General features: G+C 73.6%; 43 protein-coding genes and 2 pseudogenes. 22 read left to right on the top strand and 23 right to left on the bottom strand.

What is annotated here, in order from left to right; genetic code table 11:
* The first annotated feature begins 269 nt into the window (after positions 1–269).
* Positions 270–1,307, top strand: coding sequence for an LLM class flavin-dependent oxidoreductase (locus ACFWPI_RS25945; RefSeq protein WP_380376004.1), 1,038 nt, complete (start codon positions 270–272; stop codon positions 1,305–1,307).
* A 34-nt stretch (positions 1,308–1,341) separates the two neighbouring features.
* Here the strand turns inward: ACFWPI_RS25945 and ACFWPI_RS25940 are convergent, their stop codons facing one another.
* Entirely contained in the window at positions 1,342–1,788 is a 447-nt protein-coding gene (locus ACFWPI_RS25940; RefSeq protein ID WP_380376006.1) for an Lrp/AsnC family transcriptional regulator, read from the bottom strand.
* Positions 1,789–1,881: 93 nt separating this feature from the next.
* On the opposite strand from ACFWPI_RS25940, the gene ACFWPI_RS25935 reads away from it, so the two are divergent.
* The 3 genes from ACFWPI_RS25935 to ACFWPI_RS25925 all read left to right on the top strand — a co-directional run bounded on the left by ACFWPI_RS25935 (position 1,882) and on the right by ACFWPI_RS25925 (position 4,272).
* Positions 1,882–2,733 carry a TIGR03619 family F420-dependent LLM class oxidoreductase gene (locus tag ACFWPI_RS25935; protein ID WP_380376008.1) on the top strand — a complete coding sequence of 284 codons (852 nt, stop codon included), beginning with the start codon at positions 1,882–1,884 and terminating at the stop codon, positions 2,731–2,733.
* Positions 2,730–3,170: a nucleoside deaminase gene (locus ACFWPI_RS25930; protein ID WP_063345918.1), complete on the top strand. Its 441-nt coding sequence runs from the start codon at positions 2,730–2,732 to the stop codon at positions 3,168–3,170. Before ACFWPI_RS25935 ends, ACFWPI_RS25930 begins: the two co-directional genes overlap by 4 nt.
* Before the next feature lie 94 nt (positions 3,171–3,264).
* A complete protein-coding gene (locus ACFWPI_RS25925; RefSeq protein WP_380376010.1) occupies positions 3,265–4,272 on the top strand; it encodes an NADP-dependent oxidoreductase in 1,008 nt (335 codons plus the stop codon).
* A gap of 87 nt (positions 4,273–4,359) precedes the next feature.
* Here ACFWPI_RS25925 and ACFWPI_RS25920 read toward each other — a convergent pair whose 3' ends face one another.
* Positions 4,360–5,811, bottom strand: coding sequence for a WGR domain-containing protein (locus ACFWPI_RS25920; RefSeq protein WP_380376012.1), 1,452 nt, complete (start codon positions 5,809–5,811; stop codon positions 4,360–4,362).
* A gap of 304 nt (positions 5,812–6,115) precedes the next feature.
* Here ACFWPI_RS25920 and ACFWPI_RS25915 point away from each other — a divergent pair, with 304 nt between their 5' ends.
* Positions 6,116–8,485: a lamin tail domain-containing protein gene (locus ACFWPI_RS25915; protein WP_380376014.1), complete on the top strand. Its 2,370-nt coding sequence runs from the start codon at positions 6,116–6,118 to the stop codon at positions 8,483–8,485.
* Positions 8,486–8,548: 63 nt separating this feature from the next.
* Here the strand turns inward: ACFWPI_RS25915 and ACFWPI_RS25910 are convergent, their stop codons facing one another.
* The 3 genes from ACFWPI_RS25910 to ACFWPI_RS25900 all read right to left on the bottom strand — a co-directional run bounded on the left by ACFWPI_RS25910 (position 8,549) and on the right by ACFWPI_RS25900 (position 12,493).
* Complete coding sequence (locus ACFWPI_RS25910; protein WP_380376016.1) at positions 8,549–10,675, bottom strand: HEAT repeat domain-containing protein; 2,127 nt, start codon at positions 10,673–10,675, stop codon at positions 8,549–8,551.
* Positions 10,676–10,743: 68 nt separating this feature from the next.
* Positions 10,744–11,526 (bottom strand): ABC transporter permease, encoded by a 783-nt coding sequence (locus ACFWPI_RS25905; RefSeq protein ID WP_380376017.1) that lies wholly within the window; start codon positions 11,524–11,526, stop codon positions 10,744–10,746.
* A gap of 34 nt (positions 11,527–11,560) precedes the next feature.
* Positions 11,561–12,493, bottom strand: coding sequence for an ABC transporter ATP-binding protein (locus ACFWPI_RS25900; RefSeq protein WP_380376019.1), 933 nt, complete (start codon positions 12,491–12,493; stop codon positions 11,561–11,563).
* Between the two features lie 211 nt (positions 12,494–12,704).
* Here ACFWPI_RS25900 and ACFWPI_RS25895 point away from each other — a divergent pair, with 211 nt between their 5' ends.
* A complete protein-coding gene (locus ACFWPI_RS25895; protein ID WP_380425058.1) occupies positions 12,705–13,889 on the top strand; it encodes a sensor histidine kinase in 1,185 nt (394 codons plus the stop codon).
* A complete protein-coding gene (locus ACFWPI_RS25890; protein ID WP_079135315.1) occupies positions 13,886–14,596 on the top strand; it encodes a response regulator transcription factor in 711 nt (236 codons plus the stop codon). The genes ACFWPI_RS25895 and ACFWPI_RS25890 overlap by 4 nt, the downstream gene beginning before the upstream one ends.
* Positions 14,597–14,657: 61 nt before the next feature.
* Here ACFWPI_RS25890 and ACFWPI_RS25885 read toward each other — a convergent pair whose 3' ends face one another.
* The 5 genes from ACFWPI_RS25885 to ACFWPI_RS25865 form a co-directional block, all read right to left on the bottom strand.
* The gene (locus ACFWPI_RS25885; RefSeq protein ID WP_380376023.1) at positions 14,658–15,248 is read right to left on the bottom strand and encodes a Pycsar system effector family protein; all 591 of its coding nucleotides are present in this window, start codon (positions 15,246–15,248) and stop codon (positions 14,658–14,660) included.
* Positions 15,245–16,204: a hypothetical protein gene (locus ACFWPI_RS25880; RefSeq protein ID WP_380376025.1), complete on the bottom strand. Its 960-nt coding sequence runs from the start codon at positions 16,202–16,204 to the stop codon at positions 15,245–15,247. Before ACFWPI_RS25880 ends, ACFWPI_RS25885 begins: the two co-directional genes overlap by 4 nt.
* Entirely contained in the window at positions 16,201–18,432 is a 2,232-nt protein-coding gene (locus tag ACFWPI_RS25875; protein ID WP_380376027.1) for a hypothetical protein, read from the bottom strand. Before ACFWPI_RS25875 ends, ACFWPI_RS25880 begins: the two co-directional genes overlap by 4 nt.
* The gene (locus ACFWPI_RS25870) at positions 18,429–19,442 is read right to left on the bottom strand and encodes a hypothetical protein (protein ID WP_380376029.1); all 1,014 of its coding nucleotides are present in this window, start codon (positions 19,440–19,442) and stop codon (positions 18,429–18,431) included. Before ACFWPI_RS25870 ends, ACFWPI_RS25875 begins: the two co-directional genes overlap by 4 nt.
* A 158-nt stretch (positions 19,443–19,600) precedes the next feature.
* On the bottom strand, positions 19,601–20,290 hold the full coding sequence (locus ACFWPI_RS25865) for a Crp/Fnr family transcriptional regulator (RefSeq protein ID WP_380376031.1): 690 nt from the start codon (positions 20,288–20,290) through the stop codon (positions 19,601–19,603).
* A gap of 401 nt (positions 20,291–20,691) precedes the next feature.
* Here ACFWPI_RS25865 and ACFWPI_RS25860 point away from each other — a divergent pair, with 401 nt between their 5' ends.
* The 5 genes from ACFWPI_RS25860 to ACFWPI_RS25840 all read left to right on the top strand — a co-directional run bounded on the left by ACFWPI_RS25860 (position 20,692) and on the right by ACFWPI_RS25840 (position 25,405).
* On the top strand, positions 20,692–22,323 hold the full coding sequence (locus ACFWPI_RS25860; protein WP_380376032.1) for an ATP-binding protein: 1,632 nt from the start codon (positions 20,692–20,694) through the stop codon (positions 22,321–22,323).
* 17 nt (positions 22,324–22,340) lie between these two features.
* Complete coding sequence (locus ACFWPI_RS25855) at positions 22,341–22,727, top strand: roadblock/LC7 domain-containing protein (RefSeq protein ID WP_208869028.1); 387 nt, start codon at positions 22,341–22,343, stop codon at positions 22,725–22,727.
* A 150-nt stretch (positions 22,728–22,877) separates the two neighbouring features.
* Positions 22,878–23,240 carry a DUF742 domain-containing protein gene (locus tag ACFWPI_RS25850; protein WP_063345928.1) on the top strand — a complete coding sequence of 121 codons (363 nt, stop codon included), beginning with the start codon at positions 22,878–22,880 and terminating at the stop codon, positions 23,238–23,240.
* Positions 23,221–23,838: an ATP/GTP-binding protein gene (locus ACFWPI_RS25845; RefSeq protein ID WP_063345929.1), complete on the top strand. Its 618-nt coding sequence runs from the start codon at positions 23,221–23,223 to the stop codon at positions 23,836–23,838. Before ACFWPI_RS25850 ends, ACFWPI_RS25845 begins: the two co-directional genes overlap by 20 nt.
* Positions 23,839–23,935: 97 nt before the next feature.
* Complete coding sequence (locus tag ACFWPI_RS25840; RefSeq protein WP_380376035.1) at positions 23,936–25,405, top strand: cytochrome P450; 1,470 nt, start codon at positions 23,936–23,938, stop codon at positions 25,403–25,405.
* A 10-nt stretch (positions 25,406–25,415) separates the two neighbouring features.
* On the opposite strand, the gene ACFWPI_RS25835 is transcribed toward ACFWPI_RS25840, so the two are convergent.
* Both ACFWPI_RS25835 and ACFWPI_RS25830 read right to left on the bottom strand, forming a co-directional pair.
* On the bottom strand, positions 25,416–27,068 hold the full coding sequence (locus tag ACFWPI_RS25835; RefSeq protein ID WP_380376037.1) for a purple acid phosphatase family protein: 1,653 nt from the start codon (positions 27,066–27,068) through the stop codon (positions 25,416–25,418).
* Between the two features lie 221 nt (positions 27,069–27,289).
* A complete protein-coding gene (locus ACFWPI_RS25830; RefSeq protein WP_063345932.1) occupies positions 27,290–27,928 on the bottom strand; it encodes a DUF4360 domain-containing protein in 639 nt (212 codons plus the stop codon).
* Positions 27,929–28,199: 271 nt separating this feature from the next.
* Between ACFWPI_RS25830 and ACFWPI_RS25825 the strand changes: the two are divergent.
* Positions 28,200–29,368, top strand: a pseudogene (locus tag ACFWPI_RS25825) (CapA family protein).
* Positions 29,369–29,437: 69 nt separating this feature from the next.
* On the opposite strand, the gene ACFWPI_RS25820 reads toward ACFWPI_RS25825, so the two are convergent.
* From ACFWPI_RS25820 to ACFWPI_RS25800, 5 genes are all read right to left on the bottom strand, one after another.
* Entirely contained in the window at positions 29,438–30,286 is an 849-nt protein-coding gene (locus tag ACFWPI_RS25820) for an SAM-dependent methyltransferase (RefSeq protein WP_063345934.1), read from the bottom strand.
* A gap of 58 nt (positions 30,287–30,344) precedes the next feature.
* Entirely contained in the window at positions 30,345–31,703 is a 1,359-nt protein-coding gene (locus ACFWPI_RS25815; protein ID WP_079135317.1) for an MFS transporter, read from the bottom strand.
* A 92-nt stretch (positions 31,704–31,795) separates the two neighbouring features.
* On the bottom strand, positions 31,796–32,146 hold the full coding sequence (locus ACFWPI_RS25810) for a 5-carboxymethyl-2-hydroxymuconate Delta-isomerase (RefSeq protein WP_380376040.1): 351 nt from the start codon (positions 32,144–32,146) through the stop codon (positions 31,796–31,798).
* A gap of 181 nt (positions 32,147–32,327) precedes the next feature.
* On the bottom strand, positions 32,328–32,660 hold the full coding sequence (locus tag ACFWPI_RS25805) for a ribonuclease domain-containing protein (RefSeq protein ID WP_244293569.1): 333 nt from the start codon (positions 32,658–32,660) through the stop codon (positions 32,328–32,330).
* A 273-nt stretch (positions 32,661–32,933) separates the two neighbouring features.
* On the bottom strand, positions 32,934–34,013 hold the full coding sequence (locus tag ACFWPI_RS25800) for a phosphatidylinositol-specific phospholipase C domain-containing protein (RefSeq protein ID WP_380376042.1): 1,080 nt from the start codon (positions 34,011–34,013) through the stop codon (positions 32,934–32,936).
* Positions 34,014–34,216: 203 nt separating this feature from the next.
* Here ACFWPI_RS25800 and ACFWPI_RS25795 point away from each other — a divergent pair, with 203 nt between their 5' ends.
* Complete coding sequence (locus ACFWPI_RS25795) at positions 34,217–34,870, top strand: dihydrofolate reductase family protein (RefSeq protein ID WP_380376044.1); 654 nt, start codon at positions 34,217–34,219, stop codon at positions 34,868–34,870.
* A 115-nt stretch (positions 34,871–34,985) separates the two neighbouring features.
* Here the strand turns inward: ACFWPI_RS25795 and ACFWPI_RS25790 are convergent, their stop codons facing one another.
* The gene (locus ACFWPI_RS25790) at positions 34,986–35,870 is read right to left on the bottom strand and encodes a geranyl diphosphate 2-C-methyltransferase (protein ID WP_363375739.1); all 885 of its coding nucleotides are present in this window, start codon (positions 35,868–35,870) and stop codon (positions 34,986–34,988) included.
* A 55-nt stretch (positions 35,871–35,925) separates the two neighbouring features.
* A pseudogene (locus tag ACFWPI_RS25785) lies at positions 35,926–37,095 on the bottom strand (family 2 encapsulin nanocompartment cargo protein terpene cyclase); the annotation flags it as partial.
* A 366-nt stretch (positions 37,096–37,461) separates the two neighbouring features.
* On the opposite strand from ACFWPI_RS25785, the gene ACFWPI_RS25780 reads away from it, so the two are divergent.
* From ACFWPI_RS25780 to ACFWPI_RS25750, 7 genes are all read left to right on the top strand, one after another.
* Positions 37,462–38,787: a radical SAM protein gene (locus ACFWPI_RS25780; protein ID WP_380376046.1), complete on the top strand. Its 1,326-nt coding sequence runs from the start codon at positions 37,462–37,464 to the stop codon at positions 38,785–38,787.
* Positions 38,788–38,927: 140 nt separating this feature from the next.
* Complete coding sequence (locus ACFWPI_RS25775) at positions 38,928–40,007, top strand: helix-turn-helix transcriptional regulator (protein WP_380376048.1); 1,080 nt, start codon at positions 38,928–38,930, stop codon at positions 40,005–40,007.
* Between the two features lie 158 nt (positions 40,008–40,165).
* Complete coding sequence (locus tag ACFWPI_RS25770) at positions 40,166–40,798, top strand: hypothetical protein (RefSeq protein WP_063345941.1); 633 nt, start codon at positions 40,166–40,168, stop codon at positions 40,796–40,798.
* A 53-nt stretch (positions 40,799–40,851) separates the two neighbouring features.
* Positions 40,852–41,448 (top strand): RICIN domain-containing protein, encoded by a 597-nt coding sequence (locus ACFWPI_RS25765; RefSeq protein WP_063345942.1) that lies wholly within the window; start codon positions 40,852–40,854, stop codon positions 41,446–41,448.
* Positions 41,449–41,938: 490 nt separating this feature from the next.
* Positions 41,939–43,486 carry a Na+/H+ antiporter gene (locus ACFWPI_RS25760; protein WP_380376049.1) on the top strand — a complete coding sequence of 516 codons (1,548 nt, stop codon included), beginning with the start codon at positions 41,939–41,941 and terminating at the stop codon, positions 43,484–43,486.
* A gap of 110 nt (positions 43,487–43,596) precedes the next feature.
* The gene (locus ACFWPI_RS25755; RefSeq protein ID WP_380376051.1) at positions 43,597–44,301 is read left to right on the top strand and encodes a hypothetical protein; all 705 of its coding nucleotides are present in this window, start codon (positions 43,597–43,599) and stop codon (positions 44,299–44,301) included.
* A 141-nt stretch (positions 44,302–44,442) separates the two neighbouring features.
* Positions 44,443–45,687 carry a cytochrome P450 gene (locus ACFWPI_RS25750; RefSeq protein ID WP_380376053.1) on the top strand — a complete coding sequence of 415 codons (1,245 nt, stop codon included), beginning with the start codon at positions 44,443–44,445 and terminating at the stop codon, positions 45,685–45,687.
* A 72-nt stretch (positions 45,688–45,759) separates the two neighbouring features.
* Here ACFWPI_RS25750 and ACFWPI_RS25745 read toward each other — a convergent pair whose 3' ends face one another.
* The 4 genes from ACFWPI_RS25745 to ACFWPI_RS25730 all read right to left on the bottom strand — a co-directional run bounded on the left by ACFWPI_RS25745 (position 45,760) and on the right by ACFWPI_RS25730 (position 51,768).
* Positions 45,760–46,131, bottom strand: coding sequence for a nuclear transport factor 2 family protein (locus ACFWPI_RS25745; RefSeq protein WP_380376054.1), 372 nt, complete (start codon positions 46,129–46,131; stop codon positions 45,760–45,762).
* 63 nt (positions 46,132–46,194) lie between these two features.
* Entirely contained in the window at positions 46,195–49,635 is a 3,441-nt protein-coding gene (gene car / locus ACFWPI_RS25740; RefSeq protein ID WP_380376056.1) for a carboxylic acid reductase, read from the bottom strand.
* A gap of 129 nt (positions 49,636–49,764) precedes the next feature.
* Positions 49,765–50,961 (bottom strand): cytochrome P450, encoded by a 1,197-nt coding sequence (locus tag ACFWPI_RS25735; RefSeq protein WP_380376058.1) that lies wholly within the window; start codon positions 50,959–50,961, stop codon positions 49,765–49,767.
* Positions 50,962–50,991: 30 nt separating this feature from the next.
* Positions 50,992–51,768, bottom strand: coding sequence for an SDR family oxidoreductase (locus ACFWPI_RS25730; RefSeq protein WP_380376060.1), 777 nt, complete (start codon positions 51,766–51,768; stop codon positions 50,992–50,994).
* A gap of 355 nt (positions 51,769–52,123) precedes the next feature.
* On the opposite strand from ACFWPI_RS25730, the gene ACFWPI_RS25725 reads away from it, so the two are divergent.
* On the top strand, positions 52,124–53,212 hold the full coding sequence (locus tag ACFWPI_RS25725; protein ID WP_380376062.1) for an NADH:flavin oxidoreductase: 1,089 nt from the start codon (positions 52,124–52,126) through the stop codon (positions 53,210–53,212).
* The last annotated feature ends 44 nt before the right edge of the window (positions 53,213–53,256 follow it).

Genomic DNA, 53,256 nt, shown 5'->3' with positions numbered 1-53,256 from the left:
ACCACCCCCCCCCCCACCCCACCCCCACCCCCCCCCCGGCCGGGGCCCCGGCCCACCCCCCCCCGCCCCGGGGCGGCCCCCCCCCGGGGGGGGGGGGGCCCCCCCGCGCCCCGTACCGGGTCGGTATTGAGGGGGGATTGCGCCGTGTTGCGCGCCGATGTCCGATCCCGCGCCGATCTTGTGGGGACGCGAGCCGCCTGCGTACGTTCGACGGGCACCACCCGCCCGGCCCTCCCGGGGCCGCCTCACACCACCCGGAGCCACCCACCATGCCGCCGACCCCACGACCGCTGCGGAAACTCGGCTTCCTGACCATCGGGCTGTTCGACGAGGCCGACCCGCGCCGGGGCCACGAGTCCACCCTCGACCTCATCACCCTCGGCGAGCAGCTCGGCTTCGACAGCGCCTGGCTGCGCCACCGCCACCTCCAGTACGGGATCTCCTCCCCCGTCGCCGTCCTCGCCGCCGCCTCCCAGCGCACCAGCCGCATCCACCTCGGCACCGCCGTCACCCCGCTCGGCTGGGAGAACCCGCTGCGCCTCGCCGAGGACCTCGCCACCGTCGACATCCTGTCCGGCGGCCGCCTCAACCCCGGCTTCAGCGTCGGCCCGCCCACCCACTACGACCGGGTCCGCGGCGCGCTCCACCCCGACACCGGCGAGCACGAGGACTTCGGGACCGGCCGCGCCGAGCGCCTCCTCGGCCTCGTCCGCGGCGAACCCGCCTCCGACTTCGCCGGCACCGAGGGCATCGAGGTGTACTCCCGCCGGGTCCAGCCGCACTCCCCCGGCCTCGCCTCCCGGCTCTGGTACGGCGCCGGCAGCCTGCGCTCCGCCCGCTGGGCCGGCGAGCACGGGCTCAACCTGCTCACCAGCAGCATCGTCAAGGCCGGGGAGCCCGGGGAGTCCGAGGACTTCGCCGAGATCCAGCGCACCCAGATCCGCGCCTTCCGCGCCCAGCACCCCGACGGCGAGCGCGCCCGCGTCTCCCAGGGCCTCGTCGTCATCCCCACCGACGGTGCCAGCCCCGAACAGCGCGCCAAGTACCAGGCGTACGCCCTCGCCCGCACCCCGCGCACCCTCGCCCCGCAGGGCCCGGCCCGGATGGTGTTCGCGCCCGACCTGGTCGGCCCGTCCGAGGAGATCGCCGAGCGGCTGCACGCCCACGCCGGCTACCAGGAGGTCGACGAGGTCGCCTTCGCCCTGCCGTTCACCTTCGACCACCAGGACTACGTGCAGATCCTCACCGACCTCGCCACCCGCCTCGGCCCCGCCCTCGGCTGGCAGCCCTCGGCCGGGCACGGCTGACCCGGCGTCCGGCCGCGCCGAGGGGCGCGGCGGCTCAGGGCCGGTCGGGGCCGCGGGTGGGCAGCGTCTGGCTGTAGACGACGCTCGTGGTCGTGCTGCCGAAGCCGGCCAGCTCGTCCACGAGCGTCTCCAGATGCTCCATGGAGGTCGCGGCGACCTTGAGGGTGTAGCAGTCGTCGCCGGTGGTGCGCAGGCACTCCAGGAGCTCCCGCCGCTCGGCGAGCAGCCGGCGCAGCGGCTCGTGCCGGTTGCCCGGGTACTTCAGCCGGACGACGGCGAGCACGGGGTAGCCGACCTTGGCCAGGTCGACCACGGCGTGGTAGCCGGTGATGACGCCCAGCGTCTCCAGGTTCCGCACCCGTTCCGTGGTGGCGGACGAGCTGAGGTTCACCCGCCGCCCCAGCTCGCTGAGGGAGATCCGGGCCTCCCGTTGCAGCTGTCCGATGATCTGCCAGTCGATGTCGTCGAGATTCACGGCCATTTTGCGATTCTACCGGCAGAACCATGGCGGAGAGCGGTGATCACCGGGATGGTTCGGTTCCGTCGGCCATGATCACCGGGATAGCCTCGGTCCATGCAACTTGGCGTCAACGTACCGAACTTCGGGCCCGGGACGGACCCCGGCGTGCTGCGCGAATGGGCGCGGACCTCGGAGGGGCTCGGCTTCGACCTCCTCATGCTGTCGGACCATGTGACCATCACCCCGGACGTGGCCGTGCGGTACCCGGAGCCGTTCTACGAGCCGTTCACCACGCTGTCCTGGCTGGCCGGTCTCACCACGGACCTGCGGCTGGGCACGAGCGTGCTGATCCTGCCCTACCGGCACCCGCTGCTGACGGCCCGGCTGGCCGCCAACCTCAGCCGGCTCAGCGGCGGCCGGTTCGTCCTCGGGGTGGGCGTCGGCTGGGCGCGGCAGGAGTTCGACGCGCTCGGCGTGCCGTTCGCCGCGCGCGGCCGGCTGACCGACGAGTACCTGGGCGTGCTGCGGGACGCCTGGCGTCCGGAGACTCCGGGGGCTCCGGAGACCCAGGAGACGGGGACGGGGGGCCACGCCGCCCCGACGCCCGTCTGGGTCGGCGGCCACAGCGAGGCGGCGATCCGGCGCGCGGTCAGGTTCGGCGACGCCTGGCACCCGCTGCGGCTCCCCCTGCCCCTGATGCGCTCCATCCTGGCGGAGCACTCGCTGCCGGGGTTCTCCCCCCGCATCGCCCTGCGGATCACCGAGGCGCCGGTCGACGATCCCGAGCGGCCCGCCGGGGTCGGCACCGTCGAGCAGGTCCTCGACGACCTCGACCAGCTGCGGCTGCTCGGCGCGGACACCGTCGTCCTCGACCCCTACCACGGCGATCCGGAGGAGACCCGTCGGCCCCGCGCGGCCTGGCAGGCGCTCACCACCGTGGCCACCCACTGGAAGGACCGATCGTGATCACCCCGGCCGACGAAACCCTCCTGCGGCGCGCCGTCGCCCTCGCGGCCCGGGCGGTCGCCCTGGGCGACGCACCGTACGGCTCCCTGCTGGCCGGCCCGGACGGCGCGATCCTCGCCGAGGCGCACAACACGGTACGGCGCGACGACGACATCACGGCCCACCCGGAGCTGAAGCTCGCCCGCTGGGCGGCCCGCGAACTCGACCCGGACCTGGCCGCCCGCACCACCCTCTACACCAGCTGCCAGCCCTGCGGCATGTGCGCCGGCGGCATCGTCCGCTCCGGCCTCGGCCGGGTGGTCTTCGCGCTCTCCACCGAGCAACTCGTCGAGCTCAACCCGCAGTCGGGCGCCTGGCCGACGGTGGCCCAGGACGGCCCGGCCCTGTTCGACGAGGCGCGCGCACCCCTCGACGCCTACTACCGGCCAGGCCGCTGACGTCGACGCGCCGGGCGGGCACTGGTCAGATGACTAAGCGCTTGCTTAGACTCGGGCCTCCAGTGCAGGCCCGCGCGCGCCCCCAGGAGACGTCATGACCGCGACCAACCGTCAGATCCGCCTCGCCCGTCGGCCGGTCGGGGAGGTGCGGGCGGAGGACTGGGCACACGGGTCGGAGCCGGTGGGGGCGGCCGGGCCCGGGGAGTTCGTGGGACGGACGCGGTACGTGTCGCTGGACCCGGCGATGCGCGGGTGGCTGGACGACCGGCCGTCCTACCTGCCGCCGGTCGGGCTGGGCGAGGTGATGCGGGCCGGGTCCGTGGTCGAGGTCGTCGAGTCCGACCACCCGAAGTTCCGCGTCGGCGACCACGTGGTCGGCAGCTTCGGCGTCCAGGAGTACGTGGTCTCGGACGGCAAGGGCGCGCTGAAGGTCGACCCCGCGCTCGCGCCGCTGTCGACGTACCTCGGCGCGCTCGGCATGCCCGGGATGACCGCCTACTTCGGGCTGCTGGACGTCGGGGCGCTCAAGGAGGGCGAGACCGTGGTGGTCTCCGGCGCCGCCGGGGCCGTCGGCAGCCTGGTCGGGCAGATCGCCAGGATCAAGGGCTGCCGGGTGGTCGGCATCGCGGGCGGCCCCGAGAAGTGCGCGCTGCTCACCGGGGAACTGGGCTTCGACGCGGCGATCGACTACCACTCCGAGGACCTCCGCAAGGCGCTGCGCGACCACGCGCCCGACGGCATCGACGTGTACTTCGACAACGTCGGCGGGGACGTCCTGGACGCCGCGCTCACCCGGCTCGCGATGCACGCCCGGGTGGTGCTCTGCGGGGCGATCAGCCAGTACAACAACGAGACCGCCGTGCAGGGCCCGTCCAACTACCTGTCACTGCTGGTGCGGCGGGCCCGGATGGAGGGCTTCGTGGTGTTCGACTACGCGCCCCGCTACCCGGAGGCGGCCCGGGAGCTCGCGGGCTGGATCGCGGACGGCCGGATCAAGGTCAAGGAGCACGTGGTGGAGGGGACGGTGGACGACTTCCCGACCGTCCTCGGGATGCTCTTCCGCGGGGAGAACACCGGCAAGCTGGTGCTGCGGCTGGCCTGAGCTCAGGTCTCAGCTCTGGCCTGAACTCCGGCCTGATCCCGGCCCGGTGCGGCGGCGACGTGGTGTCCGCCGCCGCACCGGGGGTGTTCAGAGCAGGCGCTTGATCTCGCCGCGCGCCCGGTAGAAGCCGCCCGAGGCGGACTCCCGCACCTCGGCGACCAGGTACCGCGCCCCCGCGACCCGGACGTCCTTCGGGAACTGCACCCGCCGGCCCGGGTCGAAGCCCGCCGACACCACCCGCACCCGCAGCCGGGCGCCGTCCTGCACGCACTCGACCTCGATCCCGCCGCCGGGCAGGCCGCCGGTGCCGGTGACCACCGTCTCCAGGGCCGTGCCCGGCCGAACCGCCTCCCAGCCGGCGTTACGCACCTCGGCGGTGGCCGGCAGCGTCCCGCCCTCGGCCGCCCGGACGGCCTGCTCGCTCGCGTCCAGGCAGGCGAGCGAGCCGTCCGTGGTCACCAGGTAGAGCCGCCCGTCCCGGTACTGCATGCTGTACGCGGAGCCGCAGCCGGTGGCGAGCTTCCACAACCGGGTGCCGTCGGCGGCGAAGCAGTACACCGAGGAGTGGTTGTCCCCGGCGAAGACGTACTCGCCGTCCGGGGAGGCCGCGCAGGAGAACACGGCGGCGTCGCAGCGGTAGGCGGCGACCTCGGAACCGTCGGACTTGCGCAGCCGGTGCACCCAGCCGCGCCCGGTGCCGGCGAACACCTCGTCGGCCTCCTGCCAGCCGAACAGCACCTCGCCCTTGGTCGCGGTGTGCCACAGCTGGTCGCCGCCGCGCGCCGCGTAGCGGGCGACGCCGCGCGAGTGGCCGTGGTAGACGCCGTCCGCGTCGCAGCGCACCATCCAGCCGGAGCGGCCCTCGGCCTTGCGGCGCCACTGGAACTCGTCCTCGTGGTCGACGGTGGTCAGCCCGCCGCGTTCGTCGGCGACGCCGAGGACGCCGTCGTGGATGTCGAGCCAGAAGATGTCCACGTCCTCGGCTATCTCGTACGCCACCCGGGGGACCTTCCCACCCAGGTCGTACACCTTGCCGTCGTCGCAGCCCGCGTAGATCCACCAGTCGTCGGCGACGATGCACTTGACGCCGTCCGGCAGGCCGAACCGGGCGGTGACCTCGCCGTCGTGGGTGAGGGTGTAGACGTCGCCGCGCTCGTTGCCGACCCAGGCGTGCTCCTCGCCGACGAAGACGCCGAAGGCCGGCGAGCCGGAGCGGAACCGCCACAGCAGCGGCGCCTGGTTCGCCGTCGAACGGGTGCTGACGAGCTGCCGCCTGGTCACCGCCCGGCGCTGGCGCACGCCCTGGACGGCCGACGCGTAGCCCTTGCGGACCTTCTCGCCGATCTTCTTGGCCGCCGACGCCGCGGCCTTCTCGGCGCTCGGGAAGCTGGTCGACTTGGCCTGCCCCTCCTCGCCGATCCGCCCGTACCGGACCGTCACCGTACTGCCGGCGAGCCGCACCTCGTAGAACTTGTGCGCGCTCCCCTCCTCCTCGGACAGTTCGAGGTAGGTGACCTGCTCTTCCACGGCGACGGACACGACGAAGTCCCCTTTCGGGTTTTCGGGCAACGGAGACGGGAGGCGAGACGGGGCCTGTTCGCGGCCCCGCTCACCGACAACCCCCAACCTAGGGGGCGGCACTGACAGCGCGTCCCGCTGGGCTTGCCCGGAACCCCGCTTCCCACTTGTCGCCTCACGAACCATTCTTCCGCCGTACATCTGGTCGTCGCCCGCCGCGCACGGTAGGGATCGGGTGGCGTTGCTAGAACCGCAGCGCCCGAACTTTCTTGTCCGTGCTCAGACCGCCGGGCCACCAGCCCGAGCGGCCGTCAGGAGGAAGCTCATGCGGAGTACCCAGCGAGTCCGGCGCAGAGCGATGGCGGGGGCGTCCGCCGCAGCCGTGGTGGGGGCGCTGCTGGCGCTGCCCGGCGGCGTCGCCCAGGCGGCGTCACCCGACGTGGTGATCAGCCAGGTGTACGGCGGGGGCGGCAACTCCGGTGCCCCGTACGCCAACGACTTCATCGAGCTGTACAACCGCGGCACCGCGCCGGTGTCCGTCACCGGCTGGACGGTGCAGTACGCCTCGGCGGGCGGCACGTCCTGGGGGCGGACCACGCTGTCCGGCACGATCGCGCCGGGGCGTTTCCTCCTGGTGCAGGAGGCCGCCGGGGCCGGGACGGGCGCGGCGCTGCCGACGCCGGACGCCACCGGGACCCTCAACCTGGCCGCGACCTCCGGCAAGGTCGCGCTGGTCACCAACGGCACGGCGCTGACCTGCGGTTCGGGCTGCGCGACGCAGCCCGGGGTGAAGGACCTGGTCGGCTACGGGTCGAGCGCCAGCTCCGCCGAGGGCTCGCCGACCGGCAACCTGTCCAACGCCACCGCCGCCCTGCGCGTCGGCGGCGGCGCCACCGACACCGACAACAACGCGGCGGACTTCACCATCGGCGCCCCGACGCCGCGCAACTCCGCCTCCACCGGCGGCGGCACCACCACCGGCGCCCGAATACACGACATCCAGGGCGCGGCCCGCACCTCCCCGCTCGCCGGCAGCGCCGTGAGCGCGGTGCCCGGCGTGGTCACCGCCGTCGGGCCCAACGGCTTCTGGTACCAGGACCCGCAGCCCGACAACGACCCCGGCACCAGCGAGGGCGTCTACGTCTACACCGCCGGCGCGCCCACCGTCGCCGTCGGCGACTCCGTCACGGTGAGCGCCACCGTCAGCCAGTACCGCCCCGGCGGCAGCGGCGGCACCACCAACCTGTCGATCACCGAACTCACCGCGCCCAGCGTCACGGTGCTCGCCCACAACGCGCCGCTGCCCGCGCCCACCCTGGTCGGCCTCGGCGGGCGGGTGCCCCCGGCGGCGGTGATCTCCAGCGTCACCGGCGGGGACGTCGAGACCGCCGGGAACTACCAACCCGCCACCGACGGCATCGACTTCTGGGCCTCGCTGGAGGGCATGCGGGTCGAGATCGACAACGCGGCCGTGGTCGGCCCCAGCAACAAGTACGGCGACCTCCCCGTCGTGCCCCAGGGCAGCACCACCCGCACCAACCGGGGCGGCATCCTGCTCCAGGCGAACGACGGCAACCCGGAGCGGGTGACCCTGGCGAACGCGCTCGCGCCCACCCCGGCCGCCAACGTCGGCGACACCCTGACCGGCGCGACCGTCGGCGTGCTCGACTACTCCTTCGGCAACTTCAAGCTCCAGGTCACCGCGACCCCGGCGGTCACCTCCGGCAACCTCGCCCCCGAGGTCACCGCCGCCCCGACGGCCGGCCAGCTCGCCGCCGCCACCTTCAACGTGGAGAACCTCTCCCCCGCCGACCCGCAGAGCAAGTTCGACGGCCTCGCGGCGGGCATCGTCACCAACCTGCGCGCGCCCGACCTCGTCGCCCTGGAGGAGATCCAGGACAACAGCGGCCCCACCGACGACGGCACCACCGCCCCCGACCAGACCCTCGCCAAGCTCACCGCCGCCATCTCGGCGGCCGGCGGCCCGGCCTACTCCTACCGCCAGATCGACCCGGTGGACGGCCAGGACGGCGGCCAGCCCGGCGGCAACATCCGCCAGGTGTTCCTGTTCCGCACCGACCGCGGCCTGAGCTTCACCGACCGCCCCGGCGCCGGCTCCACCACCGCCGACTCGGTGGTCAACAACGGCGGCACGCCCCAACTCGCCTACTCCCCCGGCCGGATCGACCCGACCAACACGGCGTTCAACTCCAGCCGCAAGCCGCTCGCCGGCGAGTTCCGCTGGAACGGCAAGCCGGTCTTCGTGATCGCCAACCACTTCAACTCCAAGGGCGGGGACCAGCCCCTGTTCGGCCGCTACCAGCCGCCCGCGCACCCGTCCGAGACCCAGCGCCACAACCAGGCGACGGCGGTGAAGAGCTTCACCGACCAGATCCTGGCGGTGGACCCGAACGCGGCGGTCATCGTGCTCGGCGACCTCAACGACTTCGAGTTCTCGCAGACCGCCGACATCCTCACCGCCGGCGGCTCGCTGACCGACCTGCCGCGCACCCTGCCGCTGCCCGAGCGCTACACCTACGTGTACGAGGGCAACTCCCAGGTGCTGGACCACATCCTCATCTCCGGCGCGCTGGCGGCGAAGCCGTACAGCTACGACATCGTGCACATCAACAGCGAGTTCAGCACCCAGCTGAGCGACCACGACCCGCAGGTCGTGCGGATCCCGCTGCCCTGACGCACGACACCGGCGCGGTGCCGGCCTCACCCCTGGCGGGGAGGCCGGCACCGCGTTCGCCGTTCAGCCTCCGGCCACGGCGGCCAGCAGGGCGCGCAGGGCCTCGTCGTCGCGGATGCCGGCGCCCGCGAAACAGCCCCCGACGATCCGGCGGTCGCGCCCGGCGAGGTCGGCGAGGCGGCGGCGCTGACCGTCGTCCAGGGCGGTGGTGCCCAGGGCCGCCAGGGCCTCGCCCGCGCCCCGGAGGTCCGACCCGGTCTCGGCCGCGCGCAGGGCGGCCTCGACCAGGCGGCCTCGGTCGAGAGCGGCGCCATCGGCCACCGCGAGGAGGGCCAGCACGGCGGCCGGGGCCTTCACCCGGTCGGCGAGCAGCCCGTCGAACCTGGCGGTGAGCGGGCGGGCGGCCGGCCCCAGGAGGGCGGCGACGCGGGCCGCGCGGACGGCCGTCCGGTCGAACCACGCCCCGTCATCGGCGCGCCGCAGGACGCCGTCCAGGATCGGGACGACCTCGGCCGCGGCCCCGGTGATCCGCCACAGCGCGTCGGCCACCGCCAGGTCGGCCTCCAGCACCGGGGAGGTGTCGGGCACGCCTCCGGCGCTCAGCGCGGCGCGCAGGGCGGGGGCCAGCAGGAGGGCCCCGGGGCCCAGGCCGGCGGCGGCCCGGGCGGCCTCGGCGACCGCGTACGGGCCGGCCGCGAGCCGGTCGGCGAGTGCCCCGAGCAGCGCCTCGGGATCGCCGGTGAGGTCGTACAGCGCCCGGGCCGCCGCGACGGAACCGGGCACCTCCCGCAGCGCGGCGGCAGCGCGGTCACGCTCCGCCGCCGGGCCGTCCACCGCGACGGCCGCGACGGCGGCCGCCGCCTCCGGGCGGTGCGGCAGCACCGCGCACAGCTCGGGCAGGGCCGAGGCGGCCGCGCGGCCCCACTGGCGCACCAGGCGGAACAGCTGGTGGTGCTCGTTGCCGCCGAGCTGCCCGGCCGTCAACCGGGCGCGGACGGCCGCGAGCAGCTCGGGGTCGAAGGGGAACGGCGCGTCGGCGGGGGCCCGCTGGCCGGCCGCGGCCTCCAGCGCGCGCGGGCGCCGGCCCAGGGCACGGGCGAGCAGCGGGGCCGCCGTCCGGGGTGCGACCAGGACGAGCGCGGCCAGGGCCTCGTCGGCGGGCCCGTCCTCGGCCTGCGCGGCCCGGGCGGCCAGCCCCGGGGCGGCCTCGGCGGCGGCCGGGCCGAGGTTGCCGAGCAGGTGCGCCACGTCGGGGTCGGCGACGAGCTGGGCGAGCGCCGGAAGCAGCCGCCGGGGCGCGCTGCGCGACAGCTGGCAGGCGTGGTCGGCCGCCCAGACGGCCTCGGCCCGTACCTCGGGGCGCTCGTCGCGCAGGGCCCGGTCGAGCAGGGCGTAGGCGGCGTCGCGGTCGGCGGGCGTCTCGCGCAGCAGCAGCTCCTCGGTGATCACGCGCAACGGCTCCCGGCGGTCCAGGTCGTACCGGTCGGCGGCGACCGGGTCGGCGGGCAGCAGGGCGAGGACGGCGGCGTGGTGGGCGCCCGTCCACGGCTCGCCCGCGTCCAGCCCGGCGAGGACCGCGGCCAGGCGCAGCGGCGCCGGCGTGCCCTCGCCCAGCAGCGGCCCGACCTCGGCCGCGGCCCCGGACCGGTCCAACCGGCCGAGAGCGGTGAGCAGTTCACCGCGGACGACGGGGTCGGTCTCGCTCGCCCAGCGGCGACGCAGCGCGGGCAGGGCGGCCTCGACGGCCCTGGTCTGGCCGACGGCCCAGGCGGCGGCCTGCCGGACGGCGGCGCTGCCGTCCGCCAGCAGCGGCAGCAGCAACGGGAGTTGGCCGACGACAGCGGCCCGGACGGGGGCGGGCGGGCCCTCCCTGCCACCGCCCCGCTCCCCGTCCCACTCTCCTTCGCTCTCGCTCTCGGCCAACCCGCCGATCAGGCCCAGGACTTCGACCGTCCCGCAGCCGGCCGCCGCGATCCGGGCCAGATAGGGGACGGCGTCCGCGCTGGCGGTGTACACCGAGCCCTGGTGGAGGATGCACGAGTAGAGCTCGGCGAGCGCCTCGTCGGCCTGCTCGCCGCCGGCGGCGAGCGCGCGCAGCAGGCCGGGCAGGTCTTCGGCGGGTCCGTAGGCGTGCGACACGGACGCCCAGGGGTGGGCGTCGAGTCCGTCGAGGGCGTGGGCGAGGTCCATGGGCGGATCATCGCAGCCGCCACCGACAGTACTCAGGTGTCCTGTAGTGCTCATGCATCCCGTAGTGCTCAGGCGTCCCGGCGGGTCAAGCTCACGGCCGCCAGGGTGAGGGCGACGGCGAGGTAGCCGGCGAGGGTGGCCAGACAGCCGGCCGCGCCGAGCCGGTCGGTGCCGCCCGCGGAGGCGACGGTGCTGCCCAGGCCCTCGAAGACGCTCTGCAGGCCGAACCGGGTGGCACCGTCACCGAGCGGCGCCAGCAGCATTGGCGAGAGGAAGAACAGGCCGAACAGCACGGCGACGGCGCCCGCGGTGTGGCGCACCAGGAAGCCGAGCGCCAGTCCGAGCAGGGCGAAGACGGAGAGGAACACGCCGCAGCCGACGACCGCGCGCGCCACGCCCGGGTCGCCGAGCGACACGGCCAGGTGCTTCCCGGCCAGGGCCCGTTGGCCGAGCAGGAAGGTCAGGAACGCCAGCAGCTGCCCGAGCAGCGCCGACACCCCGCCGACCACCAGCGCCTTGGCCGCGAACACCTGGCCCCGCCGGGGCACGGCGGCCAGGGTGCTGCGGATCTGGCCGGTGGTGTACTCGCTGGAGGCGGCCAGGGTCCCCAGCGTGCCGATCGCCAGGACAGCGACGTAGAAGCCGCCGGAGAAGCCGTAGCGGACGGGGTCGAAGCGCTCGCGCTGGACGGCCGTCCAGACGTCCCAGTTGTCGGCGGCGCTGCCGTAGTCGATCAGGCCGATGAACAGGGCGGCGGCGAGCGCGACGACGGCGGTGAGCGGGGTCGCGCGGACGCTGCGCAGCTTGACCCACTCGCCGGCCAGTGCGCCGCGGGTGGTGGGGGCGGTCATGTGGTCCTCTTTCCGGACGTAGTGGTGGTGGCCGTCATGCGGTCCGCCTTCCGGACGGACCGGTGGTGGCGCGGTAGTCGACGGTCTCGCCGGTGGCGTCCAGGAACGCCTGCTCCAACGAGGCCTGCCGGACGGTGAGTTCGTGGACGCCGAGGCCGTGCGCGGCGGCCAGCTCGCCGATCGCCGCCGGTTCCAGGCCGCCGACGGCCAGTGCCCCGCCGGGCTCCTCGGTGACCGGGGCGGCCCCGGCGGCGCGCAGCAGCCGGGCCAGTTCGGCCGGCCGGGCGCAGCGGACCAGGACGTCGGTGCGCGCGTTCTCGGCGAGGAAGTCGGCGGTGGGGCGGTCCGCGACGAGCCGGCCGCGCCCGATGATCACCAGGTGGTCGGCGGTGACGGCCGTCTCGCTCATCAGGTGCGAGGAGAGCAGGACCGTCCGGCCCTCGGCGGCCAGGTCGCGCAGCAGGGTGCGGATCCAGTGCACGCCCTCCGGGTCGAGCCCGTTGACCGGTTCGTCGAGCAGTAGGACGGGCGGGTCGCCGAGCAGGGCGGCGGCGATGCCGAGGCGCTGCTTCATGCCGAGGGAGAACCGCCCGGCCTTGCGGCGGGCCGCCTGTTCCAGGCCGGTGCGGGCCAGCACCTCGCGGACCCGGGACGGCCCGATGCCGTTGGTGACGGCGATGCCGAGCAGGTGGTGGTAGGCGGAGCGGGCGGGGTGGACGGCGCCCGCGTCGAGCATCGCCCCGACTTCCCGCAGCGGGCGGCGCAGGGCCGCGTACGGCCGGCCGTTGACGGTCGCCCGCCCGCTGGTCGGGGCGTCCAGGCCGAGGATCATCCGCAGCGTGGTGGACTTGCCCGAGCCGTTCGGCCCGAGGAAGCCGGTGACCTGTCCCGGCCGGACCGTGAAGGTCAGCCCGTCCACGGCGACGGCGCCGCCGTAGCGCTTGGTGAGGTCGCGTACCTCGATCATCGTGGTGCCTTTCCGGGTTTCCTGGTCGGCCGAGGGGGCCGACGCGGGCTCCACGCTCCCGCCCGGGCCCGGTGCGGGGCGTCCCGCCGTGGGGGGAGATCACGGCGTTCGGCGGGGCCGGCCTCTGCCCGTGGTCGTAGGCCCACAGGGCGATGCCGGGCGCGGGGGCCGCCGCTAGCCTGGGGAAATGCCCCGTGCTCCGCATCCGCCGGTGACCAGGAGGCTGCGCCCGGGCCACTGGGTCGCGGTCGACCTGGCGGTCTCGCTGGCCCTGACCGTGCTCACCTGGTTCCGGGTGCTGGACGCCTACCGGGTGTTCGACCCGCACCACCGCGGCTACCCGAAGCCGACGTCGGCGGAGCTGGTGACGGTGCTGGTGTGCGTGGTGGCGGTGGGCGCGGCCGCCGGGCTGCGCCGGCTCGCGCCGGTGGCCGCGGCCGGGGTGGTGTTCGCCGCCTGGGCGGTGGTGGTCGCGGTGGCCGGGCAGCTGACGATCGCCAACCTGGCCGGGTTCCTGGTGGTGGTCGCGGCGGCGATGGTCGTCTACCTGGTCGCGGCTGCCGGGCCGATGCGGCTGGGCCTCACCGTCCTGGCGTTCGGCCTGGTCGGGGCCGGGCTGAGCCGGTTCGGGTCGCGGGAGCTGTGGAACAACCTCGTGCTGTCCGCGCTGGAGGTCGTCACCGCGTGGGCGCTCGGCTGCGCGGTGGCCCGCTACCGGGCGTACGGCGCCGAGTTGCGCCGGCACCAGGTCGACCTGGCCACGGCGGAGCTGGCCGAGGAGCGGATCCGGCTGGCCCGGGAGCTGCACGACGTGATCGCGCACAGCATGAGCGTGGTCAACGTCCAGGCCGGGTACGGCCGTTTCGTGATCGGGCGGAATCCGGCGCAGGCCGAGCAGGCGCTGGCCGCGATCCAGGCGGTGAGCCGGGACGCGATGGTCGAGATGCGCGGCCTGCTGACCGTCCTGCGCGGCGCCGACGGGGCCGGGCTCGCGCCCGCGCCCCGGCTGGCCGATCTGGACCGGCTGGTGGCGAGCAGCGCCGAGGCCGGGGTGCGGGTGGAGCTGCGGGTGGGCGGCGTGGTCCGGGAGCTGTCCGACGGGGTCGAGCTGTCCGCGTTCCGGATCGTCCAGGAGGCGCTGACCAACGTGGTGAAGCACGCGCACGCGGCCGAGGCGCGGGTCGCCGTGGAGTTCGAGGAGGAGGCGCTGGTGCTGGAGGTGAGCGACGCCGGTCGCGGCGGGCCGGTCGGGGTCGGCGGGCACGGATTGGCGGGAATGGCCGAGCGGGTCGGGCTGTACGAGGGCCGGTTGGAGGCCGGGCCGCTGCCGGGCGGCGGGTTCCGGGTGCGCGCCGTGCTGCCGCTGGCCGACGCGGGCGGGCAGGAAACGTCGTGACGGGAGACGCCGCGAACGGGGCACCCGCCGGCCCACCGATCCGGGTCGTGGTGGCCGACGACCAGACCCTGGTACGGGCGGGCCTGGCCGGGATCGTGGCCGCCGCCGACGGCTTCGAGGTGGTGGGCGAGGCCGCCGACGGGGCGCAGGCCGTCCGGCTGGCCCGCGCCGGGCAGCCGGACGTGGTGCTGATGGACATCCGGATGCCGGGCACGGACGGCCTGGCGGCCACCCGGCAGATCACCGCCGAGAGCGCCGTGCGGATCCTGATCCTCACCACCTTCGACCTCGACGAGTACATCTACGGCGCGCTGCGCGCGGGGGCGTCCGGCTTCCTGCTGAAGTCGACCCCGCCCGAGGAACTGCTGGCCGCGATCCGGGTGGTCGCCGCCGGGGAGGCGCTGCTGGCCCCGAGCGTCACCCGCCGGCTGATCCGCGAGTTCGCCGCCCGGCCGGCCGCCGAGCCGGCGACCGCCACGCCCGGCGGCGACGAGCGGGAGCGGGTCCTGCGCGCCGTCACCGGGCGGGAGTTGGAGGTGCTGACACTGATCGGCCGCGGGTTGACCAACGCCGAGATCGCCGAGCAGCTGTCCGTCAGCACCGGCACGGTCAAAACGCACGTCGGCCACCTGCTGGCCAAGCTCGCCGCCCGGGACCGCGTGCACCTGGTGATCACCGCCTACCGCGCAACCCTCGTCGAGTCCTGACGGCCGCCCGCCCCAGGAGCCCTGGGGCGGACCATGGACGGGACATCTCCTCAGACCGGCCTCAGGCCAGCCGCAGGGTCAGCGCGAACTGGGGCAGCGCGAGGAGCAGCACGGCGGTTCCGATCTCGATCCAGCGGTACTTCGCCCGGATGATCGCACTGGTCCCGGCCAGCGAGGACAACAGCGCCCCCACCGGATCACGACCCCCGCACTCGAAGGCGCGGCGCAGCCGCTCCACCCCCGCACCCGGCGCGATGTGCCCGAAGTAGGCCGGGCTGGTCGGGGCCTGCCGCTCGCCCTTCCGGTACCGGGGGACGAGGGCGGCCACGAAGCAGGCGACGGCCAGCAGCGCGCTCACCACCGCGCTCCACCACAGGAACGGCACCGCCCAGGCACGGGGCCCGGATCCGCCCCCGCCCCCGCCCCCGCCCCCGCCCCCGCCCAGCGGGATGAACACCCCGAGAACCGCGCCGGTGAACGCCAGGAACACGGCGGCCTTGGCGTCGGCCCGGGTGAGCTCCATGCTGTTGGCGGCCACCAGGCGCTCGATCGCCGCCACCGCCGACGGGCTCGGGGCGGCGTCCGGGGCAACGTCCGGGGCGGTGGTCGGTGCGGTCGGCACCCGGCCGCCGGGTATGCCGGCGGCGGTCACACCGGGCTCCCGTTCGCCACGCCGCCCGCCCAACCGTTGGCCTGCGAGCGGATCTTGACGAACTCCGGCCCGGCGCCCTGCGGCCCGGGTCCCGGCACCCGCCGTCCGAGCGCGATGAGGCGGTCGCGCAGCATCCGGGACAGCTCCTGCCTCTCCTGTTCGCTCAACTTGCCGAGCATCAGCGCCAGTTGGTCCTGCCAGGTGGTCTCACCCCGGAGCAGTTCGGCGTGGCCGACCGCCCAGTCCAGGACCTCCCGGACCTGGTCCGGGTGTCTGGCCAGCCAGAGCGCCGCGAGCGACACCGGGCCCTCCTGAACGGCCCGGCGGCAGAACGCGTACTCGTCCTCGCTCTTGTCCATCCAGTTGTAGGGCACGTCCGCCCCGTCCGGCTCCCCGAGCCGCAGTTCGGCGTCGTGCTCCCGGGCGGACACGTCCGTGACTCGGTAGCCGAGGCCGCAGTGCGGCAGGAGGTGGGGCGTCGCGAGGTAGTGCATCAGCTCGGCCTCGGTCAGCCCGTGCCCGGCGGTGGCGAACTGCTCCTTGAGCTGGCGCAGACGCTGTTCGAGATCCTTGCGGACCGGCAGCCAGCCCCGCACGGTCCGCGCCCGCACGACGTTCACGGCGTCGTGCACCCACCACAGGACGTGGACGTCCACCGACTTCGTGCCGTACGGGGTCGACAGGCCGACCGCCCGGATCCCGGACCGCTCGTCCAACTCGACCAGGTACGCCTCGTCGAATCCGCGCAGGCCCGCCCGGACGGCCACCGGGCCCTCCAGGTCCGGGTCCTCGTCGGCGCGGGCGCGGCGGCGGTGCCCCACCTGGTGGTAGAGCCCGTCCCGGTCCAGCAGGACGAGCGCACGGTCGCGCCGCCCGGACCAGCGGTGGCGCAGGATCTCCCGCCACGGCGCCTGGGTGGCGCGGGCGTAGACGGGCGAGTCGCTGTCGGCGGTCATCGGGCTCCTCCATCGGCGGGGGCGGGCCGGTACGGCTGCGGTTCGCCCCGGCGCCAGGCGTCCAGGGCGTGCTGGGCGATGCGCCGTCCGGCCAGGTCGGGGTTGTCGGCGGCATCGATCTCGACGAACAGGCGCAGCTCACCGCGACTCATCTCCTGGGCGAGCGCGGTCAGCAGCGTCTCCACGACGGCGCGCAGCTGTTCGTTCCAGACCGCCGAGGCGCACCAGGAGAGCAACGCGGTGCAGGTCTCGTCGAAGAGACCGTCGTCGTCGAGCGATCGCCGGATGAAGGTGATCACGGTGTCGGTGAACTCGCCGACGGTGAGCAACTGGCCCTGGAACCAGGCGCGGTCCCACAGCAGTCGGGGGAAGGTCCGGAGCGCGAGTTCGGCCCCGTGCCCCGGGCGGTCCGCCCAGTCCACCAGCTCGCGCAGGACGACCGGCTGGTTGCCTGAGGCGAAGAGCTCCCACAGCGCATCGTCGACGGCTGTGGCGACCGCCCTCTCGTCCCCCTCCTGCCCCCGGTAGCAGCCCCGCAGCAGCGACAGCGCGAGCTCCGGACGGGACACTCCGTACTCCCTTCCACAGGCGTCCGCGACCGTGGCGCGCAGCCGCCAGCTGCTCGCGCGGCTCCAATACCTGAGTCGGTACTTGACCTCTCCGGCCAGTACCGGGTCCTGCCCCGCCATACTCAGCGCGAAGGCGGCGGTGCTGCGGCTCCGCCTGCGGTCCGACCCCGCCAGCTCAGAGATGTGGTCCAAGGCTCGCCTGCTGCCACCCCAACTGGCAGCCATACCCACCACGCGGCCGACGGACTCAGCGAGTTCGGGCTCCCCGCTGGGGGCGTCCTTCATCCACTCGGTCAGCAGCCCGGACAGTTCGCCGTACTGCCGCCAGACGTGCCGCAGCACCGTCTCGGCCTGGCGGTGCCGGGTGAAGCGCACCGGTTCCACCGTGTACGTGTAGCGGGAGGTCGCCCGGATCTCACCGGGCGCGCACTCGGCCCGGACGGTCGCCAGGAGTTCGTCCAGCGACCGCCGGAAGACGAAGCGCGGGTTCGGGCGGGGGGCCTCCCGGCTCACCACGCCGCTCTGGCCGTCGTCACCACCCGTCGGCAGGACGGAGTCGAGACGGCCGTCGGCCAGCTTGAGCAGCCGGACGGCCTCGTCCCGGACGATCCGGTGGTCGAGTCCTTCGAAGACGCTGGTCGCCAGCAGGAACGCGAGTCCGTCCGGGTCGTCGTGCAGCTTCTTCAGCAGGTCGGGGACCTCCTTCTCGGCGAGGAAGCTGAGCCGCCTGCGGAGATCGGCGAGGTCGGGGCCCTCGTCGCCGGCCCTGGCCACCTCGGCGACCAGTTCGGCGACCTGGGCGGGGACCAGTTCCGACGCCAGGAGGTCGTCCAGCCCCGGCCGCAGCCGCTCCAGCAGGTGCCGGCGCCGGTCGGGGTCGGGGACGGCGGCCTCCAGACGGGCCTCGAAGACCGCGCCGGGCGGCGGGGGCACGCAGCGCACCGGGGTGAGGTCCAGGTCGCGGGCGAGGCTGCGGAGCAGGTCCGGGTCGTGCGGCAGCATGACCACCATGCGCGCCCTCGCATCCGCCAGCAGGCGGCGGAGGTTGGCGACCACCGCCGGGCCCAGCCGGAGGGTGGGCAGCAGGCCGTGCACCAGGTACCCGCGGGCCTCGGCGTCGCGGGGGCGCCAGGTGGACAGGTCCTCGTCGCTGTCGAGCGCGCGCAGCTTCATGCTGTGCCCGCTGTGCTGGGACAGCAGGTTGAGGGCCGCGGTGCGGCGCCCGGTGCCGGGCTCGCCCGCCAGGAACAGCAGGCCGGTGTCCAACTGCCGCAGTGCCGAGGGGAACCACTCGGGCTGGGCGAAGCCGGCCCGCGCATCCAGGATCTCCAGTGCGGAAATCGGGCCTTCGTGCGCCTCCACGTGTGGGCCGCCCGGGGCGGACGTCGCGCCGGCGTTCTCGACGCGCTGGTCCCCGTGCACCGCGCCGGTGTTGATGTTGCCGTTCGGGGCGTAGATCAGATGGGGCCCACCGGGGGCCGCCCAGCGGCCGAGCCGGCTGAGGAACTCCCGGTCGGGGTCGGCAAAGTCGTCGGCGTCGTCCGGGTCCGGGTATCCGGGCTCGGTCCCGTCCTGGCCGGGCGCCGGGCCGTTGGACGCCGGGCCGTCGGGGCGGTCGCCGGACTGGCCGGCGCCGGACGGCCGCTCCTCGGCGCTCACCGGCGGCGCTCCTTCTTGTCACCGTGGAAGGTGTCGCCCTGGTTGCCGTGGACCGTACCGGCCTTGTGGCCCGCCACGTAGTCGCCCCCGAAGGAGTCGCCGCGCACCTTGGTGACCCGCTGATCGCCCTCCACGTTGGTGACCTGTTGGCCGCCCTCCACGTTGGTGACGTGCTGGCCGCCGTGCACCGTGCCGCCGCCGTTCACGTTTCCGCGGTCGGCCCGGTAGCTCACCGGCCCGCTCCCCGCGCGGCCGCCGTCCGCCTGCCCGGCCGCCGGCTCCGCCGCCGCGGCCTGCGCCCGCTCGTGCTCCCCGACCACGGCGTCGCCCAGGATGCGGCGGTCGTAGAGGTTCCCCGAGGGCGCGGGCACGTACAGCCAGGCCCGCTGGTCGAACTGCTTGCCCTCTACGGTGGCCGGCACCTCGATGAAGTGGTCGGGGTGGCGGCCGGTGAATCCGCCCGCCACCGCGTCCTGGTAGCAGCGGTCGGACAGGATGGCGGCGACCTGGGTGATGCTCTCGTTGGAGGCGGCCAGCATGGCCTTCACCGGGCGGGAGTCGAGCAGGCGGTGGGTGTCGTTGCGGGGCGTGCCGTTGCCGTCGAACTCGCCGCCGGAGTCGGGCAGCGGCCCGATGTGGAGGCTGACCCGCAGCCGGATCCGCACCGTCCCGACCGAGTGCACGTTGAACTCGGTCAGCACCTCCTGGAGGGTGTGCAGCCACGGGTGGATCAGGAACGGCATCCACGCGGGGTCGAAGCCGAAGACGTAGCCGTCGCCGGTGGAGGCGGGGAACCGGCGGCCGTGCCAGACCTCGGCGAGCCCGGCGCGCTCGAAGGACCACTGGAGGACCTTCGGGACGGCCTGGCTGATCATGCCGTGCTCGATGGCCGGGTAGCCGGTGAAGTCCTTGGCGTCGACGGCCACGATGCCCCGGTACGGCGGCAGCTGGCGGCTCCGGCTGTAGGGCAGGGCGCTGGCCTCGGGCATCGGCTGGTCGGACTGCGACATCTGTGCTCCTTGTGGTTCCCGTGCGGACCGTGTGCCCCAAGCTTCGCGAGCGCGCGCCGTGCGGTGTGCTCGCTCAGTGCGGAAACCTGGTGACGCCCGTCACACGAACTGACGCGGCATCAGTCGTGCGAGCCCCCTCCGAGCGGGCCGGCGCCGCGTCAGTCACGCGCCCCGCCGGCCACCCGCCGGAGCGCGGACAGGTCGCCGATGACGATCGACTTCCGTCCGGCGTGGACCTGGTGGGAGCCGAGTTCGGCCAGGCCCGCGGTGACGGTGTTCCGGGACACCCCGAGGTGCTGGGCCAGTTCGTCGCGGGTCAGGGCGAGTTCCGTACACCGACCCGGCGGCCCCGCCGGGTCCGCGGAGACGTCGGCCAGGGCGGCCAGGGCGGCCGCCAGCCGGACCACGATGTCGCCGCCGCTGCGGGCGAGGTCCGATTCCCGCAGCCTGCCGATGGCGTAGCGGACCATCACCGGGAACAGGTCCCGGTCCGTGACGAACCGCAGGAACGCGGCCTTGGTGAGGACCGCGACCGTGCAGTCCGAGATCGCCTGGACGCTCGCCGAACGGACCCCGTCGTCCAGCACGGCCACCTCGCCGAGCAGTTCGCCGGGGCCGCGGAACGCCAGCAGTCTGACGTCTCCGGTGCGCTCCCGTCGGGTCACCTTCGCCACCCCGCTCAGCAGGGCGAGCACGTGCGTTCCGGGCTCCGCCTGGCGCAGCAGGGTGGCGCCGATCGGATGCCGGCGCTCGAAGGCCTCGGCCAGCATGCTCTTCCAGGTCTCTTCACCCATGAGTCGGCACAGGGTCTGGCCCAGGGGGTCCGCCGTTCGGCCGTGATCGTTCATGCGCTGACCCTAGGGCGGGAGCGCAGACGGATGCGGTCTCGCGCCGGAATTTCCCTTGGGCCGTCCGGTCGGGGGTGGCGCAGGGGGCGTCCCGTAGCACGAACTTGTCTTTCGGAACGGGGAATTGGCGAAGAAACCCTTCGCATGAGCGAATCCGGGGCGGGTTGGCGGTGCGGGCGGGGCGGGGCGAGAAGCCTGGTGGCGGGACGGCGGCCGGCCGGGGCTGAGACTGGTGTGCGAGATGTCCGGCATGTCCGGCACGGCGGGACAAGTCGGCTGTACAGCTGGATTCTTGAGTTTCCGTCAGGATTGTCCTGAACTTGGCTATGCTGCATCACCATGCCTCCGGCGCCGGCCGTCGCCCGTCCCCGTACCGTTCCGATCGTTTGAGGATGCCGAGAATGCTTCGAGCTGGATCATCACCCGCCAGACGGCCGTCCGCGCCCCTGCTCGGGTGGCTGCTGCCCACCGCCGTGATGGCGGCGGCCGTGGCGGCCGCCGCGGCGGTGGTGTCCGCCGGGGTCCGTGCGGAGGTGCTCTGGTGCGGGGCGACGGGCACGGTGCTGGTGGCCGTGGTGGCCGCCGAGTCGGCCCGCCGGGGGCGTGCGCTGGCCGCGTTGCGGGAGCAGCACGCCCGGCAGGTGGGCGAGTTGCAGCGGCGGCTGGCCGGCCAGGAGGCCGAGGCGGTGCGGCTGGCGAAGGAGGAGCTGCCGAGGCTGGTGGCCCGGGCCCGGTACGGCGCGTCGATGGACAGCCTGGCCCGGTCGTACCAGGTGCGCGATCCGCTGGCCGCGCCGAAGTTCCGGGGCGCGCTGGAGTCGGTGGTGCGCGGGATCATCGTCGCCGTCGACGACGAGGTGAACCGGCGCGACTCCGCCGAGCGGGCCTTCGTCAACATCGCCCGCCGGGTGCAGGCGATCATCCACCGGCAGGCCAAGGACCTGCGCGAGATGGAGGACCGGCACGGCAACGACCCGGCGGTCTTCGACGACCTGCTGCGCCTGGACCACGGCAACGCGCTGACCGGCCGCCTCGCCGACAGCATCGCCGTCCTGTCCGGCGCCCGCCCCGGCCGTCAGTGGACCAGGCCGGTGGCGCTCTACAGCGTGCTGCGCGGCGGCATGTCGCGCATCCTGGAGTACCAGCGGGTGGACCTGCACCCGGTGGCCCAGGTGTCGGTGATCGGACCGGCCGTCGAGCCGCTGATCCACGCCGTCTCCGAACTGCTCGACAACGCCACCCGCTACTCGCCGCCGCACACCCATGTGCACCTGAGCGCCGCCGAGGTGCAGAGCGGCATAGCGATCGAGATCGAGGACGGCGGCCTCGGCCTGACCGACGAGGCCCGGATCCGCGCCGAGCGCAGTCTGCGCGAGGCCCAGGTCTCCAAGGACCTGGACGACCTCACCGAGTCGCCCCGGCTGGGCTTCGCGGTGGTCGGCCGGCTGTGCCAGGCGTACGGCTTCCAGATCTCGCTGCGCCGCTCCGCCTACGGCGGCGTCCGGGTCGTGCTGGTGGTGCCGCAGGAATTGGTCACGACCGCGCCCCCGACCGGGCGGGCGCACGGGATCGGCGCGTTCTCCGGCCCCCGGCCGCTCCCGGCGAACCCGCCCAAGTCGGCGGCCCCGTCGCGGCCGTGGGGGGCGCGGGCGGCGACGACCGGCATGACGGGGCCGTCCGCCGGACCGTCCTTCGGGGCGTCCGGTCCGTGGGCGCCGAGCGGGCCGGGCCCGGGGGACGACGAGGTGGTGGTGACCGAGCGCACCGCGAACGGCCTGCCGCAGCGGCGGCGGCGCCCGCCGACCCCTCCGGCGGGCTACCCCGGCTCGGCCCGGACCGCCGGACAGTACGGCAACCCGGCCTCGGGGCCCGCCGCGGGCCCCGCCCCGGGGACTGGAGGGCGTCACGCCAAGGAGCCGGTACAGCCCGGCCTCTGGCTGGAGGCGTTCACCGAGGGGATCAACGGCCATGGGCCGGCTGCGAGTTCGGCCGGTCAGACCAGTGAAGAGACGGCAGGGAAAGGCGAGCAGTGATTCCGCACCGCAGCAACATGGACTGGATCCTCAAGGACCTCGCGGACAGCGTGCCGTACATCCGCCACATCGTCGTACTCTCCGGCGACGGCCTCCGGATCGCCCAGCACGGCACCGATCCGGACACCGCCGACCGGCTCGCCGCCGCCTGCGCCGGGCTGCAGAGCCTGGCCGCGGCGGTGGGGCAGGAGTTCCCGCACGGCGACGGCTCGATGCGGCTGGTGGTGATCGAGGTGGACGGCGGCTTCTTCTACCTGATGGCGGCCGCCTCCCGCGCGTACCTCGCGGTGCTCGCCGACGAGGGGGTCGACGCCGGACTGGTGGGCCAGCAGATGCGCGACCTGGTCGCCCGGATCGGCGAGCACCTGGCCACTCCCCCGCGCAACCCCGAGGTGGTCGCGTGAACCGGCCGGAGCGGCGGGCGGTGCGCCGTCCCGGTCGCGACCGGGAGCGGGACCGCGACCGGGAGCGGGACCGCGACAGGGACCGCGACCGCGACCGCCTGACCCGGCACCGCGGAGCGGGCACATGAACGAGCACAGCGAGGCGGGCACATGACGACGGCCGACCAGGACGGGTGGGACGGCCCCGACCCCGCCCGCCTGTACGTGATCACCCGCGGCCGCAGCGGCCCGGCCGGACCGGGCGTCTTCGACCTGGTCACCCTGATCGTCTCCCGCGCGGAGCCGACGCCCACCATGCAGCCCGAGCACGCGGCCATCCTGCGGCTGTGCCGCTCGCCGCTCTCGGTGGCGGAGGTCTCCGCCTACCTCGAACTGCCCACCAGCGTCGTCACCGTGCTGCTGGCGGACCTGCTCGACGACGGGCGGATCGAGGCCCGCGCCGCCGTCCCCAAGGCGGAACTTCCCGACCGTGCCCTGTTGGAGGCGGTGATCCATGGACTTCAAAGGCTCTGACACGGTGGTCGGGCCGGCCGCCTCGGACCTGCTGCCGGACTCCGTCGCGATGGCGGTCAAGGTGGTGATCGTGGGCGGCTTCGGCGTCGGCAAGACGACGCTGGTCGGCTCGGTCAGCGAGATCCGCCCGCTGACCACCGAGGAGACCATGACCCAGGCCGGGGTCGGCGTGGACGACCCCACCGGGGTCGAACGCAAGACCTCCACCACGGTGGCGATGGACTTCGGCCGGATCAGCATCAGCGACCAGCTCGTGCTGTACGTGTTCGGCACCCCCGGGCAGGAGCGGTTCTGGTTCCTCTGGAACGGCCTGTTCGAGGGCGCCCTGGGCGCGGTGGTGCTGGTGGACACCCGCCGGCTGGAGGTCAGCTTCGAGGTGATCGGGCGGCTGGAGGACCGCGGCGTGCCCTTCGTGGTGGCCGTCAACGACTTCCCGGAGGCGCCGGCGCACCCGGTCGACGAGTTGCGGGCCGCCCTCGACCTGCCGCCCGAGGTGCCGATCGTGGCCTGCGACGCGCGCAGCCGCGAGTCCAGCCGGGACACCCTGATGACCCTGATGCGGTACCTGTACGAGCTCGCGGCTCCGACCGCCCGCTGACGACCGCCCGCTGACCGGGCCGGCCATGCCCGCCCGCGCGCCCCGCCTGCCGAACCCCCCGTCCGCACCGCCGACCCCACCCGACCCCGGAGAGCCCGTGAGCACCCCGTTCCCCGACGATGCCGCCCCCACCCCGCCGCCCGGCTGCCCGGCCCACGGGCACGCCCTCGAACCGTTCGGCCCCGGCGGCGTCCGGCGCCTGTACGGGCCGGAGGCCGAGGCCGACCCGGCGGGCCTGTACGAGAAGCTGCGCGCCGAGCACGGCGAGGTGGCCCCGGTCCTGCTGCACGGGGACCTCCCGGCCTGGCTGATCCTCGGCCACGGCGCGAACATCACCGCGATGCGCTCGCCGTCCCTGTTCTCCCGCGACTCCCGCCTCTGGTCGGCGTTCCGCGACGGCGACGTCCCGATGGACTCCCCGCTGATGCCGGTGATCGCCTGGCAGCCGCTGTGCGTGTTCGCGGACGGCGAGGAGCACCGGCGGCTGCGCGGCGCCGTGCTGGACGGCCTGAACCGCTTCGACCGGCGCGGCGTGCGCCGCCACGTCCGGCGGTTCACCACCGAGCTGGTGCAGGTGGTCGGGCAGACCGGCCGGGCCGAGCTGGTCACCCAGTTCGCCGAGCACCTGCCGATGCTCGTCATGACCCAGCTGCTCGGCATGCCCGACGAGTACGGACCGCAGCTGGTGAACGCCGCCCGGGACCTGATGAAGGGCACCGAGACGGCCATCGCCAGCAACGAGTACGTGGTGGCGAGCCTGCGCCGGACGATGGCCGCCAAGCGCGAGGACCCGGGCGGCGACCTGGTCACCTGGCTGCTGGAGCACCCGGCCGGGCTGACCGACGACGAGGTGATGGAGCACCTGCGAGTGGTGCTGCTCGCCGCGAACGAGACCACCGTCAACCTGATCGCGGACACCCTGAAGATGGTGCTCACCGACCCCCGGTTCCGCGCCCACCTGTCCGGCGGTCAGATGACCCTGGGCGAGGCGCTGGACCAGGTGCTGTGGGACTCCCCGCCGATGTCGCTGGTGGCCGGCCGCTGGGCGACCGTCGACACCGAACTGGGCGGGCAGCAGATCAGGGCCGGTGACCTGCTGCTGCTCGGACTCGCGGCCGGCAACGTCGACCCGGTCGTCCGGCCCGACCTGGCCACCCCGCTGTACGGCAACCGCTCCCACCTCTCCTTCGGCGCCGGCCCGCACGAGTGCCCCGGCCAGGACATCGGGCGCTCCGTCGCCGAGGCCGGGATCGACATCCTGCTGACCCTCCTGCCGGACCTGCGGCTCGCCGTGCCGGAGGAGGAGCTGACCTGGACCTCCGCCTGGATCTCCCGGCACCTGGTGGAGCTGCCGGTGGAGTTCACCCCGCGCGAGATCGAGCCGCACCCCGACTCCAAGCCGGTCGACGCCCCGGACCCGGCAGCCGTCACCGCACCCGAACCCGCGCCGACGGTGGCGGTGGAGGAGGCGGAGGCGGTGGAGAAGGCGGAGGCACCGGCCGCCGTCCGGATCCCGGCGCAACGGCGCGGCTGGTGGCGGACGTTGACCGGCCTGTTCCGGCGCTGACGGCCCGTCGCTAGTGGCGGTCGGTGCGGGGCCGCTGCAGGGTGAAGGTGTCGACCGGGGTGAGGTCCCCGTGCGGGCCGTCGAAGGTGTAGTACGTCACCCGCATCCTGGTCAGACCGCCGCGCCGGTCGCCGGGGTCGACGTCGAAGGCCGCGAAGCCGTGGGTGTGCTGCCGGTCCTGGACGGCGGCCCACGGGGCGTCCTCGGTCAGCCACACGGACTGCCGGTACGGGGCCGGCGGGCGCGGCGCGTCCTCCAGCGCGACGACCACCCGGCCCTTGGGCTCCCCGAACAGGTCGTCCTGGGTGGTGGCGGCGTTGCCGCCGGCGCCGATCACCATGTGGACGGTGCCGCGGCTGGTGTCGACCGTGTGCAGGTCGGTACCGGACGGCACCGGGGTGCGGGTGTCGTTGGGCAGGGTCCCGCGGACGGGGTGGGAGCGCTCGTAGTAGTGCTCGTGGCCGCTGACCACCAGGTCGACCCCGTAGGCGTCGAACAGCGGGCCCCAGGCCTCGCGGATGCCGAGGTCGCTGCCGGCGCCGTGCTGTGAGCTGGAGATCATCGGGTGGTGCATGCAGACCACGATCCAGTCGATCGCCCGGCTGCTCCGCGCCGACCGCAACTCGCGCTCCAGCCAGCGCTGCTGGGCCCCGCCGGAGTAGCCGCGCAGATAGTGGTCGCCGCTGTCCTGGATGGCCACGTCGTCGTTGGCCAGGCTGATGAAGCGCACCGAGCCGACCGTGAAGGCGTACCACATGCCCCGGGTCTCCGCGTCGTCGGCGGCCGTGGAGTCGGGCAGTTCGAAGTAGGTCTGGTAGCCGAGGGCGCCGATCGGGCCGTTGCCGGCCTCGTTCTCGCCGTTGCCGGCGCAGGGCATCCAGGGGCGCAGCCGGGCCGAGCGGCTGTTGTTGATGAACCAGTCGGCCCAGGTCAGCGTGCGGCTCTGGCCGTGCCGGCCGCTGTAGGAGGCGTAGCAGAGGTCGCCGTTGACCAGGTTGAACAGCGGGCCGACGCGTTCGACGGCGGCGACGATGTCGGCGGAGTGCGGGGTGCCGACCTGGCTGCTGGTGAACACCGGGTACTTGCCGAGCGGTGACGGCATGCCGTCGGGGAAGACCACCTGGCGGCGGAGGTTGGGGGTGGCCTGGTCCCCGAAGCTGGTGAAGGTGAAGGGCGCGCGGCCGCGCGGGGCGGTGGTGAAGGAGCCCGGCTCGGGGCTCGCACCGTCGTGGCCGGCGGTGTAGAGGTACGTGGTGGCGGGGCGCAGGCCGGTGAGGCGGGCGTGGTGGACGTACACCTCCTCCTTGCCGAGGGCGTCCCGGTAGGTGCGGGTCTGCGCCTCGACGACCCGGCCGAGGCCGCCGTCCGGTGAGCCGAGCCGGACCTGCGGGCGGCGCACGGACTGCGGGGTGATCCAGGAGACCGTCATGTCGGCGGACGGGTCGGTGCCGAACTGCAGGTGCAGCCCGCTCACGCTGGGCGCCCCGGTCCGGTGCGGGGTGGACTGGAGCAGCGGGCTCGCGGCGGGCCCCGCCTCCTGCCCTGTCTCCGGGCCTGTCTCCGGGTCCGCCGCCGCGGCCGGTTGGGCGGCCGCACCGCCCGCGACCAGCGCGGCGCCGGCCGCGGATGTGCCCTTGAGAATGGACCTGCGTGCGATCGTCATGGAGCTCCGCCTGCCGAGTGGGGGTGTCGACCCGGAGCACTGTACAGACATGTGCATGCAGAAACGATCGATATGACGGACGGTCACCACCGGTACGACGGAGGGCATGCGTCGGCCCCGGCGGGGGTCGGGGGCTCCGCCGGGGCCGGGCGCAGGGGGTCGAGCTCAGGGGGTCGGGCACAGGGCCCGGGGGTCAGGCGCCGAGAATCAGGCGCCGGGGATCAGGGGCACTGCTTCCAGGCGAGGTGGTAGACGGTGTTGATGCTGCCGTCCGTCGAGTCCATGGTCATGAAGCTGGTGGTGCTGTTCGGGTCCGAGCTGCCGGCGCCGACCCGCAGTTCGGTGTTGATGTTGAAGTTGCGCTCCTCGCCGCAGGGGGCGAAGACCAGAGCGGCGACGTCGACGGTGTCGGTCGCCTGCCAGTTGTCGTCCTTGGGGCCGTTGAAGTGGTGGCTCAGCTGGGCGGTCGCGGGGTCGCCCTGGAAGTAGTAGCTGGCCTGCTGGGTGCCGCTCGCACCCTTCTCCAGGTGGGCGAAGCCGCGGTAGTCGGCGGAGGCGATCGCGTAGGTGAACCCCTGGGGGACGTGCACCCGCAGGTTGAGCTGACAGTTCTTCCGGAAGTCGGTCGGCTTCGAGCCGACCCCCACCTGGGCGAGGTAGCTGCTGTAGGTCACGGTGAAGGCGGTGTTGTCCGGGGAGACGGCCACGGCGGCCGTCCCCGCCGGGCAGCCGGAGCCGTTGACGGTCGCGACGTCGATGACGATCCGATCCGGCGGCGTCGGGAGCGCGCCGGCGCCGAGGGCCGGCGAGGCGAACAGGGTTGCGGCGATTCCGGTCGTGGCCAGTACACGGAGCAGCATGGGCTTCCCCTTCGATCGTCCACGGAGCCGGGGCCGGCGCGGTGACGTTCCCAGCGCCTTGACGCTTCGAGCGCCTTGACGTTCCGAGCGCGTTGGCGCTTCGAGCGCGACCCCGAAGTTGACATGGATATGTCACCACACTCGGGGCGTCCGAGTACAGGGGGTGACGCGCCTCCCGGGTGACCTGCGGGCGTGGGTCCGGCGGTCCGTCGACGGGGCCTCGCATAGTCGGATGGCCAGTCACACCTTCCGATCGTGAGACGAGCCGACGATGTTGCTGCCCCACCGCCGGACCGCCACCGCGGCCCTCGCCCTGTTCCTCGCCCTCCCGGGCTGCGGCGCCCCGGACACCGCCCCGCCGCCCGCCGCCACGGCGACGCCCACCGCAACCGGGCCGCGACCGTTCACCCTGGTCGCCACCGGGGACGTCCTGCCGCACACCGAGATCATCCAGCAGGCCAAGGAGGACGCCGGCGGGAGCGGATACGACTTCACCGCCATGCTCGCCGGCATCAAACCACTGGCCAGCGGCGCCGACCTGGCCATCTGCCACATGGAGACGGTCTACGGCGCCGACGGCGGACCGTACACCGGCTACCCGACCTTCAAGTCCCCGCCGCACGTCGCCCGGGCCCTCAAGGACACGGGCTACGCCTCCTGCGACACCGCCTCCAACCACACCCTCGACGACGGCCCCGCCGGGATCAGACGCACCCTCGACGCCATGGACGCCGTCGGCCTCGCCCACACCGGCTCCGCCCGGACGGCCGACGAGGCCGGCCGGCCCGCCCTGCTCCGGGCCGGCGGCGCCACCGTCGCCCACCTCGCCTACACCTACGGGACCAATGACATCGCGCCGCCCGAGGGCCGGCCCTGGGCGGTCAACCTGATCGACCGGGACCGGATCCTCGCCGACGCGCGCGCCGCCCGGCGGACGGCGCGGACCTCGTGGTGGTCAGCGTCCACTGGGGCACCGAGTGGCAGGACGCGCCGAACGAGCAGCAGCTCACCCTCGCCCGCGAGTTGGCCGTCGAACCGGCGCCCGGACAACCCGACATCGACCTGATCCTCGGCACCCACGCCCACATCCCGCAGGCCTACGAGAAGATCGGCGACACCTGGACGGTCTACGGCCTCGGCGACCAGCTCGCCGGACACATGTTCACCTACGACGGCGCCGAGGACCCACGCGGCAACTGGAGCTCCCTCGCCCGTTTCACCGTCACCCCGCCCGCCCGGCCGGGGCTGCGATGGACGGTGAGCCGCGCCGAGTTCGTCCCGCAGATCACCGACCTCGGTCCGCCCTACCGGGTGCTCGACCTGCGCGAGGCCGTCCGCCGCAACCCTGGCCGCGCCGACTACGCCCGCGCCCTGGAGCACATCCGCTCGGTGGTGCTCAGCCGGGACGCGGGCGCGGCGGGGCTCACCATGGCACCGTAGAGCGGAGAAGCCGTAGGGCAATTAATCCTTAAGGCCGTTAAGCCGTAGGGCAGTTAAGCCGCAAAGCCGTTACGGCTTGCGGCCCAGCCCCGCGTAGGCCGCCACCTCGTGGTCGCCGAGCACCGGGCCCTCGCCCAGCTCCGGGTGCCAGCGGTTGATCAGCACCACGCCCGGGTCGTCCAGTTCCAGCCCGGCGAAGAAGCGCTCGACGCCCGCGCGGGGGCGCAGGTGGTTCTCGATTCCGGCCTCCGAGTAGCGGCGGGAGCCGATCGCGACCAGGTCGGGAATCGAGTCGGCGGTGCCGGCGGTCAGCGCGAGGAAGCTGCCGGAGGGCAGGGCGTCGACCAGCGTGCGGACCGGCGGGTGCGCGGCCTCGTCGGAGAGGAAGTGCACGATGTTGATCAGCGTCAGCGCGATCGGCCGGTCGAGGTCCAGGGTGGCGGCCACCGCGGGATCGGCGAGGAACCTCCCCGGCTCGCGCAGGTCGCCCTCGACGTAGGCGGTGCGGCCCTCGGGGGTGCTGGTGAGCAGCGCGCGCGAGTGGGCGAGCACGATCGGGTCGTTGTCGACGTACACCACCCGGCAGGACGGGTCGACGGCCTGGACGACCTCGTGCAGGTTGGGCGTGGTGGGGATGCCGGTGCCGACGTCCAGGAACTGGCGGACGCCGTGCACCTCGACCAGCCGGCGGACCATCCGGTGCATCACCGCGCGGGCCTCGACGGTGGCGGCGCGCGAGCCGGGCCACTCCCCGAGGATGCGGTCGCCGACCTCGCGGTCCACCGGGAAGTTGGTCTTGCCGCCGAGCAGGTAGTCGTAGACCCGGGCCGGGTGCGCGCGGTCGGTGCGCAGGTCCACCTGCGGCGCCTCCTCGAACCGGACCCCGGTCAGCCAGCCGTCCGGACCGCTGTTCTCCATGTCTTGCCCTTCCGCACGTTCGTTCCCGTCCCACTCAACCACAGGAGGTGATCGAACGTCAGCCGCTTTGGGACGGTACCCGACCGCTGCGCGCCTTGACCGCCGGGGCCCCCACGGCGGCGACGAAGGACGGCACCCGCAGGGCGGTGACGAGGCCGAGCGCCGGGCCCAGCGTGCAGAGGGTGACGTAGCCGGGGATCAGGCCGAGGCGGTGGTGGTCGTGCAGCCACTCGGCGAGCAGCGGGAAGGAGCCGCCGAACGCGGCGATGGTGGCCGCGTTGACCACGCCGAGGCCGAGGGCGCGGACCTCCGTCGGGAACAGCAGGCCGGTGAAGACGTTGAGCGTCCCGAGCACCGTCGCCACCAGCATCCCCAGCAGCACGGCGACGAGCTGGAACGGCAGCCAGCCCTGCCGCAGCCCGATCAGCAGGACCGGGACCAACAGCACCGGCAGCGCGAACCCGGCCCGGGCCACCGGCAGCAGGCCGAAGCGGTCGGCGGCGGCGCCGCTGAGCAGCATGGTGGCCAGCACCACCGCGAGCACCACGGTCATGAAGGAGGTCGCCTCCTCCCGGTCGACCACCCCGTAGGCGGCGGCGTACTGCGGCAGGTAGACCAGGGCGAAGTAGTAACCGACCGTCCCGCCCAGGGTGTTGAGGAAGACGGTGAGCACCGCCCAGCGGTGCTCGCGCAGCACCCGCAGGAACGGCGGGCGGGCACCCGTCGACTCCGCCCGGGCGCGGCGGAACTCCGCGCTCTCCGGGGCCGCCCGGCGCACCCAGACGGCGGCCAGCCCGAGCAGCGCCGCGACCACGAAGGCCCAGCGCCAACCACCGTTGGTCACACCGGACTTGCCGAGGGTGTGCAGCAGCAGCGCGAGCACCCCGTAGGAGAGCAGCGAGCCGACGATGATCCCGCCGTAGGAGACCGAGCTGAACGCGAAGCGGTGCCGGGGCGGGGCCGTCTCGGTCACGTACGCGGCGACGCTGGGCGCCTCCCCGCCGAAGGCCAGCCCCTGCACCACCCGTGCGGCGACGGCCAGGACCGCCGCCCAGGCGCCGATCGTCCGCTGGTCCGGCAGCACGGCGATGCCGAGGCTGGCGGCGGCGATCACGGACATGCCGAGGGTCAGGGCGAAGCGCCGCCCCCGGGTGTCGCTGAGCCGCCCGATCAGGTACGAGCCGACCGGCCGGGCGACGAACCCGACCGCGAAGGTCGCGTACGCCCCGAGCAGGCCGCTGACCCCGCCCTTGCCGTGCCCGAAGAGGTCCGCCGCGAAGTACGGGGCGAGGACGGCGTAGATGTTCCAGTCGAAGGACTCGACCACCGAGCCCACCGTGGCGGCGGCCAACTCCCGTCGCCTCCGGCCGGCTTGCGGCTCCTCGGGCGGCGGGGTGGTTCCGGTCCGATCTGTCATGGCCTCAGCATGGCACCGATCGGGGTGCCGCGGTATCGGACGCGGCGAGGTCCGCCGCCCCCGGCGGGCCGGTGCTACCGGCCGGGGTGGTGCTACCGGCCGGGGTGGTGGACGAAGCGGTAGGTCTCGCGGTCCAGTTCGGTGACCTCCACGCCGATCGCGGCGGGCACGTCGAGGCGGGCCTGAAGCGCGGCGAGCACCCGGGCCGTCAGCTCGGCACGCTGCGCGGTGCTGCGGCCGGCCAGGATCTTGATCTCCACCAGCACCACCGCGCGCCCGTCCGCCCCGTCGCCGACCACGTGGCGCCCGGCCGGGCGGAACAGCGTCTTGCAGTCCGCCACGGTGGTGTCGATCACCGCGGCGATCAGCCGGTGGACCTCCTCGGCGAAGCCCGCCTGGTCGAGGGCGAGGCCGGCCGAGTGGTCGACCAGGATCTGCGGCACGGAAACCTCCCGGGAGACGGAGCCCCCGTCGGGCCCCTCGGACAGTGCCGCGACGCTACCGCGCGCGGCCGCGCAGCCCTCGGGCAGGGCGCTCACCGAGGTGTGACACGGCGACGGCGCGGCGCTCCCGGTCCCCCGTTGCGCCGGGGGTACCGGGAGCCCTGGAGCGTGAACAGCGTGGTCAGCAGCCGAAGTTGATCAGGCGGAAGGTCACGTAGTGGTCGCCGGTGTAGTAGTCCTCGCGGGTGCGCTGGCCGGTGACGACCCGGCGGGTGCCGCGGGTCGGCGAGCCGGGCGTCACCACGGTGTACTCGTGGTAGTAGCCGTAGGACTGGCTCGGCAGCACGCGCTCCTTGTTCTGGAACACCACGCCGTCCTGGCTGTACGGGAAGGGCCCGCCGGAGGCGATCAGGTTGAGCGTGGTGCGCGCCTGCGACGGCAGGGCGGACAGGCACACCGAGCCGCTCACCGCGGCGTGCGCCTCGGTGGCGACCGCGACGGGCGCGAGGGTCATCAGGGCGACGGCGGTGACGGCGGCGGCGCGGGACTTCCACGCGCGTAGAGTTCGGGTCATGACAACCAGCATGGCGACCGGACCGGCCCGCCGAAAGCCCTGATCCAACTCTTCATCTCGGGTCAACTCGACGTACTCACAACAGACTTGACCTGGAAAGCAGCCGGTCCGGGCCCGCACCCTGAGCCAAGGCGAGCCAAGCCAAGCCGAGGCCGGACACGCCTGCGCCACCGGGGCGTTCACCGCCCCGGTGGCGCGTCCGGCGTCTCGGCGTCAGCCCCGGGGCAGGGCCAGGGACTGGACGGCCGGAAGCTTGCGCCAGTCGCTGGAGACGATGCTGGCGTGCGCCCGGGCCAGTTGCTCGGTGCGGGCGCGGGCCTGCTCGGCCGTCGGGTCGGTGGCACTGATGGCGGGCGCCACGTTGTGCGCGTCCGTCATGACCAGCAGGTAGTGCGAGCGGTCGTACCACGCGGTGTCGACGCCGTTGAGGTACGTGGCGGCGTCGCCGTCGAAGACCACGAACCAGGGCCGGATCCCGGCGTCCGCGCCCGTGTACGCGGCGCGCGGGTCTCCGGTCTTGGCGCCGTGCACGGCGGGGAACAGCTGGGCGTCGCCGATCCGGCCCGCGGCGGCGAGGTCGCGCAGGTGGCGGCCGTACTCGACATCGGTGTGCAGGGTGTCGAAGGGGTTGCTCTCCTCGACCGTCCCCGGGATCGCGTACAGCAGGACCTTTCCGGCCAGCGCCGCGCGGCTCGGCCAGTTGCCGGCCCGCACCGCCTCGTCGACGCCGGCGTACGAGCCGCCGCCCGGCTTGACGAGCAGGTCGGCGGGGCGCAGCACGGCCGGGCCCAGGTGGGCGGCGATCAGCGTGTCCAGTTCCGTCGGCCCCATGCCGAGGTTGGCGGAGAAGCCCGCCTTCAGCTCCAGCTTGACGACCAGCGGGCCGGCGCCGGGGTGGGCGCCGAGCCAGACCCGGACGTCGTCGAGGCAGTTCTCCAGGTTCTTGTTGGCGCCGCCGCTGTAGAGCTGAGCCGGGGTGCTGGCGGCGGTGCAGTTGTTGGAGTTGCCGAGCGGGTTGGAGTGGCTGACCTTCCACTCCTTGGTGACGATGTCCGTCCAGATGTCCAGCTCGATCATCCCGGTGCCGGTGTCGAGCCCCTGGGCGAGGTACGGGTAGGCCGCCGGGTCGTAGGTGTTGTGCAGGCCGACGGTGGTGGCCGAGCCGAACGGCAGGTCCGCCGGGCCGCTCGCGGCCGCGTCCTGCGCCGCGTCGGCGGTCGCCGGTATCAGGGCCGCGGCAGCGGCGAGCAGGCCGGCCGCCAGGATGGCGGCGGCGGTGCGGCGTACGGTCACAGGTACTGTCCCCCCAAGTGCGGATGTGCCTCCGGCCGCCCCTCCCGGACGGTCGGACGAAGCATCGCCCACCAGGGCGAGCTTCGGGTGAAGAAGACACGACAATAGCGTGACGGCTGTACCGCTCCCGCCCGGGTTAGCGTGGGCCGTCCAGCAGGCGCGGCCCGGTCCGCGCCGGAGCACCGAGCACCGGAGGAACTCCCGTGTCCCTGGTCCGCGTCCACAACTTCTCGATCTCGCTCGACGGCTACGGAACGGGCGAGGGGCAGAGCCTCGACTCGCCGTTCGGCCACGCCGGCGACCGACTGCACGGCTGGTTCTTCCAGACCCGGACCTTCCGGCGGATGCACGGCCGGGAGGGCGACACCGGCGGCGACACCGGCGTCGACGACGCGATGGCCCGCACCTGGAGCGACGGCATCGGCGCGGAGATCATGGGGCGCAACAAGTTCGGCCCGCAGCGCGGCCCGTGGCAGGACCACGAGTGGCAGGGCTGGTGGGGGCCGGAGCCGGTGTTCCGCACCCCGGTCTTCGTCCTCACCCACCACCCGCGCCCCACGCTGGAGATGGCGGGCGGGACGACCTTCCACTTCCTCGACGCCACGCCCGAGGAGGCACTGCGCCAGGCCCGGGAGGCCGCCGACGGGAAGGACGTCCGGATCGGCGGCGGCCCGAGCACCGTCCGGGCCTTCCTGGCGGCGGACCTGATCGACCACCTGCACGTGGTGGTGGTGCCGATCGTCCTCGGCCGCGGCGAGCGGCTCTGGGACGGGCTCGAAGGCCTGGAGCAGCGCTTCCGCACCGAGGCGGTGACCAGTCCGAGCGGCGTCACCCACCTCACCTTCACCCAGCGGTGACCGGGCGGTAGCCGGGCAGCAGCCGAAGGCGGTGGCCTCCCCGCACCCGCGGGGAGGCCACCGTCACGCTCGGACCGTCAGACCTGTCGGACCGGTCAGGCCCGGCCAGAACCGGTCAGACCCGGTCGGCCGCGATCAGGACGTACTGGAACGAGCCGTCCCTGTAGGAGTTGATGAACGCCTCCTCGATGCCGGTGACCAGCGAGGAGGTGGCGCGCAGCTCCCAGTAGGGCAGGGTGGCGGGGGTCAGGTCGATGACGGCCTGCGGCACCAGCCGGTTGTCGGCCATCGCCCGCAGGTACTCCCGGCGGGAGTGGATGTTGCACTCGAAGTGCGCGTTGATCTGCGAGACCCACTTGGACGGCTGCCCGTAGGCGGGGTTCCAGCAGCCGGTGACGGTCACGTACCGGCCGCCGACGGCGAGGATCCGGGAGTGCTCGGCGAACAGGTCGTGCAGGTCGACGTACATGCTGGACTCGTTGTTCCACGAGCCCGCCACCTGGCCGGTCTCGAACGGCATGTCGAGCATGTTGCAGACCTGCGAGCGGACGAAGTCGCCGATGCCCAGCTCGCGGGCCCGGTTGTTGCCGAATTCGGCCTGCTTGGCGGAGAGCGTGACGCCCTGGACCCGGCAGCCGAAGCGCTGGTGGGCCATCACCATCGAGCCGCCGCGGCCGCAGCCGGCGTCCACCAGGGTGGCGTCGGACGGAACCGCGCCCAGGTGGTCGAGGAGCAGCTCGGCCTGCGCGGACTCCAGGCGGTGCAGCTCGGTGATCACCTTCTTCTCGCGCTCGCTGTCGGCCGGGTCGCCGATGGCGGCCTGGTCGACGTCGCCGATGCCGTAGTGGTGGTGGTAGAGGCCGTCCACGTCGCCGAGGCGAAGGTTGACCGGCCGTGCCTCGTGGTCCCAGTAGCGTGCGATGTCGCCCTGGTAGGGAGTCGCCGGCCCGGGGATGGCGGCGGTGTCGGCGGGGGTGGTGATGTCGTCGGTCAGGGACATGCGTCAGCTCCTAGCGGGTGATCAACGGAAGAGGGATGGCTGCCGGAAACGGTGGTTACCAGAAGTCGGGCAGGGTGTAGCGGAAGGAGTTGGTCCGGTGCCAGAAGTGGTTGCCGTCGACCCACGCGGACACACCGCGCAGGAACCGTACGAGGGTCGGGACGGGGCAGGCCGCGGCCAGCGCGGCCGCCTCGGCCTCGAAGGCGTGCATCAGGTCGTTGTGGACCTCGACCGCCTTGAGGTAGCCGTCCCGGTGCGAGCAGTCCTCGCGTTCGGCGATCACCACGGGCAGGTTCAGGTGCACTCCGGGAATGGACAGCTCCTTGGTGTACGAGTACAGGTCGTTGACGATGGTGGTGGCGTTGCCGGCCAGGGCGATCACGCGCTGCATGGCGGGTAGCGCGTGCAGTTCGACGGGCAGCTCGTAGCCGCCGACGGTGTCCGTGATCGTCGGGCAGGGGCGGAAGTTGTTGAACTGGCGCATCGCCAGGTACTCCCACACCTGCGGGACGTGCTCGGTCTCGGCCCACGACGCCTCGGCGAGGTACCCGAGGTGCAGCCGGGCCATGTCGTGCCGGAACCGGTCCGCCTGGGAGGGCGTGGAGGCCCGGGTGAAGTACTCCATCGCGGAGCGGTACGCCCGGCGGGGGGCGTCCTCGTGCAGCGAGGCCTCCCACTCCGGGTGGTACTCCGGCGTGGTGTGCAGCGGGTCGAGCGCGGTGTGCGCCAGTAGCAGGCGCCCGCCGAGGCCGACCGGTGAGCCGCCGTGATCCTCGCAGTAGCAGTCGTCGACCGCGTTCTCGGCGACCATCAGGCGGGCGGCGAGCATCAGGTGGTCGACGCTGGGCGCGTCGGGGTGGCAGGCCACCATGTAGCGGCCGGTCGAGAAGCCGTCGAACTGCTTCTCCCAGTCCGGCGGGTACAGCTCGACCTCGTCCAGCGCCCAGGCCTTGATCCTGAGGCTCAGTTCCTCCACCCGCACCGGGTCGGGCTCGGCCACCGGGTGGTGGTAGAGGCCCGGGATGGCGTCGCCGGGCTTCGGCTTGGAACCACCCGGCTTGGAACCACCCGGCTTGGAACCGCCCGGCGCGGGGCTGTCGGACGCGGGGACGCCGGGCACGTGGGTGTTGGGTGCGGGCGCGGTCGGGACGGGGGGACTCGGTGCCAGGTTCAGGCCCGCGGTGCCCAGGCCGCTCGGCCCGCGCAGGATCCGCTCGATCGCCGAGGAGCTCATGACCCCACCGCCGCGGCGGCAGTGCGCTCGAAGGGTGTCCCCGCTCTGGTACACAGGGGCATGGAGCCTCCTCTGACTCTGATGAAGGATCGCAAGACATGACGGCTTGTCACCTGGCCGACGGCGCGGGCGGTCTTCGAACGCGCCCCCGTCTCGCTCGGTTCACAACCGTAGGCGCGGGGGCCGGTTCGGAAACGTTCCGGACGATCTTCTACACCCGATCAGGTGAACGTGGGCCCGTATGGCGTTTGAAACGCCGCCTCCTCATGCATCGGTCCGCCGCGCCCGCCGGTGTAAGGGGGAGAAGAATGGCCACGACCCCGTGACGGAACGGGGCCAGGAAGGACGTACCAGCACATGGAGACCCAGGGCCGCAGCCGCACCGCACTGGTCGAGGACCTCATGGAGCGCTTCCCCGACGTGCCCCGGGAGGCCGTGATCAAGGAGGACCTGCTGCGCGGCGGCATGGCCTTCGACGAGTCCGCCCTCAGCGGCAGCACCGGCGCCGACGGGAGCGGCGAGGTCAAGCCGAAGTCGTACTTCATCTTCTCCTTCGACCACCGCACCCTGCCCGAACTCGGCGCGGCCGCGCTCAACCGCCCGCCGGAGGAGGTCGTGCTCACCGGCGGCCCGTACGGGCTGCGCCGCACCGTGGTGTCGGTGCGCGTCAACCCGGACTCGCCGTACCGGGTCGGCGCCGGGGAGGACGGCACGCTCGGCCTGTACCTCGACGGCGCGCGGATCGCCGACGTGGGCCTGCCCCCGATGCCCGACTACTACCGGCACACCCTGGCCAACGGGAAGTCGGTGATGGAGGTCGCCCCGACCATCCAGTGGGGCTACCTGATCTACCTGACGGTCTTCCGGGTCTGCCAGTACTTCGGCGCCAAGGAGGAGTGCCAGTACTGCGACATCAACCACAACTGGCGCCAGCACAAGGCCGCCGGCCGCCCCTACACCGGGGTCAAGCCGGTCGAGGAGGTGCTGGAGGCGCTGGAGCTCATCGACCGCCACGACACCGCCCGCGCCTCCCAGGCGTACACCCTCACCGGCGGCGCCATCACCTCGCAGGTCGGCGGCCGGGACGAGGCCGACTTCTACGGCCGGTACGCCAAGGCCATCGAGGAGCGCTTCCCCGGGCGCTGGATCGGCAAGGTCGTCGCCCAGGCCCTGCCGCGCGAGGACGTCCAGCGCTTCCACGACTACGGCGTGCGGATCTACCACCCCAACTTCGAGGTCTGGGACAAGCGCCTGTTCGAGCTGTACTGCCCCGGCAAGGAGCGCTACGTCGGCCGCGACGAGTGGCACCGGCGCATCCTCGACTCCACCGAGGTGTTCGGCCCGGAGAACGTGATCCCCAACTTCGTCGCCGGGGTCGAGATGGCGCAGCCCTTCGGCTTCACCACCGTCGACGAGGCCATCGCCTCCACCCGGGAGGGCCTGCGCTTCTTCATGTCCCACGGCGTGGTGCCCCGCTTCACCACCTGGTGCCCCGAACCCACCACTCCGCTCGGCAAGGCCAACCCCCAGGGCGCCCCGCTGGAGTACCACATCCGCCTGCTCCAGACCTACCGTGCCACCCTGGAGGAGTTCGGCCTCTCCTCCCCGCCCGGCTACGGCCCGGCCGGCCCCGGCAAGGCGGTCTTCTCGGTCAGCTCCTTCATGGACTCGCTGCCCGGCTGATCCCCCGGCACACGCCGCCCCCGGCCGGCATGACGGGACGTCAGGATGATGCCGGGGGCCGTCGGACCACCGCGAGGAGGAGGCGGACCCCGCCGATCGGCGCGTGGGTGGGGGTACGAACAGCGTGTTAGCTTCCCGCCATGGGATTACGTGGGGCTCGTGGGGTGGCGGCGCGGTCGGCGATCGAGGGGATGCGGGAGCTCGCCGGGGAGGGGTTGACGACGCCGGAGGTGTTCCGGCGGGCGGACGAACTGCTGCGCCCGGTCCTGGAGTTCGACGCGGTGTGCTGGCACACGGCGGATCCGGCGACCGGTTTGGTGAACTCGGTGCAGAGCGAGGACCTCAGCCTGACGGCGTACGAGCACGCCGTCAGGCTGGAGGTCTGGGAGGACGACCTGGCGACCTTTCCGAAGATCCGGCGCAGCGGGGTGCAGGCGGAGACGCTGAGCCGGGCGACCAAGGGGCGCCCGCAGGAGAGCGTGCGGTTCCGGGAGCAGGTGGCGCCGGCCGGGTTCGGGGACGAGCTGCGGGCGGTGTTCGACGCGGCGGGCGGGATGTGGGGGTGCGCGGCGTTCATGCGGGCCCCGGACCGCGGCCCCTACCTGGGACGCCAGCGCGAGCTCGCCGGCGCCGCCGCCCGCCACCTGGGCAACGCGCTGCGGGCGAGCCACGTTCCGGCCGGCGCGCCGGACCAGGAGGGCGCGGGGCCCGCGGTCCTGCTGCTCGACCGGCGCAACCGGCTGCGGGCGATGTCCGGCCCGGCCGAGGACCTGCTCGCCCGGCTGGCCGACCCCACCCCCACCTCGCTCAGCGTCCCGACCTCCGTGGCGATGGCCGCCGAGCACGCCCGCCGGGCGGCGCACGGGCTGGCCGCGCCGCAGACACCGGTGCGGGTCCGCACCCGGGACGAGCGCTGGTACCTGCTGCACGGATCGGCGCTTCGCGGTGACGCGGCGGCCGACGAGGTGACGGTGGTGGCCACGCTCGCCTCGCCGGCCGAGGTGATGCCGCTCTACCTGGCCGCGTACGGGCTGACCGCCCGCGAGCAGGAGGTGGCGCTGCTGCTGGTGCGCGGCAGCGACACCCGGGACGTGGCCCGGCTGCTCGCGATGACGCCGTACACGGTGCAGGACCACCTGAAGTCGGTGTTCACCAAGACCGGGGTGGGCAGCCGGCAGGAGCTGATCGCGCGGATCATGCTCGGCGGGGGGCGCTGCTGACCCGGGGCCCCGCGCCCCAGGCGCGCGCCCCGCCGTACGCCCCCAGGAATCTGGGATGGCCGCGACCCCGCCGCGAACGTGAAGATTTCCCCACGGGGGATTCACGTCATGCACATGACGGCTCGCAGTGCACCCATTTCCAGCGGAGGAGCACCCTCATGAGCTCGCGCACCCGGCGCACCGCCTTCACCTCAGGAGTCGCCGCGCTGGTCGCGGTGACCGGGCTCGGCCTCGGCGCCGCGCCCGCACACGCCGACACCACACCGCCGACCGCCACCTGTGACCCCGCCCGCGACTACCTGTGGGAGGACATCGCCTCCGCCCGGGTCGAACCGACCGTCACCGACTTCCTCGCGGTCGCGATCACCCCCGGCACCACCGGCAGTTACACCAAGACCCTCAGCGAGGTCGACTCGGTGAGCACCACGATCAACACCAGCACCGAGGTGAGCGCCGAATTCAAGGCGATCTTCGCCAAGGTGAGCGTCAAGGTCGGCTTCTCCGTGGCCAACACCAAATCGACCACCCGCACCACCACCGTCACCGACACCGTGAACTTCAACAGCCCCGGCTACTACGGCCTCTACCGCGGCACCCGAAAGGTCACCGGCGAGTGGGTCCGCTACATCTGCGCCCGCAGCGGGAACACCGGCTACTGGATCAACACCAGCCCGAACGGCCCCGGCACCTTCACCACCTTCGACGTCCCGGAGCAGGGCACCGTCTCCTGCGCCTACCCGGAGCCGGCCGGCACCCTGCGCGCGGCCGCCCGGGCGCGACTCGTCTGCTGATGCCCAGGATCGCGGAAACGACCCAACCCATTTGCTGCGAAAGCGAGTCCACCATGCCCGAACCGCACCCTCGACGCTCCCGGGCCCGACGCCCGCTGAACGTCCTCGGCACGGCGGCCGCCGTCGGCGCCCTGCTGTTCACCGCCTCCCCCGCCGCCCTGGCCGCCCCCACGTCGGCCACCGCACTCGCCGCGGACCCGGAGAGCGAGTACCCCTGCGACCCCGGCCTCTACCGCATCAACACCGCCGGGGCCGACCGGCCGCTGACCGTCGCCCTCTCCTCCGGGAACCACGGCTCGGTCATCCAGTACTTCTGGGGCGACGAGTCGAACCAGAAGTGGCAGGTCTGTCGCAAGCACGCCTCCGACGGCCGCGAGCTGGTGTACTTCCGCGACAGCTGGCGCGGCTGGTGCATGGTCGTCGACCGCTGGGGAAAGGACGACGGCAACTGGATCATCACGGTCGGCTGCGGCGACGTCGTCCCCGAGAACCAGGCGTTCTGGATGGCGAAGGTTCCGGGCAGCAACCGCTTCGCCCTCCAGAACGTGAACTCCGGCAAGTGGGTCGCCGCCCAGAACCACAGCGACGGCCTGGGCTACCAGATCGTCCAGGACAGCCGACCGGACCTGTTCTACCTACAGGCCGTCTGACCGCACGGCACACCACGAGGAACGCCCGTCGCGCCAGGCCGGACAGCCCCGGCCGGGCACGGCGGGTCCGGGGCGCCGATCCGCCGACCCCGGGGCACACGTCCAAAAATACCGGGTGGGGTATCCTGAAAGAACTGGCCGCCCCATCCGGGGGTGCGACGTGAGGAGCAGCGCGATGTGTCGACGAACCACCTGCCGGACGTGTGGCAAGGCAAGCTACGCGGGGTGCGGCATGCACGTCGAGCAGGTGCTCGCCGGGGTGCCCAAGTCCGGCCGCTGCGCCTGCGACCGGACGAAGGGCAAGGGCGGCGGCTTCCTGGCGAGGCTGCTCGGGCGCCGCTGAGGCACGACCGGCCGGGCACCCTGCCGTCCCGCGCAAACGACCCGATAAGATGACTGGCGGTGTGCCGGGAAGTCTGGTCGGCTCGGGGGACGACTGCAGCGCTCGGGCGGCGGCGACCCCGATCGTCGTGATGGGTCGTTTCCGCAAATGCGCGCCGTGGGGATCGTTCTGGTTCTGGTGGTTCTGGCCACGAGCGTGGCCACCTTCGCCCAGCGGTTGCGGGTGCCCGCGCCCTCCCTGCTGGTCCTGGTCGGCCTCGCGGTCGCGATGGTCCCGGGCGTGCCCGCGCTGCACGTACCGCCGCAGGCCATCGCCCTGGTGGTGCTCCCGCCCCTGCTCTACTCCTCCGCCGAGGAACTGTCGCTGCGTGATCTGCGCACGGTGTGGCGCCCGGTGACGATCCTCTCCTTCGGCCTGGTCTTCGCCTCCGCCGCCGCCGTGGGCTTCGTCGCCGTCGCCGTCGCCGGGCTCCCGCCCGCGATGGCGTTCGTGCTGGGGGCCGTCCTGTCCAGCACCGACCCGGTGGCCGTCACCGCGCTCGGCCGCCGGCTGGCGCTGCCGGGGCGCGTCCAGGTGCTGGTGCAGGCCGAGAGCCTGTTCAACGACGCCACCTCGCTGGTGCTGTTCAAGGTCGCCGTCGGCGTCGCCGTGGCCGTGGGCGGCACGGTGGACCTGCCGGCGGCGGGCGGCGAGCTCCTGCTGCTCGGCGGGGGCGGCAGCCTGGTCGGCGCCGCCGTGGCCGGCCTGGTGTGGCTGATCCGGCGCCGCACCGCCGACCCCGTCCTGGAGACGGTGATAGCCCTGGTCACCCCGTACGCGGCGTACGTGCTCGCGGAGTCCACGCACACCTCCGGGGTGACCTCGGTCGTGGTCGCCGGCGTCCTGCTCGGCCGTTCCGGCCACCGCCTCACCGACGCCCGCATCCGGCTCCAACTGCACGCCGTCTCCGCGGTGGTGGTGTTCCTGCTGGAGAGCGTCGTTTTCGGCATCGTCGGCCTGCAACTGCCCGCCCTGGTCCGGGACCTGCCGGCCGGCACCGGCTGGTGGCCGCTCCAGGCGCTCGCGCTGGCGGCCGTGCTGATCGCCGTCCGCGTGCTGTGGACGCTGCCGCTGACCCGCGGGGTCAAGCCCTCCCGCGGCCGGCTGTCCTGGCGGGTCGCCGGGGTCGTCACCTGGGCCGGCACCCGGGGCGTCATGCCGCTGGCGGCGGCCCTGTCCATCCCGCTGCTCACCACGGACGGCAACCGGATCCCCGGGCGCCCGCTCGTCCTGGTGCTGACCACGGCGGTGGTCGTCCTCACCCTGGTCGTGCAGGGCCTGACCCTCGCCGCCGTGGTCCACCGCTCCGGGCTCGCCCTGGAGCCCGAGCACACCGCCCGCGAGGAGGACGACGCCCGCGACGCCCTCAACCGCGCCGCCCTCGACCACGTCGACCACCTCGCCGCCCTGGAGGTCATGCCCGACACCGCGATCGACCGGGTCCGGCGCGGCCTCGCCGCCCGCCTCGACCGCACCCCCGAGACCCCCGACGGCACCACCGCCGACGCCGCCTACCGTCAACTCCGGCGCGAGGTCATCACCGTGCAGAACGCCCGGCTGCACCGCCTCTACGAGGAACACCTCATCAGCGACACCACCCTGCGCCGCCTCCAGCGCGACCTCGACCTGGAGCAGGCCGGACTCGGGCGGGTCTGACCGGCCTGACCCGGCCGGCCGTGACGGCTTGCGGCCCCCGGTCTTCCGCACCCCCGCACCGCAGGTCAGACTGTCGCGAGCAGTCCGACGCAGCACCGAACGGGGGCCACATGGCACAGGGCAGGAAGAAGCAGAAGAGACCACTGAGCGCGGCGGCCGCCGCCGCCCAGCGGCCGAAGAGCGCCAAGCGGAAGCCCCGGAAGGACAAGCCGCTCGCACCCCGCACCATCCGCCGGGCGGCCGTCCTGGTCGCGGTACTCGCCCCGCTGCTGCTCGTCGGCCTGATGGCGCTCGCCGTGGACCCGGACTACTCCGCCCTGTTCACGATCCTCGCCGTGCTGGTGCTCATCACCTCCCTGGGCGGGCTGATGATGGTCCGGGCCGCCGGCTGGGTGCTCTGGCCCGGCGTCCTGCTGGGGATCCTGCTGCTGGCCCTGCCACCCACCACCATCCGGGCGGAGGTGCTCGCGCACCGCGGGGAGCGGACCGAGGTCGTCGTCACCGAGGCCCACAGCTCGAAGGACCGCAGCGGCCGGATCAGCTGGTCCTGCGCGATCCGCCGCACGGACGGGAAGCCGCTGCCGCACCCCGAGTTCCAGGGCTCGGGCTGCTCCGGGTCCTCCTCCGCCGGCACCACCACCACCGTCCTCGTCGACCCCGACGGCTGGGCCCCGCCGGCCGGCACGGACCTCGACCTCGCCTTCCTGCACGGCGGCGTCTACGCCCTGGGCGGCCTCAGCCTGCTCTGGATCCTGCTCGTCACCGCCGCCGCCCGCCGCAGCCTCCGGGAGTCCCGCGCCGCAGCGCCCGCCTGACGGTCGGGCACCGCTCCTGCCGTACGCCCGCCACGCCGGACCGGAACGCCCTCTCGACTGCGGCGGGGTCGCGGCCGCATCCTCGATCCGGTGCGCTGTTCCGGCGCCTCCCGCCCGCCCCGACCCGAGCGAAGGAGCCCCATGGACCGCCCGCTGGACCGCCCCCGCCTCGTCCTGGACCCCACCGGCCGCGACCGTGACGCCGAGACCGCCGAACTGTGCGCCCGCGGCCCGGCGACACCCGTCGACATCCTCGGCGTCGAGGCCTGGGCCGTGGCCGACCCCGTCCTGCTCGAAGAGCTCCTCAAGGACCCCCGGGTCTCCAAGGACGGCCACCAGCACTGGCCGGACTTCGCCGAGGTCGTCCCCACCTGGCCGCTGGCCCTGTGGATCACCGTCCGGAACATGTTCAACGCGCACGGCGCCGACCACCGCCGGCTGCGCCGGCTCGTCGGCTCCGCCTTCACGGCCCGTCAGATCGGCGCCCTCGCCGAGCGCATCGAGCAGCTGACCGACGCGCTGCTCGACGACCTGGCCGCGACGCCGCCCGGCGTGCCGGTCGACCTCCGCGAGCGGCTGGCCTACCCGCTGCCGATCCAGGTGATCAGCCGGCTCCTGGGCCTGCCGGACGACCTCCAGGAGGGGTTCCGGCACATCGTCGACCGGGTCTTCTCCACCACCCTCACGCCCGAGGAGTCCGAGGCCAACGCGGCGGCGTTCTTCGCCATGCTCGAAGGGCTGATCGCCGCGAAGCGCCGGCACCCGGGCGACGACATGACGTCCCTGCTGATCGCCGCCCGCGACACCGAGGGCGACGGCGCCGCGCTGACCGAGGAGGAGCTCCGCGACACCCTGTTGCTGGTGGTCTCGGCCGGCTACGAGACGACGGTGAACCTGATCGACAACGGCATCGCGCTGCTGCTCACCCACCCCGAGCAGCTCGCCACGGTCCGGGCGGGTCGGGCGCGGTGGAGCGACGTCGTGGAGGAGGCACTGCGCCGCGACGCCCCGCTGGCGCACCTGCCGCTGCGCTTCGCCATCGAGGACATCCGGCTGTCGGACGAGGTGACGATCCGCCGGGGAGAGGTCATCCTCCCCTCGTACGCGGCCGCCGGGCGCCACCCCTGCCGGTACGGCACCACCGGCGACGTCTTCGACGTCACCCGGCCCGTGAAGGACCACCTCGCCTTCGGACACGGCCCGCACTTCTGCCTGGGCGCGCCGCTGGCCCGGATGGAGGCCGGGACGGCGCTGCGCAAGCTCTTCGAGCGCTTCCCGGACCTCACGCTCGCCCCGGGCGCCGAGCTGAGCCCGGTCGCGTCGCTGATCTCCAACGGCCACCGGTCGCTCCCCGTCCTGCTCACCGCCGGGCGTGCCGACGGCTGAGCGGGGGCCGCCCCGGCGGCCGGCGGCTGCTCGCCGGGCCCGCGCGCCCGGTCCGCGCGGGCGGTCGGTCCGTCAGGCCGTGCTGCCCTTCGGCACGGTGTAGAGGCACTCCTCGATCCGGTCGATCAGGCCGCCCTCGAACCGGAAGTACACGACGGTCGGGACCTCCTGGACGACCCCGTCGGCCGACAGCAGGTGGATGACGTGCTGCTGGAGCACCTCGTCCGGCTTCTCGAACTGGCGGAGGACCTCGAACCGCAGGGACTCGACACCGGCGGCGAAGGCCTTGAAGTGCACGAGCCGCTCGTCGATCGCCTGCTCGTCCTTGCCGTCGTTCTGCCACACCGTGGCCTTCTCGGTGCACAGCGCCCGGAAGCCGGCGAAGTCGTTCGCCTCCAGCCGCCGCAGACCCGAGATGACCGTCTCGCCGATGCTCTGTGCCATGCCGAACTCCTGTGTCCGTCGGGTCGAATGCGGGGATGGTGGCGCGGTGGTGCGGTGGTGCTCTCAGCGGTGAAGCAGGCCGAGGTGGCGCAGGTCGGTGACGTACTTGCGGACGAGGGCCGCCGACAGGTGCGGGATGTCCTGGTCGGCGCCGGCCTTGGCGGCCCGCACGGCGGCCCGGAACCCGGCGGCGGGGATCGCCGACCCGGGGACGGCCTCCCCGGGCCGCGCGAAGGCGCGCAGCAGGGGCAGCAGTGAGTGCTGGCGCTGCTTCTCCGGCAGGGCGCGCAGCGCGGTGGTGATCCGGGCGAGCCAGTCGTCGTAGTCGTCGACCCGCCGGATCGGGTGGCCGGCCTCGATGAGCCAGTCGACGAAGGTGTCCAGGCAGACGCCGTCGTCGTGCGGGTTCAGCGCGTTGAAGGTCCGGTAGCCCTCGGTGGCCCGCGCGCCCAGCGCGGTGACGGCCTCGGCGGTGAAGTCGACCGGCAGGCCGTCGTAGTGGGCGCGCCCGCCGCCCCGGTAGAAGGAGCCCGGGGCGATGCCGGTGGCGAGCAGGCTGAGCAGCAGGCGGGTGAACACGTCGGGCACGTTCAGCTGCCCCCGGTACCTGCCGTGCGCGAGGATCATGTCCGACCGCAGGGTGACGACCGGCAGTCCACACAGGTCGTGGGCCTCGCGGAGCAGCACCTCGCCGGCCCATTTGCTGGTCGCGTACCCCTGCGCGTACCCGTCGGATCCGGGCGCGGATCCGCCGCCGGAGCCCCGGGCGAGGTGCCGCACCGGGCTGGTGGCGCGGATGTCGCCGTCCTCGTCGAGGGCCGCGGCCGCGGCGCCGGCCACCACGGCGACGGTGGACACGTAGGTGACGGGCTTGAGCCGGGTGGTGAGTGCCAGCCGGATCAGTTCGGCCGTGCCGACGACGTTGGGCCCGAACAGCTGGTCGTAGGGCAGCACGTGGTTGACCAGGGCGGCCGGGTGGACGATCAGGTCCACGGTGTCGGCCAGCCGCTGCCAGGTGTCCTCGGCCAGGCCGAGGCGCTGCTCGCCGATGTCGCCCGCCAGCACCTCCAGCGTCCCGTCGGCCAACTCCCGGTACCTCCGGAGCAGTTCGTCGTCGCCGCTGTCGAAGGCGGCCTCCAGCCGCTTCGCCGCGACGGCCGCGTCGGCGCCGCGGACCACGCAGACCAGCCTGCCGCCCGCGGGCGCCAGCCGTTCCAGCCACTCCAGGCACAGGAAGCGGCCGAGGTAGCCGGTGGCCCCGGTGAGCAGGACGGTGCGGACGGCGCCGTCGGGGCGGGGCAGCGTCGGGGCGGCGGCGAGCGTCGCCGCGTCGAGGAACCTGTCCAGGGTGAGGTCGCCGGCGCGGGCCTCGGCGGCGTGCTCGCCGTGGACGGAGGCGGCGGTGGGCCGCGCGGCGCCGGAGCGGCGCCGCTCCTCGATGTAACCCGCCACCCGTGCCAGGTCGTTGGCCGGGCTGATCACCACCCCGACCGGGACCTCGACCCGGAAGATCTCCGTCATGAGGGCGGCGAAGGACAGCGCGGACAGCGAGTCCCCGCCCAGGTCGGTGAAGTGCGCGTCGGCGCTCAACTCGGCGCCCGCGCAGCCCAGCAGCGCCTGGGCGGCCCGGCCGACCGTGTCCAGCACCGGCTGGTCGGGCCCGGCCCGGCGCAGGTCGTGCAACCGGCGCTCCTGCCCGTCGGCGAGTTCGGCGTAGAGCCGTTCCAGGGCCTCGCCGTAGCGCTCCCGGAGCCGGGGGCGCAGCGGTTTGTGGCTGTCGGCGAGCAGGCCGTTCGCGGCGCTGAAGGGTTCGGTCTCGATCAGGATGTCGCGCGGGATCTCGTAGGAGTTGAGCTCGGCCTCCTTGGCGATCCGCTGGAGCGACTCGATGAGCAGCGGTTTGAGCGACTCGGTGTCCCCGCCGGCCCTGGCCAGCGCGTCCGGGGCGGGGACGACCACGGCGAGCGGGTAGGCGCGCTCGCTGTTGCCGTACACGAAGACCTGCCGGATCAGCGGGCTGGCGACGAAGGCGGTCTCCAGGCGGGAGACGGCCACGAACTCGCCCTGGGAGAGCTTCAGGACGTCCTTGGTGCGACCGACGTAGACCAGCCGGTCCGGCCCGGTCTCGGCCATGATGTCGCCGGTCCGGTAGTAGCCGTCCGCGTCGAAGATCTCGGCGGTGAGTTCGGGCCGCTTGTAGTAGCCGGGGATGGCGGTGGCGGTCTTGAGCAGCAGTTCCCCGCGCGGGTGCGGCGAGTCGGTCCGGAAGTAGCCGAGCTCCGGGACGTCGACCAGCTTGTAGTCGATGACCGGCGGGCGCTGCACCACCGAGTCGAGCAGCACCCCGCCGGCCTCGGTGGAGCCGTAGCCGGTGTACAGGTGGAAGCCCAGGCAGGACTCGACGAAGGCGGCCACTTCGGCGGAGAGCGGGGCGGTGCCGCAGAAGGCCTTGGTGACGCGCCCGCCCAGGACGTTCTCCCGCAGGTCGGTCTTGACCGCCGTGTCGACGTCGCCGGGTTCGCCGGAGCGCCGGTCCAGTTCGCTGCGGTACCGCTGGAAGAGCAGGTCGCAGATGCGCGGGACCATGGTCAGCTCGGTGGGGCGGACCAGGGCGATGTCGTCGAGCAGGGTGGACAGGTCGCTCCTGGCGGTGAAGTGGCCGACGCCGCCCCGGGAGAGCGAGCCCATCAGTGCCCAGTGGCCGGCGAGGTGGCTCTGCGGCATGTAGTGGACGCTGACCGGGGGTGCGTCCTCCGCGCCGTAGCTGAAGCCGTTCCACGCGGTGCGGACCAGCCGCTGGGGGTACACCGCCCCCTTCGGGGTCCCGGTGCTGCCGGAGGTGTAGATGAGCAGCGCCAACGGGTCTTCACCCGGGGCGGCGACGAACAGGGGCGCGGGCGGCAGGCCGGCTCCGGCGTCGATCACGGCGGCCAGCGGGTCGACGGCCACCGGGCGGCCGGCCCCGGCCAGGCGCCGCCGGGCGGATGCGAGGGCGTCGCGCTGCTCGGCGACGTCGGGGCGGTAGTCGAACACGATCACGCGCCGGATCGAGGGCGCCCCGAGGACGGCTTCGACGGCGGTGTCCAGCCGCTCGATGCTCGCCGCGAGGGCGCGCGGTTCGGTCTCCGCGACGATCGGCGCCAGCTGGGACAGCGGCGCGCTGGACTGCAACGGCACGACCACCACGCCCGCGTGCAGGCACGCGAGGTCGAGCGTGGCGTAGTCGGTGCTGGTGAAGCCCAGGATGCAGAGCCGGTCGCCGGCGCTCAGCGGGTGGTCCGGGTGGTGGTGCCACTCGGTGGCGACGGCGCGCACCCGGGCCCACAGTTCGCGGTAGCTGACGGTCTCGAAGCGGGGCAGCAGGCGCCCGGTCACGGGCTCCCGGGCGCGTTCGCCGAGGGCGGGCCGGTCGCCGTAGCCCTCCATGATGGCCGCCATGGCCTCGGCGAGTCCCTTGTCCGGATCACGCACGGCCGCGGTGATCGCCTCCGGTGGTTCGGCCATGCTGAGTCCTCCCGTAGCGTCCGGGTGATGTCCGGCATCCGGTTGATGTCGACGTGTGACCTGGGGCGGGCCGGCCGGAGCGGCCGCCGGCCCGTCGGGCCCGGGCGGTCGTTCCGGCCGGCGGGCGTCTCACCAGGCGACCGGCAGCGCGTCCGCTCCGCGGATGAGGCGTTCCGTCCGCCAGGTGACCTGGTCGGCCGGCACGGCGAGGTGCAGACCGGGCAGGCGGCGCACCAGGGAGTCCAGGACGACGCGCAGTTCCATCCTGGCCAGCGCCGCGCCGAGGCAGTGGTGGATGCCGTGCCCGAAGGTGACGTGCGGGACGATCCCCCGGTGGAAGTCGATCTCCTCGGGGCGGTCGAACACCTCCGGATCCCGGTTGGCCAGGGAGAACTCGGTGACCACCGCGTCGCCGGCGCGGACGGTCTGCCCGCCCAGTTCCACGTCCTCGGTGGCGATCCGGGTGAAGCCGGCGGTGGCGCTGATCGGGATGATCCGGGAGAGCTCCTCGACCGCGTCGGGGATCAGGCCGGGATCGGCGACGAGCTCGTGCCAGAGGTCGGGCCTGGTCAGCAGCGTGTAGACGAAGTTGCCGATCTGGTTGGCGGTGGCCTCCTGGCCGGCGGACAGCAGGCTGACCCCGAGGCTGACCAACTCCTCCTCGGTGAGCCGGTTCTCCTCGTCCTCCACGGCGACCAGTTCGCCGAGCAGGTCGCTGGTGGGCTCGACGCGGCGCTCGGCGACCAGGCCGGCGAGGTAGTCGTTGAGGTGCCCGCGGTCCCGTGCGGAGCGGGCCGGGTCGGAGAGCATCAGCAGGCCGTCCACCCAGGCGTTGAACCGGTCGCGGTCCTCGACGGGCACGCCGAGCAGTTCGCAGATCATCGTGATCGGCAGCGGCCAGGTCAGCATCTGGGTCAGGTCGGCGGGCGAGCCCGTGGCGATCATGGTGTCGAGCAGTTCGTCGACGATCTGCTGGGCGCGCGGGCGCATCGCCTCGACCCGGCGCACGGTGAAGGGGTTGGCGACCCTGCGCCGCAGCCGGCTGTGCTCCGGCGGGTCCATGCTCAGCATCGAGGTGCGGGGCAGGCCGGCCGAGACGATGCGGGGCACGTCCTCGCCGGCGGCGGCGGCCCGGCTGAACCGGGGGTCGGCCAGCACCGTCCTGACGTCGGCGTGGCGGGTGACCAGCCAGGCGTCGCCGCCGTAGGGCAGGCTCACCCGCAGCACCGGCTGCGCGCTGCAGGCCTCGGCCAGCTTCGGGTCCACGTCGAGCTGCTCGGCCGGACCGAACGGATAGGCCCGCGGCCCTTCTTCTGTCGCGGTCATCGTGTCAGTCCTTCCAGTCCTGGCGGGCGGTCACAGGGACGCGCTCTTGCCGCCGTCGATGACGAGGTTGCTGCCGGTGATCCACGAGGCGCGCCGGGAGACCAGGAAGCCGACCGCCTCGGCGATGTCCTCGGTCTGACCGATCCGCCCGAGCGGGACCTCGTCGGCCCAGTCCCCCTCGGATTCCATGCCGAGATAGTCGACGATCTTGTCGCGTGCCTCATCCGCCCCAGGAGTCATCACGTTTCCCGGGGAGATCGCGACGACCCGGATTCCGTCCGGCGCCAACTCGACCGCGAGACCCTTGCTGTACACCTCCAGCGCGGATTTCGCGGCGGCGTAGTGCAGGATCATCGGGTAGGAGGAAATGGTCGCGATGGAGGAGAGGTGCACGATGACCCCGCCGCCCGCCGCGCGCATGGCCGGCACGAGTGCGGCATTGAGCCGGACGGCGGCCAGGAAATTGATGTCGACCGTGTACTGCCAGTCGTTCTCGATTTCCAGCGCGGTCTGGAAGGCCCGGCAGCCGCCCGCGTTGTTGACCACGATGTCGACCCCGCCGAGGGAGTCCAGCGCGGCGTCGGCGAACGCCCGCACCCCGGCCGGCGAGCTGAGGTCGGCCTGGATGAACTTGGCCGCGGACGGGGTGTGTTCGGTGGGGTTGCGGGCGGAGGTGACGACGGTGGCTCCGGCGTCCAGCAGGTGCTGCACGATCGCGGCGCCGATGCCCCGGCTGCCGCCGGTGACCACGGCCCGTTTGCCGTCCAAGTCGTGGGAAATCTGCGCGGTAAGGCGACTCTCGCTCACCCTGGGTTCCGCCACCTTTCGTTCCTGGGAAATTCCTTTCCGCGGCACTGGTCGGCAAGGGAATCAATTCTCCAGTTGCGACCCAGAAGGCGACGCGGAACCACCTGCACCACTATCCGTGATCTCCCGGACACGGTCAACATGATTGTGTCGATGCCCTGCATCGCCTGAGGCAATGCAGGACGGATGACGGCACCCGCTGGACGCCGCGATCAACAGGGTCGATAATCGTGCGTTACCCATGTGCATCCGGCCACAGCATTTTCCGCGCGACCCGGCGGCGATTCGCCGGAGCAACGGAGAGGGCGCACACGGAATGTTCACACCATGAGTGCCGAGAACTCGGGAGAAAAGCATGTCCAGCTTGGACGAGCCGTTCGTCGTGGGTGATCTGACGGTCCCCAACCGCATCGTGATGGCCCCGATGACCAGGATGCAGTCCCCCGGCGGCGTGCCGGGCGAGGAGGTGGCCGAGTACTACGCCCGCCGGGCCGCCCACCAGGTCGGACTGATCATCACCGAGGGCACCTACGTCGACCGCGCCGCCGCCCGCGCGTACGACCACGTGCCCCACTTCCACGGCGAACAGGCGCTGGCCGGCTGGGCCCGCGTGGTGCAGCGGGTGCACGAGGCCGGCGGCCGGATCATCCCGCAGCTGTGGCACACCGGGGTCGTGCGCACCGGGACGGAGCCGCCCGCCGAAGGCCCGTCCGGGATCGGCCTGGACGGCGCCCCGGCCGGGCGGGCCATGACCCAGCGGGACGTCGACGACACGGTGGCCGCCTTCGCCGAGGCCGCGGCGACCGCCGAGCGGCTCGGGTTCGACGGCATCGAACTGCACGGCGCGCACGGCTACCTGATCGACGACTTCCTGTGGAGCGGCACCAACCGGCGCACCGACCGCTACGGCGGCGACCCGGCCTCCCGCGCCCGCTTCGGCGCCGAGATCGTGCAGGCCGTCCGCGCGGTCGTCAGCCCGGGCTTCCCGGTCTTCTTCCGGTTCTCCCAGTGGAAGGTCGGCAACTACGGGGCCCGCATCGCGCAGAGCCCGGCCGAGCTGGAGCAGCTGCTGACCCCGCTGGCCGACGCCGGGGTCGACGCGTTCCACGGCTCCACCCGGCGCTACTGGCAGCCCGAGTTCGACGGCAGCGACCTCAACCTGGCCGGCTGGGCGCGCAAGCTCACCGGCAAGGCCGCCGTGACGGTCGGCTCGGTCGGCCTGGACCAGCAGTACGGCGAGGGCGAGTTCGCCCAGGGCTACACCAGCCAGGCCGGCGTGACCGGCATCGACGAGCTGCTGGCCCGCCTCAAGCGCGACGAGTTCGACCTCGTCGCCGTCGGCCGCACCCTGCTCGCCAACCCGGACTGGGCCGCCAAGGCGCTGCGCGGCAACCTCGCCCGGACCGTCCCGTACGACCCGGCGGTGCTCACCAGCCTGGCCTGACAGCGCCGTTCGGCGAACGGGCGCCCGGAAGCCGGGCCGCGACC

The sequence above is a fragment of the Kitasatospora sp. NPDC058492 genome (genome assembly GCF_042720685.1).
GTDB lineage: Bacteria > Actinomycetota > Actinomycetes > Streptomycetales > Streptomycetaceae > Kitasatospora.
The sequence above is the reverse complement of the archived record's forward strand: the minus strand, read 5'-3'. Positions and strand labels throughout refer to the sequence as shown.

Bases quoted from the DNA above. Each gene is read 5' to 3' on its own strand.
- ACFWPI_RS25945 (WP_380376004.1), top strand. From the start codon at position 270: ATGCCGCCGACCCCACGACCGCTGCGGAAACTCGGCTTCCTGACCATC.
- ACFWPI_RS25940 (WP_380376006.1), bottom strand. From the start codon at position 1,788: ATGGCCGTGAATCTCGACGACATCGACTGGCAGATCATCGGACAGCTG.
- ACFWPI_RS25935 (WP_380376008.1), top strand. From the start codon at position 1,882: ATGCAACTTGGCGTCAACGTACCGAACTTCGGGCCCGGGACGGACCCC.
- ACFWPI_RS25925 (WP_380376010.1), top strand. From the start codon at position 3,265: ATGACCGCGACCAACCGTCAGATCCGCCTCGCCCGTCGGCCGGTCGGG.
- ACFWPI_RS25915 (WP_380376014.1), top strand. From the start codon at position 6,116: ATGCGGAGTACCCAGCGAGTCCGGCGCAGAGCGATGGCGGGGGCGTCC.
- ACFWPI_RS25910 (WP_380376016.1), bottom strand. From the start codon at position 10,675: ATGGACCTCGCCCACGCCCTCGACGGACTCGACGCCCACCCCTGGGCG.
- ACFWPI_RS25905 (WP_380376017.1), bottom strand. From the start codon at position 11,526: ATGACCGCCCCCACCACCCGCGGCGCACTGGCCGGCGAGTGGGTCAAG.
- ACFWPI_RS25900 (WP_380376019.1), bottom strand. From the start codon at position 12,493: ATGATCGAGGTACGCGACCTCACCAAGCGCTACGGCGGCGCCGTCGCC.
- ACFWPI_RS25880 (WP_380376025.1), bottom strand. From the start codon at position 16,204: ATGACCGCCGACAGCGACTCGCCCGTCTACGCCCGCGCCACCCAGGCG.
- ACFWPI_RS25870 (WP_380376029.1), bottom strand. From the start codon at position 19,442: ATGTCGCAGTCCGACCAGCCGATGCCCGAGGCCAGCGCCCTGCCCTAC.
- ACFWPI_RS25865 (WP_380376031.1), bottom strand. From the start codon at position 20,290: ATGAACGATCACGGCCGAACGGCGGACCCCCTGGGCCAGACCCTGTGC.
- ACFWPI_RS25860 (WP_380376032.1), top strand. From the start codon at position 20,692: ATGCTTCGAGCTGGATCATCACCCGCCAGACGGCCGTCCGCGCCCCTG.
- ACFWPI_RS25855 (WP_208869028.1), top strand. From the start codon at position 22,341: ATGGACTGGATCCTCAAGGACCTCGCGGACAGCGTGCCGTACATCCGC.
- ACFWPI_RS25850 (WP_063345928.1), top strand. From the start codon at position 22,878: ATGACGACGGCCGACCAGGACGGGTGGGACGGCCCCGACCCCGCCCGC.
- ACFWPI_RS25845 (WP_063345929.1), top strand. From the start codon at position 23,221: ATGGACTTCAAAGGCTCTGACACGGTGGTCGGGCCGGCCGCCTCGGAC.
- ACFWPI_RS25835 (WP_380376037.1), bottom strand. From the start codon at position 27,068: ATGACGATCGCACGCAGGTCCATTCTCAAGGGCACATCCGCGGCCGGC.
- ACFWPI_RS25830 (WP_063345932.1), bottom strand. From the start codon at position 27,928: ATGCTGCTCCGTGTACTGGCCACGACCGGAATCGCCGCAACCCTGTTC.
- ACFWPI_RS25820 (WP_063345934.1), bottom strand. From the start codon at position 30,286: ATGGAGAACAGCGGTCCGGACGGCTGGCTGACCGGGGTCCGGTTCGAG.
- ACFWPI_RS25815 (WP_079135317.1), bottom strand. From the start codon at position 31,703: ATGACAGATCGGACCGGAACCACCCCGCCGCCCGAGGAGCCGCAAGCC.
- ACFWPI_RS25805 (WP_244293569.1), bottom strand. From the start codon at position 32,660: ATGACCCTCGCGCCCGTCGCGGTCGCCACCGAGGCGCACGCCGCGGTG.
- ACFWPI_RS25790 (WP_363375739.1), bottom strand. From the start codon at position 35,870: ATGTCCCTGACCGACGACATCACCACCCCCGCCGACACCGCCGCCATC.
- ACFWPI_RS25780 (WP_380376046.1), top strand. From the start codon at position 37,462: ATGGAGACCCAGGGCCGCAGCCGCACCGCACTGGTCGAGGACCTCATG.
- ACFWPI_RS25775 (WP_380376048.1), top strand. From the start codon at position 38,928: ATGGGATTACGTGGGGCTCGTGGGGTGGCGGCGCGGTCGGCGATCGAG.
- ACFWPI_RS25770 (WP_063345941.1), top strand. From the start codon at position 40,166: ATGAGCTCGCGCACCCGGCGCACCGCCTTCACCTCAGGAGTCGCCGCG.
- ACFWPI_RS25765 (WP_063345942.1), top strand. From the start codon at position 40,852: ATGCCCGAACCGCACCCTCGACGCTCCCGGGCCCGACGCCCGCTGAAC.
- ACFWPI_RS25760 (WP_380376049.1), top strand. From the start codon at position 41,939: ATGCGCGCCGTGGGGATCGTTCTGGTTCTGGTGGTTCTGGCCACGAGC.
- ACFWPI_RS25755 (WP_380376051.1), top strand. From the start codon at position 43,597: ATGGCACAGGGCAGGAAGAAGCAGAAGAGACCACTGAGCGCGGCGGCC.
- ACFWPI_RS25750 (WP_380376053.1), top strand. From the start codon at position 44,443: ATGGACCGCCCGCTGGACCGCCCCCGCCTCGTCCTGGACCCCACCGGC.
- ACFWPI_RS25745 (WP_380376054.1), bottom strand. From the start codon at position 46,131: ATGGCACAGAGCATCGGCGAGACGGTCATCTCGGGTCTGCGGCGGCTG.
- car (WP_380376056.1), bottom strand. From the start codon at position 49,635: ATGGCCGAACCACCGGAGGCGATCACCGCGGCCGTGCGTGATCCGGAC.
- ACFWPI_RS25735 (WP_380376058.1), bottom strand. From the start codon at position 50,961: ATGACCGCGACAGAAGAAGGGCCGCGGGCCTATCCGTTCGGTCCGGCC.
- ACFWPI_RS25725 (WP_380376062.1), top strand. From the start codon at position 52,124: ATGTCCAGCTTGGACGAGCCGTTCGTCGTGGGTGATCTGACGGTCCCC.